Source organism: Kitasatospora gansuensis (assembly GCF_014203705.1).
In the GTDB taxonomy this organism is placed as follows: domain Bacteria; phylum Actinomycetota; class Actinomycetes; order Streptomycetales; family Streptomycetaceae; genus Kitasatospora; species Kitasatospora gansuensis.
The window spans coordinates 6,560,185-6,616,052 of the sequence record NZ_JACHJR010000001.1; the positions used below are offsets into that span (position 1 = coordinate 6,560,185).

Here is a 55,868-nt window from a genome sequence, read left to right on the forward strand (position 1 = left end):
GCGAAGAACAGGTACATGTTCTTGTCGTCGGCGATGAGGGTCTGGTCGATGGGGGCCGCAGGGTCGGGGAGGGTGCCCGAGAACAGCTGCTGCTGCGCGGACCACCCGTTGGGGTTAGTGGGGTCGCTCGAGGTGCGATAGGAGAAGGGGTCCGGCCAACCGCCCCACTGGTAGGCGAGCACCCAGATGTTCTTCGGGGCGAAGTAGAACAGCGTCGGCGCGACGGCGTCGAACGACATTCTGTTCTGGGTGGCCGACGCCATGTCGGACCAGTTCGTGAAGGGGCTGAAGACCGTCGATTCCCAGCGCCCCTCCTCACCGGCGAGGGTGTTGTGCGTCGTGGCATAGACGACGTGCTTGCCGTTGTGGACGACGTTGGTGAAGTCCTTGAGCGAGGCCCACCCCGCGCTCGGGGTTGCCAGCGGGCCGGTCGATGTCCAGCGGTACGTCGACGGCAGCGCGCAGGGGGCCCCGTCCACCTTGACGAGTTGCCACTGCTGGTTGGTGCCGCCCCAGTCGCTGTACTGCACGACGTTGGCGCCGTCGTTGGTCGCCGCGTTCTGGACCTCGACCGCCTTGTTGCTGTTGCGGTTGATCAGCCGGACGTAGCCGCCGTCGGAGTCTGCCAACCGGAACTGCTGGTTGACGCCGCCGTGGTCGGTCCACTGGTGAATGGCGGCGCCGTCGGCCGTCGACCAGCTGGACACGTCGATCATCTTGCCCGAGTGGCGTGCCTTGAGCCGGTAGTAACCGCCGCCGGAGTCCACGAACTGGAACTGCTGGTTGGTGGCGTTGGTGCGGGTCCACTGGACGACGTTGGCGCCGTCGGCGGTGGAGGAGTCGTAGACGTCGAGGGCCTTGCCGCTGTTGTGGTTCACCAGTACGTACCAGGCGGTGGTGTCCACCGTGGCGGCCGACGCCGGGGTCGTGGCCACCGTGAGCAACCCGCCCACGATCGCCAGGGCTGCTGCGGCGGCCGCACCCGGCCGCCATCGACGACGCCACCTCGCGGCGCGCGCTGACCAAACCGACATAGCGTCTTCCTTCCATACATGGGGATCGCTGACAGGAGAGGTGCGTCCGGTATGGCCGCTGTGCGAAAGGACGCCGCCCCAGGACCCTCCACGCGGAAGGGGTCAGGCACGTCCGTGCCCGACCCCTTCCGCGTGGTTCAACCTGCGCAGGGGTTCATCGGTAGCCGGCGGCGGCGATGTTCGCCTGGACCGCATTTTCGGTCGCATCCGACGGGTAGCCTGCGACCATGGCACCTTCGTAGAACGTGCCCGCGCTGTCGTTGATATTGCCTACCTCGGGTGAGCAGCAGTCGCCGCCACTGCCCAGGACGATGGCGCCTTGCTTCTTCATCGGGCTGTATACGTTGGGCTCGTTGGGAAGCGCGCCGTCCCACAGGGTGTTCAGGCTTCCGGCCTGGGCATTGCTGCCCTTGAGCGCGAATCGCGTCGTCCCGTTGTTCTTGAGTGTCGCCGTGACGAACTTGCTGGTGAACGCCTGCTGGTTCGGGTTCCACGTGCTGGCACCACCCGGGAACAGGCCCCATTCGAGGTCGGCCTGCACCCAGGGCCCGGTTCCGGAGCAGCCGCCGAACCAGCAGCTCGTCCCGAAGTAGATGGCGTCCATGGCACCTGGCCCGTCGGCCTTGCGGGTGGTTTCGCTGTTGCCGTAGTCGAAGCAGCAGCCGCTGTTGACATGCGTGCCGCTGGTGACCATGTACATACCCTCGGGTTCGCTGCCCGTCGGGATACCCGTCAGGTGGCCGTCACGCCAGTAGCTGGTCCCGGGGTTGATGTACAGCGAGTAGGCCTTGCTGCCACCGACCGTCAGCGATTCGGTGGTCGCTACGGCTGGGCGGGTCTGCGGTGAGCCCGGGACCACGCTGGAACCCTGGTACCACAGGTCGTTGCCACGCCCGGACTGATCGAACACGGCCGTGATGACACACGTGGTGTTTGCGCAGAAAGAGTCCTGGGCCGCCGCGTTGGCGACGCCGCCAGGGGTCAGTACGCCGATGTTGCGGGTTGTGTTGTCGGAGCGCCTGACCTGATACAGGTCTCCGTTGTAGGAGCTGTAGAGGGCGCGCGTTGTGCTGTGCGCCGCCACGCAGGGCGTACCACCTGCGCTGTAGATGTCGCACGGGCCGGAGCCGGTAGCCCCGTCCACCTTGACGAGTTGCCACTGCTGGTTGGTGCCGCCCCAGTCGGTGTACTGCACGACGTTGGCGCCGTCGTTGGTGGCTGCGTTCTGGACCTCGACCGCTTTGTTGCTGTTGCGGTTGATCAGTCGGACGTAGCCGCTGTCGGAGTCGGCGAGCCGGAACTGCTGGTTGGTGCCGCCGTGGTCGGTCCACTGGTGGATGGCGGCGCCGTCGGCTGTCGACCAGCTGGACACGTCGATCATCTTGCCCGAGTGCCGTGCCTTGAGCCGGTAGTAGCCGCCGCCGGAGTCCACGAACTGGAACTGCTGGTTACTGGCGTTGGTGCGGCTCCACTGGACGACGTTGGCACCGTCGGCGCTGGAGAAGTTGTAGACGTCAAGGGCCTTGCCACTGTTGTGGTTCACCAGTACGTACCACGCGGTGGTGTCCACGGTGGCGGCCGACGCCGGCGTCGTGGCCACCGTGAGCAACGCGCCCACGATCGCCATGGCTGCCGCGGCGGCCGCCGCCGGCCGCCATCGACGACGCCACCTCGCGGCGCGCGCTAACCAAACCGACATAGCGTCTTCCTTCCATCCTTGGGATCGACGGCATGGGGCGGGCCGCATCGGAGAGGACGCCGACGACACCCGCGCACGGACAACTGCCCGGCAAGTGAATTGTTAGCGTTAACATTTCTGGGGGCGAGCCGTGCAGGAATATGTGGGGGCGTAAGGGTTGAGCAGCCAACCGGCGGTGCGGCTGAACGCACCACGACTGTGAGCGAGAACATCGGCCGCGTCAAGATGTAACGGGCAGGTTTTCGGCGGATGTCCTTTATGGGACGCCGGCCTCGCCGAGGCTCGACGGCCGTCAAGCCGACCGCAGCCCTTCGCCAACCGTTGATCAAGGCCGCGATCCGGGCAGTCGATCTCGGGGAGGTCCGCCGGAGCTCACGGGCACGCCGATGGCCCGGCGCGGTGGCCGGAGTCCTCCGCCGACTGCTCGTCGGGACGTGGGCCGGTGTTCAGGTGAAGCGACATCGGCGCGGTGCGCCCTTGAGGTCATCCTGGTGCCACGCCAGGCGAGTGGGCGGCCGTGACTATCCGCGCCGGGTGTATGTACCAAGGGCTGCCGGCGCTATCGCGCCGGGGCCGAAGCGTCCGGCAGCGCGGTCGAGGACGGGTTCCAGTGTGCGGTGGCTCTCGGTGGACCGGTCGAAGGTGAGTTGGACAGCGGCGCCAGTGGCGGTGGCGAGGTTTCCGGTCCTGGCGGTGACGGCCCGGACCCGGGCCCGTTGCAGGCCGAGGGCTGCGAAGGTGGCGTACAGCGTGTCCCGGATTGCCGGAGTGTGGGCGGTGGGTTCGCGCAGGGTGCGCGACCGGGTGGTGGTGGAGCGGTCGGCGTAGGTGACCTGGAGCTCGACCGTGCGGGCGAGTTGCCCGGCTGCGCGCAGGTGGGTGCCGAGGTCGGTGGCGGCGGCGAGCAGGGCACGGCGGATCTGGTCGTGGTCGAGGGTGTCCTGGTCGAAGCGGTGGCTGCTGGTGATGGTGGCGGGTGGTCCGGCCGGGGTGACGGAGCGCCGGTCGGTGCCGTGGGCGCGGTTCTGGATCAGGCGGCCGGTGGAGGCCCCGGCGATGCGCTGCACGGTGGCGGGCGGCAGATCGGCCAGGTCGCCGACCTTCTCGATGCCGTACTTGGTCAAGGAGCGCTCCAGCGTCGGGCCGACGCCGGGCAGGGCACGGACCGGGCGGTCCCGCAGGAATCGGGCCTGCTCGGCGGGGTCGTCGCTCAGTGCTTGCACGGTGCCGGGGGTCGCGGTGTCTGCGGCCATGGTGGCGAGCATGCGGTTGGGGCCGATCCCGCCGGTGGTGAGCAGGCCGTAACGGGCGGCGAGGCGGGTCTGGAGCAGATCGGCGAGTTGTGCGGGACTCTGCCCGAAATAGCGCACCGCACCGGCCAGTTCGAGGAGCGCGCTGTCCGGTGGCAGGGCCTGGACCACGGGAGTGACGCCGTGGAGCACGGTGAACAGCTCGCGGTAGGTCTCGAACGTGGCGCGGTGGAAGCGCAGGTGAAGGACCGTCACCCTGTTGCCATTGGTCATCCGGCGCTCCCCTGGCTGGCGTGCCACAGTCGTCCGGCGCCGCCGGACCGGACGGGGCGGCCACCGCCGTCGGCGTCATTGGCGTGATCGGGGCCGGGGTGGGTGGCGAGGAGGGTACGGACGGCGGCGGTACCGCCGGTTCTGTGGGTGTCGGCGATCTCCTGGAGGTTCCAGGCGTGGGTGCCGATGATGGTGACGGACTTCTCCCGGCGGGAGACGGTTCCGCGCGCGAGCAGCAGGAAGTGGTGGAACAGCGGGTGGGCGGCCTGTTGGTGGGTGTCGTCGAAGTAGGTGAGGTCGATCTGGCCGCCGGGGCTGCCGTCGTCCAGCGACACGAAGATGGTGCGGCGGCCGGAGCGCATCGGTGGAGTCTGGATGGCGACTTTCGCGCCCGCGACCAGCACGGTCTCGCCGGTCGGTTGGTCTCTCAGCCGATGAGAGGGGATGGCACCGAGTTCGGCCAGCAGCGGGTGCAGTGGCTCCATGAGGTGCCGGGAGGCGTCCATGCCGATGACTTCCAGTTCGGCCTCCAGCTCCTGACTCGGTGTCATGACGGGCAGACTGCTGGAGGAGGCGTCCGGGGCGGTGGCCTGGGTGAGCGTGAGCTGGCCCGGTCCGGTGGCGGCGCGGCGGTGGCGGTGGAGTTCGTCGATCTGCAGGAGCAGGTCGCGGCGCCCGGTACCGGGGGCGAGGGTGGCGAAGGCACCGACCCGGGCGAGGCGGTCGGCGACCGGGTGGGAGGGCTGGGCGCGGGACCAGAAGTCGGCGAGGTCCGTATAGGGCTGGCCGGCTTCGATCCGGGATGCCTGGTCGTCGGTGATGCCGTGGACGTCGGCCAGCGAGATCCGGAGGCCGAGGCGGCCGTCCGGGAGCTGTTCGGTGCGGTAGTCGGTGGCGGAGTACTGGATGTCCAGCGGCAGGATCGGGACGCCGCGGCGGCGGGCGTCGGCCAGTACCAGCCGCTTCGGATACATCCCGGGGTCGTGTTCCAACAGGCCGGCGTAGAACGGTGCCGCGTAGTGGGCTTTCAGCCAGGCGGACTGCAGGGTGGGCAGGGCGAACGCGGTCGCGTGCGCCTTCGCGAAGCCGTAGGAGCCCATGTTCTCCAGCATTCGCCAGACCGAGTCGATCGCCTCTGCCCGGTAGCCGGCTTCGGCCGCGCGCTGTCGGTACCAGGCCTGGAGCTTCGGCAGCCGTTCGGGCTGGGCCAGGGCACGCCGGGCTTCCTCGCCCATGGCCAGGTCGGTGCGGGTCATGGTGGCGAACAGGCCGGCCACCTGCTCGTTGTAGATGACGACGCCGTAGGTGGAGCGCAGCCACGGTTCCAGGTCGGGGTGGGGGTAGGTGACGGGCTTCTTGCCGTGCCGGCCGAGGAGGAACGGGCGGATCATGTCGGCCTGGACCGGGCCCGGCCGGAAGAGCGAGATCTCGGCGACCAGGTCGGCGAAGGTCTCCGGTTGCAGGCGGCCGAGCAGGTCCTTCTGGCCGGGGGACTCCAGCTGGAAGACGCCCAGCGATTCGCCTTCGCGCAGCAGCGCGTAGGCAGCCGGGTCGTCCAGTGGCACCTGGGCTCGGTCGTCCAGGTCGATCCGCCGGCCGGTGGTGCGTTCGATCTCGCGGACCGCGTACGCCATCGAGCTCTGCATCCGTACGCCCAGGACGTCGAGTTTCAGGAGTCCGAGGCCGTCGCCTTCGACGTCCTCCTTGTCGAAGACGGTGGCGGGGAAGCCTTCGGTGGCGGTGGGGACGACGGGGGTGCGTTGCAGCAGGGTGGCGTCGGAGAGGATGACGCCGCACGGGTGCATCGCGGTACCCCTCGGCAGTGCGTCCAGGCCCTCGACCAGGTCCCACAGGCGTCCGTACCGGTCGGCGTGGGCGGCGACCTGGCGCAGTTCGGGGAGTTCGCGCATGGCGGTGCGGGCCGAGCGGGCGGTGATGTGGGGGAAGGCCTTGGCGAGGTTGCCGACCTCGTCGGGGGGCAGGCCGAGGGCGAGGCCGGCGTCGCGGATCGCGTGCCGGACCCGGTACGTCTCCGGCATGCTCAGGGTGCAGACCCGCTCGGTGCCGAACCGGTCCATGATGCGGCGGTAGACGTCCAGGCGGCGGGCGGACTCCACGTCGATGTCGATGTCCGGCAGCGAGTGGCGGCGCAGGTTGATGAACCGTTCCATCAGCAGCTCGTGCTCCAGCGGGTTCGCGAAGGAGATGCCGAGCAGGTGCACCACGAGGGAGCCCGCGCCGGAACCCCGGGCCTGCACGCGGATGCCCATCTCCCGTACGTCGTCTACGACTTGGGCAACCGTCAGGGCGTAGGAGGGCCAACCGAGCGTGTTCAGCACCCGGAGCTCCTCGTCGAGGCGGGCCCGCATGGCCGCGGAGCGGTCGTAGCCGTGGCGGATCATCGACGCCTCGCACCGCTCGCGCAACGTCTGGGCGGACGTACCGGGGGCCAGGCCGATGACATGCTCCTCTGGGAAGTGCACCCGGCCGATCCCGAGATCGGAGTGCGGGTCGAGGCGGCACTCGGAGGCGGTGCGGGCGGTGGTCGCCAGCAGGTGCGCGGCCCCGCCGTGTTCCTGGCCGGCCGCGCGGGCGACCTCCTCGGCGAGGCCGGCCATCTCGGCGGCGCTCTTCAGCGACCGCTCACCGTTGCAGGTGCGGCCGGGCCGGATCGGGGTGAGCAGCCGGGCCGAGTCCAGCACGTCGGCGACCGGTGCCTGGTCGGCGGTGGCGTAGCGCACGGCGTTGGTCAGGACGACGAGCAGGTCGAGGTCGGCGGCAAGACCGACGGTGCGGGCGGCCAGCCGGAGCGAGCCCGGTCCGGTGCCGCTGCGGCGGTGGTGCACGGCCTCCAGTCGCAGGTTCTGCCCGAACACCTCGCGCCACGGCGCCAGCAGTTCGGCGGCCTGGTCCGGACGGCCGGCGGTGAGCGCCCGCGCCGGTTCGGATGACGGGCCCAGCAGCAGGGTCAGGCCCTCGGCATGCTGTTGGATCGCGGGCCAGGGGACGATCGGTTGTCCGCCGCCGGCCTGCTGCCGGGCGGCCCAGGCGGCGGTGATCAGCGCGCACAGGTTCGCCCAGCCGGTGCCGTCGCGGGCCAGCAGGGTGACCCGGGGTGCGGAGTCGGCGACGAACGCGCCGCCCCGGGCCGGGGTACGGATTTTCGACGGTATCGGGTGGGCCTGGCTCAGCAGCGGGACCGCGAGGTCCGCGCCGAACAGCGGCCGGATCCCGGCCTTCGCGCAGGCCTGTGCGAAGCGGACCACACCGGCCACCGTGTCCCGGTCGGTCAGCGCCAACTCCCGCAGGCCCTGCTCGGCAGCCCGCTCGACCAGCCGACCGGGCAGTGCGGCGCCGTAGCGCACCGAGTAACCGGAGGCGACATGCAGGTGGGCGAACACCCGGTACCACCTCCAGCTCCTACGGTCAGCCCCCGATCGTCGACACCCGGCTCCCCTCCGGCTCCTCCAGCGTAGACCGTATTCGATAGCTTGTTCGACCATGAGTCAAGGCATTACCCCAGGTGGAGCAGCCATGACACACCGCGTCCGGGAGTGTTGGCGCCCCTCAAATCACCACCACAACAGGCTTCAGGGGCCAGGGCGGGACACCCGCCCGCTTGTACGACCCGCGCCCGCTGGTGAGACACCGTGCCGCTGTCAGTGCGTGTTCGCGGGCCGCGCCGCTGCCGCGGACACCCGGGAGGGACAGCATCAGCTCAACTCCCCATGGAATCAACAGGAGTGGCGGCCATGTCGCATCGTGCCGCTGGCCGAGGACAGCAAGTGTCCTGCTCGCGCTGCGGCGCCGCATGCCCGGAGTCTGGGCGCATTCGACCCAGGTGCCGCCGGCGGTCATCTCGGCGAGCTTCAAAGATGCGGCCCGTCGCAGGTGATGTGTGGTCCACACGGTGGTGGGCGGCAGGCGGGCAGTGAGGTTGGTGAAGTGGGTGTCGAACCAGGTCTGCGGCAGCAGCGGTGGTACCTCCTCGGTGCTGAAGCGGCAGTCCCGCGACGAGACGCGCAGACCGCTCGGTCCTCGACCGGGGCCGGCAGCATGGAAACTCCGTACGACCTGGACCAGAGCGCGGGTCATGGACGTGGACACGTCCGCGCGGTGAAGGATCCGGAAGGCCCGCCTGGGGTCGTGTTCGTACGCGGCGTGCACCAGAGGCTGCACGCGCTCCCGCAGCAAGACAGTGGGCCTTCGACTGCTTCGGGCTGACCAGGCAGCAGGCGCTCTGGTCGGCCGGGGTGTTCGCGGGCACCGACCCCGACAGCATCCCGGGGACGGCGCCCGGCGCGCAGGCGCCGCCGCTGCCCGCGATGACCCCGGTCGAGCAGACCATCGCCGACCTCTGGGCCACCGGGACCTCCGCCACCAGTCACCCCGTCCAGCACCTGCGCGGCGACCTGGACCATGCCGGGGCGGTCCCCGCCGACCGGCTGGGCAGCGTCCCGCACGGCACCCGGGTCCTGGTCGGCGGGCTGGTGACGCACCGCCAGCGGCCGCCCACCGCGGGCGGTGTCCTCTTCCTCAGCCTGGAGGACGAGCCGGTCTGATCAACGTGGTCTGCAACCGGCACGTCTGGGAACCGCAGCGCCGCACCGCCCTGGACCGGGCCGGCCTGCTGGTGCACGGCACCGTCGAACGCCGGCACGGTGCCACCAACCTGGTCGCCATCAGGCTCGCCCCGCTGCGGGTCGCCGTCTGAGCCACCCCGAGCTGACACCGCGACAGCTGACCGGCCGTCACCCGTTCGGCAGCGCGGGCGGGCCCGGGGCGCCGTGCTGGGGTCTGATGCAGTAGACGATCATCACCGCCAGGCGTACGGAGGTCCATGGAATGAGTCTGCTGCGCGAGAACGCGGTGCTGGCCCTGTTCACCTGTCTGGCACTCGGCTACCTGGTGGGGAAGCTCAAGGTCGGGCCGATCCAGCTCGGCGGTATCTGCGGAACGCTGATCGTCTCGATGCTGATCGGTGCGCAGCACGTCGGGGTGAACGCGGACGTCAAGAACGTGGCGTTCGCGCTCTTCATCTTCTCGCTCGGCTACCTGGCCGGGCCGCAGTTCTTCGCCAACCTGAACGCCAAGGGCCTGCGCTTCGGGGTGCTCTCGGTGATGGAGGCCGTGGTCGTCATCCTGATGGCCTACGGCATCGCCAAGATGGGCGGGCTCGACGTCGGTACGGCGGCCGGCATCCTGGCAGGTTCGGCCACCGAGTCGGCGGTGGTCGGCACCGCGCAGGAGGCGATCGGCAAGCTGCCGGGGATCACCGCGGACCAGTCCTCCGAACTGCAGGCGCACGTCGCCACCGCGTACTCGGTCTGCTACCTGTTCGGCCTGATCAGCATCGTCCTGCTGACCAGTCAGTTCTTCCCGATGCTGATGCGGATCAACCTGGCCGAGGCCTCCCGCGAGCTGTGGGACAAGATGCGCGGCGCCGGCGGCGGGCTGGAGGCCGGGGAGACGGCCGCGCTGCCCGGCCTGGTGGGCCGGACCTACCTGGTCTCGCAGGGTGAAGGGTCCAGCCTGCAACAGCTGGAGGAGGCGGTCCGGCAGGACGCCTCGATCGAGGGGGTCAAGCGCGGGCAGCAGGTGCTCAAGGTCGAGCCGGGACTGAAGCTCCAGCGGGGTGACCGGGTGCTGGTGGTCGGGCTGCGGGACGCGGTCCGGGAGACCGGGCACGAGCTCGGTCCGGAGACCTCCGGGGTGCCGGGGCTGGACAGCCCGCTGACGGTGCGCCAGGTGGTGATCACCGACAGGAAGGTGGCCGGACAGACCGTCACCCAGCTGCGCGAGCGGGAGACCGCCGCCACCGAGGGCATCTACCTGACCGGCGTCCAGCGGGTCGACCAGGACATCCCGGCGGTCGGCGAGACCGAGCTGCACCAGGGCGACACGCTGACCGTGGTCGGCACCCGCTCCAAGGTCGAGCGGTTCACCAAGGCGGTCGGCGCCAAGGTGCGCACCGACAGCGCCGACTGGATCTACATCGGCCTGGGCATCTGCCTGGGCGTGCTGCTCGGCATGATCACCATCCACGCCGGGGACGCCAATCTCTCGCTCGGCACCGGCGGCGGCTGCCTGATCTCGGGCCTGGTGTTCGGCTGGCTGCGCGCCCAGCGCCCGACCTTCGGCGCGTACCCGCCGGTGGCCGCGCAGACCATGAAGGACCTCGGCCTGTCCATCTTCATCGCCGTCACCGGCATGGCGGCGGGCCCGGACGCCGGTCCGCTGCTCAAGCAGTACCCGCTGCTGCTGCCGCTGTCGGGGATCGCGATGGTGCTGGTACCGGCCTTCCTCGGGCTGTTCATCGGGCGCAAGCTGCTGAAGATCGAGAAGCCGATCCTGATCGGCGCCATCGCGGGCCAGCAGTGCTCGACCCCCGCCATCACCGCGGTCAGCAACGTCGCCCAGAGCAGCGTGCCGATGCTCGGCTACACGATCACGTACACGATCTCGAACTTCCTGCTCCCGCTGACCGGGCCGATCTTCGTCGGCCTGATCGGGCTCAAGACCTGAGCCGTCGTCAAGGGTCGTGGGAGGGCCGCTCCGTCACCCGGGAATGCGCCGTCGGGCGCCCCCTGGCGGCGGGGCGGCCGTCTGCGGTTGGATGGCCGGATGGGTGGCGAAACGATCTCGGGTCGGGGCACAGCAGTGGTGATCGGGGGCGGGCTGGCCGGGACACTGGCGGCCTGGGCCCTGCGGGACGCGGCCGAGCGGGTGGTGGTGGTCGAACGGGACCGCTACCCCGAGCAGCCGGACTTCCGGGCCGGGCTGCCGCAGGGGCGGCACGCCCACCTGCTGCTGGCGGCCGGGCACCAGGTGCTGGAGGAGCTGATGCCGGGCTCCCGGGCGGAGCTGCAGGCGGCCGGGGCGGTCAGCGTGCCGCTGGCCAGCGACCTGCGCTGGCTCAGCTCGGCGGGCTGGATGGCCGAGCACCGCAGTGAACTGGTCTTCCTCTCCTGCACCAGGCCGGTGCTGGACCACGTGGTGCTCGACCGGGTCCGCCGGGACTCCTCGGTGGAGTTCCTGGAGGGCACCGAGGTGGTCGGACTGCTCGGCAGCGCCGGGCGGGTGACGGGTGTTCGGATCCGCGAGCGCGGCACCGACGGGGAGGTCCGCGAGCTGCCGGCCGAGCTGGTGGTGGACGCCTCCGGCCGGTCCACCTCGGTCGCGGGGTGGCTGGCCGCGCTGGGCGTCCCGGCCGTCCCGGAGGAGCGTGTCGATGCCGGGGTCGCGTACTCCAGCCGGATCTTCCAGCGGCCGACCGGGGTGGAGTTCCGCCACCAGGCGCTGTACATCCAGACCAAGGCGCCCGACGACCCGTACCTCGCCGTGCTGCTCCCGGTCGAGGGCGACCGCTGGATCGTCAGCGTCGGCGGCATGCGCGGCGCCGAGCCCGGGCCGGGCGAGGAGGGCTTCCGCAAGCAGCTCGACCTGCTGCGCGACCCGACCCTGCGCGAGCTGCTCGCCGAGGCCGAACCGGTCGGCGAGGTCCGCGGCTTCCGCCCCGGCCCCGGGGTGCGCCGCCGCTACGAACGCCGTTCCCCGGAGGGGCTGATCGCGCTCGGCGATGCCGCCTGCACCTTCAACCCGGTGTACGGCCAGGGCATCACGGTCGCCGCGATGAGCGCCCGCGCGCTGGGCGTCGCCGTGTCCCGGCACGGGGGCATCGGTCCGGCCGCGGCGGGTGCCGCTCGGCAGGCGATCGCCAAGGTCACCAAGGACCCGTGGGTGATGTCCTCCACCGAGGACGTCCGGTTCGCCGCCACCGCCGGTGGTCCGTCCGGTGCGCTGATCCGCTTCCAGCACCGCTACCTGGACCGGGTGCTGGCCCGGGCCACCGTGGACGCGCACGTCTGCGACCGGTTCCAGCACGTGATGTCGCTGGTCACGCCGCCGACCTCGCTGTTCCACCCGTCGGTGCTCGGCCCGGTGCTGCGCGGGCCGCGCTGACGCGACCTCAGGCCGGGGCCACCTCGGTTGCCCCGGCCGGTTCGGCCGGTTCGGCCGGGGCGGCTGCTTCGGCGCGGTCGGGCAGCCGGCGGACGGCCGGGACGCAGAGCCACAGCAGCGCGGCCGGGACACCGATCGCGGTCATCGCGTACAGGGTGGGGCGCAGTCCGACCGCGGCCGCGACCGGCCCGGCCACCAGCAGGCCGAGCGGCATCAGGCCGGCCGAGAGCAGGTTGTCGTAGGAGCTGACCCGGGAGAGGGCCTGCTCGGGGATGTGGGTCTGCAGGCTGGTCTCCCACAGGACGAAGAACAGCGAGACCGCCACGCCGGTGACGGCCTCCAGCACGGCGACCACGGCGAGCGAGGGCGCGGCACCGATGATCAGCGCCTGGCAGGAGGCCACCGCGAGCGCGGCGGCGGCGAGCGCCAGCGGGCGGGCCGGGCGCAGCCGGTAGGCCCAGAGGTCGCCGGCCACCGAGCCGATCCCGAACGCGGCCGTCACCGCCGACCAGCCCGCCGCGCCGCCCCACTCCTGCTCGGAGAGCACCGGCCCGAGCACGAAGATCGAGGGCAGCACCACCACGTGGTAGACGCTCATCGCCGCCATGCCGGACCAGACCCAGGTACGGGACCTGACGTGCCGCCAGCCGTCGCGCAGCTCCTCGAGGAAGCTGCCGCCCGACACCTCGTCAACCGCCGGGCGGGGCCGCAGCCGGAGCAGGAACGCGGCGCTCACCGCGAAGCTGACCGCGTCCAGCGCGAGCGCCCCGCCGGGACCGGCCAGCCAGACCAGCGCTCCCGCCACCGCCGGGCCGACCACCATCCCGGAGGACAGCACCAGACCGCGCAGCGCGTTCGCCTCGCGCAGCCGCTCGGGCGACACCACCAGCGGCAGCAGGCCGGTGGCGGCGGGCATGAAGAAGGCATCGGCCGTGCCGAAGACCGCCATCAGCACCACCAGGTGCGGCACTTCGGCCACCCCGGTGATCAGCAGGACGGCCACCGCGCCCTGGGCGGCGAACCGCACCAGGTCGGAGATCAGCATGATCCGGTGCCGCCGGAAGCGGTCCGCCCACACCCCGCCGACCAGGGTGAACAGCAGCGTCGGCAGCAGCCCCGCCGCGCCGACCAGGCCGACGTCGGCGGCCGATCCGCCCACCGACAGCACCGCGAAGGGCAAGGCCACCATCGCCACCCGGTCGCCCAGCAGCGAGAGCGCCTGCCCGGCGAACAGCTGGGCGAACTGCCGCTCCTCCCGGAGCACGGCGGGAAGCAGCTGTTTCACGGGAGGACCAATCGGCAGGCGCGACAGGGGCGCCCCGATGCTAGGGAGTGCCGGGGCATGCTGTCGCCCGAGTTTCGCCCGGCAACCGCGACCGCCGCGCCCAGGACCGCGTAGCCGGTCAGCTGTAGTGCATCGGGCAGCCGGTGCGGTGCGCGTGTTCGGCGGCGCGCAGGTAGAGCGCGGTGTAGTAGGCGGTGTCCGGGTCCGCCCGCCAGCGGCCGGGATGCCGGTGGACTTCGGGGCTGTCGAACCAGTGGCCGAGGGCGAGGCCCTCGCCGGCGTGGGGCAGGTGCTCGACGGGGAGCTCGATGGCGGCGGCCAGGGCCCGGAGCCCGTGCAGGACCGGGAGGGCGGCCCGCACGGTGGTGGTGTCGGAGTAGGCGGACGGCACCGGCAGCACGAGGGTTTCGGGCAGGGCCGCCGGGAGCAGCACGTCCCAGTCGAGCGGGGACTGATCGGCAGTCAGCGAGCGGCAGAGCAGGTCGAAGCCCGCCATCGGGCGGTGCAGCTTCTCCTCGAAGCCGTGGTCGGACGGAGCGAAGGCGAACGGCGCCAGCCCGAGCCGGGCCAGCTCCGCGTCGAGGGCCACGGCCGTCGGCCGGAGCGCCTCTTCGTCGGACCAGTCGGCCGGGTCCGTGCTCACCAGATAGATACCCATGCCGGCGAAGTTAGCGGTGGGCGCCGACAGTTCAGGCCGAGCGGTGCTGTTGCGGGCTGATGCCGTGGACGCGCTTGAAGGCGGTGGAGAGGGCGAACGGGCTGCGGTAGCCGACCTGGTGGGCGACGCTGCCCAGGGTGGCGGCGGGGTCGTGCAGCAGGTCGGCGGCCAGCGCGAGCCGGCGGCCGGTGAGGTAGGACATCGGCGGCTCGCCGACCAGCTCGGCGAACCGGCGGGCCAGCGCGGCCCGGGAGACACCGACCTCGGCGGCCAGGCCGGCCACCGTCCAGGGGTGGGCCAGGTCGCCGTGCAGCAGGCGGAGCGCGTGGCCGACCAGCGGGTCGGTGTGGGCCCGGTACCAGGCCGACGCGTCCGACTCGGGGCGGGCCAGCCAGGTGCGCAGGGTGGCGATCAGCAGCAGGTCCAACAACCGGTCCAGTACGGCGTCCTGGCCCGGACGGTCGCGGCCGATCTCCTCGCCGAGCAGGTCGATCAGCGGCGAGTGCCAGGAGTCGGCGGCCACCACCAGCAGCGGGGGCAGCGCGTCCAGCAGACCCCTGCTGACCTCGCCGCGCAGCTGGTACGTCCCGCTGATCAGCACGTCCGGGCCGTCCGGGGTGTCACCCCAGGTGCGGGTGCCGAGGGCCATCGTCTCGCAGAGCTCCGCGCCGTCCGGGGTGGTGGAGCTCTGGTCGGGGTGGATCACCACCCGGGGCGGGGTGTCGGGGGAGTCGGCCAGCACGTACGCCTCCGGGCCCCGGGCGATCGCCACGTCCCCGGTGGCGAGCCGGACCGGGGCGCCGTGGTCCGGCAGGATCCAGGCGGTGCCGCGGACCGGGGTGACCAGGGTGAGCGGTGCCCGGTCCTCGACCCGGATCGCCCACGGCGGGGCCAGGACCGAGCGGAGCAGAAAGGCACCTCGGGCCCTCGGCCCGGCGAGCAGTCCGGCCAGTGCGTCCATGGCGCCCGAGTCTAGAGCCTGCCCTGGCGTGCCCTGGACGCCCGCGTATGCGGTCGAGTGGATCAGGGATGGTGCCCGGGTGGCGGACGGCGGTTGACTGGGCGTCAGACAGCGAGAGTTGACGACGGGGAGTGTGTGATGACCGGCTTCAGAGGTGCGGTACTGGTGGCGGCGACGCTGACGATGGGGCTCAGTGCGGGCCTGTTCTTCGCCTACTCCTGCTCGGTGATGCCCGGGCTGGCCAAGGCCGACGACCGGACCTTCGTGGAGACCATGCAGCGGATCAACGTGGCGATCCTGAACGGCTGGTTCATGCTGGTCTTCCTCGGGGCGATCGTGTTCACGCTGCTGGCGGTGGTGCTCCAGTTCCGGGGCGGCGAGCGGCGGTTGCTGCCGTGGCTGATCGCGGCGGCGGTGCTCTACCTGGTGGTGCTGGCGGTCACGGGTGCGGTGAACGTGCCGCTGAACGACCAGCTGGCGGCGGCCGGTTCGCTGGACAAGATCCCGGATCTGGCGGCGGTCCGGGAGACCTTCGAGAGCACCTGGGTGCGTTGGAACACGGTCCGGACGGTCTCCGCGACGGCGGGGTTCGGCTGCCTGGTGGCGGCGCTGGTGGTGGGCGGGCGGAGCGCGGTCTGACGCTCCGTCAGGCTGGGCGAGGTCAGAACACCGGCGCGGTGGCGGCCCGGAGTTCGCAGGCGTTGCCGAAGGTCCTGGCCCACTTCACCGGGATCCCGCGCCAGCTGCCCTCGGCGGTGGCGGTGACCGGGTCGTAGACGGCGGCGCAGGCCGTGCCCGGGAGACCGGCGAGCTGGTCGAGGTCGCCGTCGGCCGCGGTGAGCGCCCCACAGGCGGTGGCGGGGGTGGGGTGCGACCCGCCGGGCTGACCGTCGCAGGTCAGGGTGGCCGTGGTCGCTGCGGCCGAGACCACTGGGCCCGGACTGACCGTCAGCAGTAGTGACGAGCGGGTGGGTTGGGGCGGGAACACCCGCGCCGAGGCGGGGGCCGGCAGGACGACGCACACGGCGGCGGCCAGGCCCAGGGCGACGGGTAGCAGGCGGCGGGACGGTGCGCTGACGGTCATGGGGCCCAGCCTGACCCCGGTCGGGCCGGGCGCCAAGCCACCGTCACCCGGGGGAGTGAGGGCCGACCCGATCGGGCGACCCTGGTCCGCCACCCGGCGGGACCGAACCGGGGTCGCCCGGTCAAGCGGGGGCTCAGCCGCGCGTGGTCGGCATGCCGAGCAGGACCGGGCCGCCGGCGGGGGACTTGGTGCAGGCGTCGTGGCAGTCCGCGTCCAGGCTGCAGCAGAGCGAGCAGATGGTGCCCTGGTGGAACGGGCAGTCGGCGGTGTCGGGGATCTCGTAGGCACCCTCGCAGACGGTGCAGGCGAGGGTCTCGGCGGAGGTCGACTCGGCGTTCGGGTTGGGGCGGGCCAGGTAGTAGCGGCCCTTGGTGGCCCAGGCGATCAGCGGGCTGCAGACCATGGCGAGGGCGAGGGCGATGAACGGGCTGAACGCCTCGGCGTACTCGCCGAACCAGCCGAAGAAGGCGCAGATCGAGACGGCGGCCGCGATGCACATGGCGCCGAAGCCGGCCGGGTTGACCGGGTGCAGGTAGGCGCGCTTGAACTCGATGTACTTCGGACTCAGGCCGAGTGGCTTGTTGATCACCAGGTCGGCGGTGACCGCACCGATCCAGGCGATCGCGACGTTGGAGTAGAAGCCCAGCAGCGAACCGAGCGCGCTGAACATGTCGAGCTCCATCAGCAGCAGCGCGACACCGCAGTTGAGGAAGATGTACCAGACCCGGCCCGGGTGACGGTGGGTCAGCCGGGAGAAGAAGTTGGACCAGGACAGCGAGCCGGAGTAGGCGTTGGTCGAGTTGATCTTCACCTGGGAGACCACCACGAAGAGCCCGGCCAGCGGCAGCGCCGCCGCCCCGAACCACGGTCGCAGCGACTCGACGTACGGCGCGATCGGCTCCAGTGCCTTGGCGTTGCCCACCACGTCGAGCGCGGCGAAGGCGAGCAGCGCGCCGCCGAGCTGCTTGGCCGCACCGATCACCACCCAGCCGGGACCGGCCGCGAGCACCGCGAAGTCCCACCGGCGGGCGTTCTCCGGGGTGCGCTTCGGCATGAAGCGCAGGTAGTCGGCCTGCTCGCCGATCTGGGCGATCAGCGAGAGCGCGATGCCGGTGCCCAGGCCGAAGCCGAGCAGGGTGAAGCCGGACCCGGCGCCCTGGGTGCCGCCGAAGTGGGTGAACTCGGCGAAGGTGCCGGGGGAGTGGAAGGCCAGGATGACGAACGGGCCGACCAGGCCGAGGATCCAGAGCGGCTGCGTCCAGGCCTGGAGCTTGGAGATCCAGGACATGCCCTTGAACACGATCGGAATGACCACCAGCGTGGTCACCAAGTACCCGATCGCCAGCGGCAGGTGCAGCACCTCGTGCAGCGCCTGGGCCATGATCGAGCCTTCGAGGGCGAAGAAGATGAAGGTGAAGCTGGCGTAGACGAGTGAGGTCAGGGTGGAGCCGAAGTAGCCGAACCCGGCGCCCCGGGTGAGCAGATCCATGTCCACACCGTTGGCCGCGCAGGCGCGGGAGATCGGGATGCCGGTGAGGAAGATCAGGGTGGCGGCGGTGAGGATGGCGGCGAGCGCGTTGGTGAAGCCGTAGGACATCACGATCCCGGCGCCGATCGCGTAGTCCGCGAGATAGGCGATCCCACCGAGCGCGGTGGAGGCCACGGACAGCGGTGACCAGCGCCGGAACGAGTGCGGCGCATAGCGGAGCGAATAGTCCTCCAGACTCTCGTCGGCGGCGGACTTGGCGTACGAGCGGCGTGGGGCGCCCGCGAGCTCGGGGGCCTGGGTGGAGGTGTCGGTCATGCACCGCTCCCTGTCGATCGGGTCTGTGAGCGGTGACGTTAGGGAGTGCGTGTGAAGCGCAGGGTGCCCGAGCCGTTTCGGGGCGGTAACCGGCGCTGCGTCAGCTGGTCCTCTGAGGCGGGTCGTTGACGGCCGTGATGGTCAGGGTGGTCGGGCGGACGGTGAAGCGGACCTCCTGGGTGCCGCCCTCGTACCAGGTCTCGGTGACCGCCACCTCGGAGCTGGACAAGGCGCGGACGGACCAGGTCCGCGGGATGTTCTTCGCGCGGAAGACCGGGTCGGCGCCGTGGTGGGTGGCTGACCAGCGGTCGAGTTCCGCGTTCAGCGGGGGCGGGAGGGTCTTGGCGCGGATCTCCTTGGGGTATTCGTCGATTTCGCCGAGGACCGCGAGGCGGTATTCCTCGAAGAACGCGTTGACCTCCCCGGTGGCCGTTCGAGGCGTTGCCTGGGCGGTGGGCAGCGGAGTGGCGAGGGTGAGCAGGGCGGCGAGCGCGGAAATGCCGAGGCGTCGGTTCATGACGGAGAGTCCATCATTCGTCGACGAATCTGTATATCGCTCGCAAGAGTGAATTGATTGAGTGTCAATTAATGCGGGCAGAAAGGTTTATCGCCCTTTTCCGGGATTCCCGGCAAAAGCCTGGGCGATCGGCAGCCAGGCGGTGGCGACCGGTCCGGTGGCCACCAGGGCCAGGTCGTCCCGGTGCCGACGCTGGGTGACCAGCAGGCAGAAGTCGAGCGCCGGGCCGCGGACCGAGTCGGCCGCGTCCGGCGGTCCCCAGGTCCACAACTCACCTGACGGGGAAGTCAGTTCGACCCGGATCGGAGTCTCGGGCACCGGCTGCCCGTGCAGTGCGAAGGCGAACCCCACGGTGCGGACACCGAGATGGGCCACGTGCCGGAGCCGGTCGGTCGGCGGCACGGTCACGCCGAGCGCGTCGGCGACGTCCTGACCGTGCGCCCAGGTCTCCATCAGCCGGGCGGTGGCCATCGAGGCGGCCTTCATCGGCGGGCCGAACCAGGGGAGCCGGCGGTCGTCGGCGGCCGCCGCCACCAGCTCACCCGCCAGCTCCGCCCGGCCGGCCCGCCAGCGGGCCAGCAGGGCGGCCGGGTCCTCGCCCACCCCTTCGGCCGCCCCCGCGTCCACCGGGTCCGGGACGGTCGCGTAGTGCGTGAGCACCTCGGCCGTGAACCGCTCGCCGTCCCGGCAGGAGAGCAGCGACCACCGGTCCGTCCAGGCCAGGTGGGCGATCTGGTGGGCGACCGTCCAGCCCTCGGCCGGGGTCGGGACGGCCAGGCCGTCCCGGTCCAGGCCAGCGACCAGGGCGTCCAGGGCGGCGCTCTCGTCCCGGAGATCGTTCAGCAGCGCGGTGACATCGACCATGAGGTGCTCCTTCAGAGGACAGTCAGTTGACGGATTTGGCCCGGCCAGCCCAGTACGGTTCGCGCAGCCGGAACTTCTGCAGTTTCCCGGTGGTGGTCCGGGGGAGTGACGAGCGGAACTCGACCGAGGTCGGCGCCTTGTAGCCCGCCAGCCGCTCCTTGCAGTGCGCGATCAACTCGGCCTCGTCACCCGCCGATCCGTCCCGCAGCACCACCAGCGCCTTGACCGTCTCGCCCCACTTGGTGTCCGGCACCCCGATCACCGCGACCTCGGCCACCGCGGGGTGGGAGTACAGGCAGTCCTCCACCTCGATCGAGGAGACGTTCTCGCCGCCGCTGATGATGACGTCTTTCTTCCGGTCGGAGATGCTCAGGTAGCCGTCCTCCAGCACCCCACCGTCACCGGTGTGGAACCAGCCGTCGCGCAGCGCCGCCGCGCTCTCCTCGGGCTGCTCCCAGTAGCCCGCCAGTACGGTGTTGGACCGGACCAGCACCTCGCCCTCCTCGTCCACCCGCAGCTCGGTGCCGAGCGCGGGCGCGCCCTGCCGCACCAGCCTTTCCGCTCGCTCGGCGGGCGGCAGCGCGTCCCACTCGGCCCGGCCGCGGTTCACGGTGACGATCGGGGCGGTCTCGGTCAGGCCGTACAACTGCATGAACTCCCAGCCGAGTTCGGCCTCGACGCGCTCCACCACCGAGGTCGGCGGCGGCGCTCCGGCCACGATCATCCGGACCCGGTCCCGGCCCGGCACCGGTCCGTCCCAGTCGGCGGCGGCGTCCAGCACCGCGGTCACCACGGCCGGTGCGCCGCACAGGTAGGTGACGCCGTGCCGGTCGATCCGGCGCAGGATCTCCGCGCCGTCCACCTTGCGCAGCACGATGTGCCGGGCGCCGAGGCCGGTGAGCGCGAACGGCAGGCCCCAGCCGTTGGCGTGGAACATCGGCAGGGTGTGCAGGTACACGTCCCGGTCGCTGGCGCCGAAGTGCAGGCCCATCAGCACCGCGTTCAGCCAGAGGTTGCGGTGGGTGAGCTGAACACCCTTGGGGCGGGCGGTGGTTCCGCTGGTGTAGTTGATCGTCGCGGTGTCCGACTCGTCGACCGGGTACTCGACCGGGGCGTGCTCGAAGTCGTACAGCAGGGCGTCGCTCTCGGCGCCGAGCACGAAGCGGTGCCGCACTGGCACGCCCGCCAGCGCCGCGTCCAGCTCGGGGTCGACCAACAGGGCGGTCGCGCCGCTCTGTTCGACGATGTACGCGACCTCCTCGGCCTTCAGCCGGAAGTTGACCGGCACCAGCACCCGGCCGTGGCCGCTCACCCCGTACAGCGCGGTCATCAGCCGGGCGGAGTTGTGCGAGACGATCGCGACCCGCTCGCCGGGGCCGATGCCCAGCCGGTCGAGCCCGGCGGCCTGGGCCCGGGCCAGCTCGGCCATCCGACGGTAGCTCAGGTCGCCCCAGGACTGGGCGGGTTGGTCCGGTTCGTCGACCAGGCCGATCCGGTCGCCGTAGACCGTCTCGGCCCGGCGAAGGAAGTCCAGCACGGTGAGTGGAGTCTGCATACGGTCACTCTGCCCGTCCGGCCCGGCCCGGCGACAGAGGGCGTGCCCGGACGGGTGAGACGGCGGGTGGCCGGGCCCGATGCCAGACTGGAGGACAGGGGCCGTCGTGAGGACACGGTGATGAGCGGCAACCACGGAGTGATCGACGAGACGCTCCTCGGCGGGCTGCGGAGCTCGTTCCGAGGACGACTGGTCCGGCCGGGTGAGCCGGACTATGGCGAGAGCCGGCGGATCTGGAACGGCTCGATCGACCGCCGGCCCGCCCTGATCGCCTACTGCACCGGCGCCCCGGACGTGGCCGCCGCCGTCCGGTTCGCCCGGGCGAGCGGCCTGCCGGTCGCGGTGCGCAGCGGCGGGCACAGCTTCTCCGGCCAGTCGCTGTGCGACGACGGGATCGTCATCGACCTGTCGCCGATGAGGCGGATCACGGTGGACGCCGAGGCCCGCACGGTCCGGGCCCAGGCCGGGGTGCTGCTCGGCGAGCTCGACCAGCAGACCCAGCGGGCCGGTCTCGCGGTGCCGTCCGGGATCGTCACCCACACCGGGCTGGCCGGGCTGACGCTGGGCGGCGGCATCGGCTGGCTGATGCGCAAGTACGGGCTGACGGTGGACCAGCTGCTCGCGGTCACCCTGGTCACGGCCGACGGCGGGACGGTACGGGCGGACGCGACGGAGAACCCGGAGCTGTTCTGGGGCGTGCGCGGCGGCGGCGGGAACTTCGGGGTGGTGACGGAGTTCGAGTACCGCCTCCACCCGGTGGGCCCGACGGTGCTGGCCGGGCCGCTGATCTGGCCGGTGGCCGACTCGGCCCGGCTGCTGCGGTTCTACCGGGACTGGATCACCGAGGTGCCGGACGAGTTGACCACGGCGGTGGTGCACCGCAAGGCGCCGCCGCTGCCGGAGATCCCGGCGGCGCTGCACGGCCGGCGGGTGGCGATGGTGATCTGCTGCTGGGCGGGCGACCTCGACCGGGGCGAGCAGGTGCTGCGGCCGCTGCGGCGGTTCGGCCCGCCGGTGGCGGACCTGTGCCGGCCCAAGCCGTTCACCGAGCATCAGGCGATGCTTGACCCGTCCTTCCCGGCCGGCCGCTGGTACTACTTCAAGTCCTGCGACGTGGCCGAGTTGACCGACCAGGTCATCGACATCACCGCCGAGCACGCCGCGCGGATCACCTCCCCGCTCACCAGCTTCCCGATCTTCCAACTGGGCGGCGCGATCGCCCGGGTGGGGGAGGACGAGACCGCGGTCGGCGGTCGGCAGGCCGGTCACACCTTCAACATCAACGGCACCTGCGCGGACGCCGAGGGCTTCGAGCAGGAGCGGACCTGGGCCCGCGGCCTGTGGACGGCGCTGGCACCGCACCACACCGGTGTCTACGTCAACTTCCTGATGGAGGAGGGCGAGCAGCGGGTCCGGCAGGCGTACGGGGAGGCGAAGTACCTGCGGCTGAAGGCGCTGAAGCGGCAGTGGGACCCGGATAACCTGTTCCGGCTCAACCAGAACATCAGGCCCGACTGAGGAGTCAACGCAGGTGCAGCAGCAGTCCTGGGGAGAACTGACGGCGTACCGATCGAGGGTCCGGGGGTGTCTGCTCGGCGGGGCGATCGGCGACGCGCTGGGCAACCCGGTGGAGTTCCTGTCGCTGGACGCGATCCGGGCGAAGTACGGCGAGGCCGGGGTGACCGGGCTGGTGCCCGACTACGACGGTGTGGTCGGCCGGATCACCGACGACACCCAGATGACCCTGTTCACCGCCGAGGGACGGCTGGCGGGCTACCGCCGGTCCCAGGCGAAGGGCATCGGCGGCGCGGAGGCGGCCTTGGTACACGACGCCTACCTGCGCTGGCTGGACACCCAGGACCACCCGGCCCCGCCGCCCGCCGAGGGCCTGCGGCACCGCACCGGGCTGCTGCGCGAGGAGCCGTGGCTGTACGCCCGGCGGGCGCCCGGCAACGCCTGCCTGTCCGGCCTGCGGGCGGGCCACACCCCGGACCCGTACGCGCCGCTGACCGGCGAGCCCGGCCCGGTGAACCCGGGCTCGAAGGGCTGCGGCACCGTGATGCGCTCGGCGCCGTTCGGCTTCACCGGCCTGGGGGAGAAGCACTCCTTCGAACTCGCCGCCAACTGCGCCAAGATCACCCACGGCCACCCGACCGGCTACTACGCGGCCGGTGCCTTCGCGGCTCTGGTCAGCCTGCTGGTCGAGGGCGAGTCACCGACCGGCGCGGTGCTGCGCACGCTGGACCTGCTCGGCCGCTACCCGGGCCACCAGGAGACCAGCACCGCGCTGCGGGCCGCGTACGAGCTGGCCCGGGACGGCGAGGCGAGCGCGGCGAAGCTGGAGAGCCTGGGCGCGGGCTGGGTGGCGGAGGAGGCGCTGGCCATCGCGGTGTACGCGGCGCTGGCCAGGACCCGGCACCAGACCTTCCACGTCGGCAGCGGCGGGACGGTCTGCGAGCCGAAGCCGCCCCGGACCCCGATCGAGGCCGCCCTGCTGCTGTCGGTCAACCACTCCGGGGACAGCGACTCCACCGGCGCGATCTGCGGCAACCTGCTCGGCGCCCAGCACGGCGACGTCCGGCTGCCGCAGCACTGGCTGGCCCGGATCGAGGGCCGGGCGGTGATCGCCATGGTCGCGGACGACTTCGCCGCCGAGATCCGCCCCGGCGAGCAGCGGCCCTGGAACTACTGAGCCGCCTCGTTCGTGGACGGTGCTCCGGTCGGGGGGAAACGGTGGGCCGGACGGGTGACGGGGCGCAACCCGCCTCATGCTCGGGGCGTGCCGTGCCGATCCTTCAGGCGTCTCGTACCAACTTGGAGGATTCATGCGTACGACCCTTGCCAAGATCACCGCTGCCGCCGCGATCTGTGGCTGCGCGCTGCTCATCGGCGCCGGCACGGCCTCGGCCCACTCCTGCCGCCACTCGCACGGCTCGCTGGCGGTCGGCGGCAACGCCATCACGCACGGCGGCGGCGACGCCCTGGCGGTCGGCGGTGACGTGGACGCCGCCGGTGCGGCCGGTGCCGTCGGTGGCGATGCGACGGGTGTCGACTTCGCGGGCGCGGTCGGTGGCGACGCGCTGGCGGTCGGCCCGGCGGCGGCCGTGGGCGGCGACGCCGAGTCGCTCTGCGAGGACGCCTTCGCGGTGGGCGGCGACGCGGTCGGCTACTGAGCCTTCCGCCGCTGAGTGATCGTCAGCAGGGCCGGCCGTCGGTCGACGGCCGGCCCTGCCGGTTGTTCGGGTGACTGCTGCTCAGGTGACCGCTGGTCAGGTGGCCGAGCCGGCCGCGGCGCCGGTCTTCAGCTCGGTGCCCCAGCGGTCGATCTCGGCCTGGAGGTCGAGCCGCCGCATGTTCGCCTTGTCGAGCGAGGCCCACTCCTCGCGCGGCACCCGCCACATCACCTCGAACTCGATGCCGTCCGGGTCCTGGGCGTACAGCGACTTCGACACGCCGTGGTCGGTGGCGCCGACCAGCGCTTCCCGCCGGGTGAGCTTCTCGGCGATCTCCGCCAGCTCGCCGAGCGTGCCCACCTCCCAGGCGAGGTGGTAGAGGCCGACCCCGCCGCGCGGCTGCGCCGGTGCGGCGGCGCCGACCGAGAACAGGCCGAGGTCGTGGTCGTTCAGCGTCTCGGCGGCGCTCAGGAAGGCGGCCCGGCCGGGGATCTCGACGTCGACCTTGAAGCCGAAGGTGTCGGTGTAGAAGGCCACGGAACGGGCCACGTCGCGGACGTACAGCACGGCGTGGTTCAGGCGACGGACGGACATGGCTACTCCTGTGGTCCTTGCTAGTTCAAATTTGAACCCTATGGTGACCACGGTACACCTTGGTTCGAATTTGAACAACTGGGTACGATAGGACCATGGACGAACCCCGGTGGTTGGACGAGCGCGAGATGGCGGCATGGCGGGGCTTCGTGGCCGCCAGCAATCTGATCGAGCGCCGCCTCGAACAGCAGCTCAAGGAGAGTGCCGGGCTCTCCCACACCCAGTACGAGATCCTGGTGCAGCTCTCCGCCGCGCCGGACGGCGCGCTCCGGATGACCGACCTGGCCGACCGGCTGGTCACCTCCAAGAGCGGCCTCACCTACCAGGTCACCCAGCTCGAGAAGTCCGGCCTGGTCGGCCGCCGCTCCTGTCCGAGCGACGTCCGCGGCGTCTTCGCCGAGATCACCGACCAGGGCTGGCGAGTCCTCCGGGAGGCCGCCCCCGGCCACGTCGCCACCGTCCGCGAGGTCCTGATCGACGTGCTCACCCCCGAGCAGCTGGTGGTGCTCGCCGAGAGCCTCGGTACGGTCAGCGACCGGCTCCGGGCGGCCGAGAAGTAGCCGGGCCGACCGTCCGAGCCCAGGGCGTGAGGAGGGGTCAGGGCAGGGTGACGGCGCGGACGCAGAGCACGTCCGGCAGGTGGGAGCTGATCAGGCGCCAGCTGTCGCCCGCGTCGGCGGAGCCGTACACCTCGCCGTTGCGGTTGCCGAAGTAGACGCCGGCCGGTTCGCCGTCGTCGGTGCAGAGGGCGTCGCGGAGCACCACGCCGTAGTGGTCCTCGGTGGGCAGTCCGGTGCTCAGCGGCTGCCAGCTGGCGCCGGCGTCGGTGGTGCGGAAGATCCGGCAGCGGCGGTCGACCGGGAGCCGGGCGTAGTCCGCGTCGAGCGGGAAGAGGTAGGCGGTGCCGGGCCGCCGGGGGTGGGTGGCCAGGCCGAAGCCGAAGGTGGCGGGGAGGTCGGCGCCGATGTCGGTCCAGCGTTCACCGGCGTCGTCGGTGCGGTAGACGCCGCCGTGGTTCTGCAGGTAGAGCCGGTCGGGGTCGGCCGGGTCGGCGGCGATCTTGTGCACGCACTGGCCGAACTCCGGGTACTCGTCCGGCAGGAAGGAGACCCGGATGCCGGTGTTGGCCGGGCGCCAGTTGGCGCCGCCGTCCTCGGTCCGGTAGACGCCGCCGGTGGAGACCGCGACGGTGAGCGCGGTCGCGTCGCGCGGGTCCGTCACGATGGAGTGCAGGCCCTGGCCGCCGAACCCGGCCGCCCACTCGGCCCGCTGCGGGTGCGACCAGAGCGCCTCGTCCAGTACGAAGCTCTCGCCGCCGTCGGTGGAGCGGAACAGCGCGGCGGGCTGGGTGCCCGCGTACACCACGCCGGGGGCCTCGGGCCCGGCCGGCTGGAGCTGCCAGACCCGCTCCAGCGAGGTGCCGGTGTGCTCGGGGAAGCGGACCGCGGGGCTGCTCGGCTCCTGCCAACTGGCGCCGAGATCGTCGGACCACCAGACCGACGGGCCCCAGTGGCTGCTGTCGGCGCCGACCAGGATGCGGGGGCGGTCGCCGCGACGGTCGACGGCGACCGAGTAGATCGCGTTCATCGCGAAGTGCGGTCCGGTGAACTCCCAGGCCGCGCGGTCGGGGCTGCGGCCCAGGAACAGGCCCTTCTGCGTGCCGACGGCCAACAGCGTCTCGGTCATGGCGCACCACCTGTGAGTGTCGGGCGGGATCCCGCCCGACAGTCTGCTCCGGGAGGCTCGGCTGCGCACGGCAGCACGCCGGGAATGCGGGCGGCAGCCTTGATGGTTTAGGATTCAACAAGACCGAGAGAAGGAGTTGGATCCGATGGCCTCCACGATCGACATCCGCCGGGCGGACGAGCGGTTCCACACCAGGGCGGGGTGGCTGGAGTCGCACCACTCCTTCTCCTTCTCCCGGCACTGGGACCCGGGCAACACCCACTTCGGCCTGCTGCTGGTCTCCAACGACGACGTGATCGCCCCCGGCACCGGCTTCGACACCCACCCGCACCGGGACATGGAGATCATCACCTGGGTGCTCGACGGCGGCCTGGTCCACCAGGACTCCGAGGGCAACAACGGCGTCATCTACCCCGGTCTGGCCCAGCGGATGAGCGCCGGCGCGGGCATCCTGCACAGCGAGAAGAACGACTCCTGGACGCTCACCGGCGCCCCCGAGCACCGCGACCCGGTCCGCCTGATCCAGATGTGGGTGATCCCCGACACGGCCGGCATCGCCCCCGGCTACGAACAGCTCGACATCAACGACCAGCTCGGCCAAGGTGGTTGGATCACCCTCGCATCCGGCATGACCAAGCACGCCAACCAGCGCGCGATCGGCATCCGGCAGCAGAACGCCGCCCTGCACGTCGCCCGCCTCCGCCCCTCCGAGACCCTCGACACCGTCACCGCCCCGTTCGCCCACCTGTTCGTGGCCCGCGGTGAACTCGCCCTGGAAGGCAGCGGGTTGCTCCACGAGGGCGACGCCGCCCGGATCGGCGCGGCCGAGGGCCAGCGGATCACGGCGGGGCCCGAGGGCGCCGAGGTGCTGCTCTGGGAGATGAACACCGCCGTCGACTTCGCCTGACGGGTCGACCGGAGCGGGATACTAACGGCCCGACCCCGCCGACCAGGTGATCAGGCATATTCTTCGGGACGCTCCGGTCGGCCGGCCCCCGGCGCGGTCAGATCTCGCCGGTGGTCAGCGCCCGGGAGTCCGGGACCTGCTGAACAGGAGCGCGGACGGCGCGCTTGCCGTTGACGATCCACTCGTAGGCCCACTCGGCTGACATCAGGGCGCCCTCCTGCCAGCCGGGGAGGGCGGAGACCTGGTCGCCGATGACGAAGAAGTTGTCCTGGCCCTGGGGGTAGATCAGCGTCGAGTAGAGCTTCTTGTGCGTCGGTAGCTCCGGCTGCCAGTCGGCCCAGGCGCCGAGCTGGTAGGGCACCTTCAGCCAGGCGATCGACATGCCCAGGGCGTCGGGCACGATCGCGTTGCCGGCCAGCTCGTCGTGCAGCTTGGTGCCGCCGGTGCGGGCGACGCCGAGGCGTTCCTCGTGCGGGCGGTCGCCGAGGGTCTCGGCCTTCTGGTACGAGTTGTAGGCGCCGGTCAGGGTGCCCTTGTCGGTGGGGGAGAAGTAGTCGTTGGAGGGATACCAGATCTGGGTGATCTCGTGGTCGACCCAGCTGATGCCGCCGAAGATCTGGTACCGCTCGGACTCCCAGAAGCGGCGGTTGGCCTGCCAGCCGACCTTGCAGGCGGCGGCGAACGGGGTGTCCTGGACCGCCGAGCGGAAGTCGTCGGTGAAGCCGTAGAGGGTGACCTGCTTGCGCAGCACCGAGAGCGGGATGTTGCTCAGGCAGTAGTCGAACCGCTCGACCTTGTTGGCGCCGTTCTCCGTCCAGCCGACGTTCACGCCGGTGCCGTCCAACTGGATACCGAAGACCGGGGTGTTGTACCTGACCGTGCCGGCGGGCAGTGCGGCGGCCGCGTGGCGCCAGGGGTTGTCCATGCCGCCGACCGGCTGGAACGACGTGGTGTGCCAGTCCAGTTTGGCGTCCTGGTAGAAGTTCTGCTTCCAGAACTCGCTGGCCAGCAGGTCCTTGAGGAGCAGCGGATCGACCGGCTCCTCCAGCTGGTTGACGGTCAGGGTCTTCGCCCGGCCGGACCGGGTGGAGCCGACGTACTCCTTCTCCTTCTCGGTGAGTGCGCCGAACTCGATCAGCAGGCTGGTCAGTTGATCGCGCTGGGCCGGGGTCAGCGCGTCGATGCCGGGGGTGGCCTTCGGGATGGCTTGGGCGAGCAGCTGGGCGACGTAGCCCCGGGTGTCGTTGGCGATCCGGCGGTTGGGCCTGGGGGCGCCCCGCCAGGCCTTGTCGGTCTGGAGGAGATTGGCCGTGGTGGTGTGGATGTACGGCTCCAGCGGGACCTTGAGCCTGCGGCAGAAGTCGATCATCCGCTGGTGGTGGTACGGGATGCGGCCCGCACCGAGGTTGAGGTAGAGGTCCTTGTCGAACTGACAGGTCTGGGTGCGGACCGAGCCGTCCGCCCAGACCTCGCTGATCTTGTCGCCGGGGCGGGCCGTGAGGGTCCGTCCGCCGACCCGGCCCTGCGCCTCCAGCACGGTCACCCGGTACCCGGCCTCGGTGAACTTGAGCGCGGCCGCGAGCCCGGCGGGGCCGGCGCCGAGGACCGCCACCGTCCGGCCGTTGCCGACCCGCGGGGCCGGTTTCGCCAGCCCGTCGGTGACGGGCGCGGCCGTGGCCGGGACGGCTCCGGTCATCACCTGCAGCAGGGTGGCCGAGGTGGCGGCGGCCCCGGCCAGGCTCAGAAAGGAACGGCGGGACGGTGCCTCGTCCGGCTGGTGCATCGTGTGCTCCTCCAGGAAGTGTCAACTCGATGTCGAGTCAAGACAGTTCTATGGAGTAGCACACGAACCATCAGTGGGTGTTGCGTGTGCGCACTTTTTCCCACCAACGAGCGAACGGTCACCCCCGCAGGCTCTCCAGCAGCCGGAGCCAGACCTCGCTGATGGTCGGATAAGCGGGAACCGCGTGCCACAGCCGGGCGATCGGGACCTCGCCGACCACGGCGACGGTGGCGGAGTGCAGCAGTTCGGCGACGGCGGGACCGACGAAGGTGACGCCGACGATCACGTCCCGGTCCAGGTCGACCACCATCCGGGCCCGGCCCCGGTAGTCGTCGCCGTAGAGCGAGGCGCCCGCCACGTTGCCGATCTCCTGGTCCACGGCGCGGACCCGCAGCCCGGCCCGTTCGGCCTCGGCGAGACTCAGGCCCACGGAGGCCGCTTCCGGTTCGGTGAACACCACTTGGGGCGCACCCACGGTGTCGGCGGAGGCGGCGTGCGGGCCCCAGCGCGAGGTGTCGACAGCGGTGCCGGCCGCCCGGGCGGCGATCGCCGCGCCGGTGATCCGGGCCTGGTACTTGCCCTGATGGGTCAGCAGCGCCCGGTGGTTGACGTCGCCGGCGGCGTACAGCCAGCCGCCCTCGACGGCCCGCACCAGGCAGGAGTCGTCGACGTCCAGCCAGCTGCCGGGTTCCAGGCCGACCGTCTCCAGGCCGATGTCCTCGGTGCGCGGCACCCGCCCGGTCGCGTACAGCACCTCGTCGGCGAGCACCGTGCCGCCGTCGCCGAGGGTGAGCGTCACCTCGCCGCCGTGCCGGGCCAGTCGGGTCACCTCGGTGTCGAGCCGGACGTCCACCCCGGCGGCCGTCAGCCCGGCGAGGACCAGCTCCCCGGCGAACGGTTCCATCCGGTCCAGCACCCCGCCGCCCCGTACCAGCAGGGTCACCCGGGAGCCCAACCCCTGCCAGGCGGTGGCCATTTCGACCGCCACCACCCCGCCGCCGACCACCGCGAGCCGCCCCGGCACCTTGGCGGCGCTGGTGGCGTCCCGGCTGGTCCACGGGTGGGCCTCGGCCAGGCCCGGTACGTGGGGCAGCGCGGCCCGGGTGCCGGTGCAGACCGCCACCGCGTGACGGGCCGTCAGCAGCCGTTCGCCGTCCACCAGGACGGACCGCTCACCGGCCAGCCGGCCGTGACCGCGGACCAGGTCGATACCGGTGGAGCGGAGCCACTCGACCTGGCTGTCGTCGTGCCAGTGCCAGGTGAACTCGTCTCGGCGGGCCAGCACGGCGGCCGCGTCCAGCTCCCCGGTGACCGCCTCCCGGGTGCCGGGCAGCGCCCGCGCGTGCGCCAGCGCCAGCCACGGGCGGAGCAGCGCCTTGCTCGGCATGCAGGCCCAGTACGAGCACTCACCGCCGATCAGCTGACTCTCCACCAGAACGGTGCTCAGCCCGGCGGCTTTCGCCCGGTCGGCCAGGTTCTCGCCGGTCGGACCGCCGCCGAGGACCACCACGTCGTACTGCTCGGGCTTGGGGCTCATCGCTTCACGCTCTCGCTCGACCGGCCGGGTACCGCGCCCATCCTGCGCCCGGGGCGGTGCGCCCCGCCAGTGCCGCCCCGGCGTGTCGCCGATGGTGGGCACCCCTGCCGCCCCCGCTTGCGGTCTGGCATGATTCCGGCTCATGCCCACCCCTGCCGTCGCGCCCGTCGCGCCTCACGACCCGAGCCCGAGCGTCTGCCCGGACTGTGCCGCCGTACTGGAGGCCGACGAGCGGTTCCCGGTCTGGTGCCCGGCCTGCGAGTGGAACCTGCAACCGGCCGAGCCCGTCCGGGAGCTGACTCCGAAGCAGCGCCGCCGGGCCGAGCGCGCGGAACGCCGCGCGAAGGCCGGGAAGCGCAAGTTCCAGGCCCGGGTGGAGGGACTGTTCGACGCCCTGCTGAACGGTGATGCCGCGGCCGTCGGCCGGGACTGGCTGCTGGCGGCGACCCTGGCCGGGGCGGTGCACCTGGTCTCGCTGACCGTGCTGGGCGGCTCGACGGCGCTGTTGCTGTTCGGGACCTGGCCGCTGCGCGCGGTCGCGGTCTGCTGCCTGGGGCTCGGCTTCCTGCTCCGCCCCCGGTTCGGCCGGATCCGCCCCGACGAGACCTACCTGACCCGGGCCGAGGCGCCCGCGCTGTACGCCCTGGCGGACCGGGTGGCGGCGGCGGTGGGTGCCCGGCCGGTCGACCACATCCGGGCCGACGGGAGGTTCAACGCCTCGTTCCGCCGGGCCGGGCTGCGCCGCCGGAGCGTGCTGTCGATCGGGCTGCCGCTCTGGAGCACGCTCACCCCGTCGCAGCGGGTCGCCGTGCTGGGGCACGAGTTCGGGCACGACGTGAACGGCGACCACCGGCGCGGCATCTGGTTGAACTGGGCGCTGACCGCGCTGGAGGAGTGGCACCTGATCATCCAGCCGACCAGCTTCCTCGCCCGGCTGCTGCTGGCGGCGCCGAAGTGGCTGACCGGGCGGCTGCTGGAACTGATGGACCGGCTCACCGTGCGATCCGGCCAGGCCGCCGAGTACCGGGCCGACGAGCTGTCGGCCCGGGTGACCTCGGTCGAGACCGCTCGGCAGACCCTCGAGGCGCTGCTGCTCCGCCCGAGCGCCGAGACGGTGCAGCTCCGCTACCGCAGCCTGCCGAGGCAGCGCAGCGGCCCGAACGCCGGTCGCCCCGAGGCGGACCTGTGGGCCGAACTCGGCGCGCTGGCCGGCAGCCTGACCCCGCTGGAGCGGGAGCGCCGACTGCGGCTGTCCGTCCGGGAAGCCGGTGCGGTGGACTCCACCCACCCGCCGACCCACCTCCGGATCAAGCTGATCGGCCGCCGCCCCGTCGACGCGCACCCGGTGCTGTTCGGCGCGGCCGAGCAGGCGGCGGTGGAAGCCGAGCTGGCACCGGCCCGGGACCGGTTGGTCCGCGAGCTGCTGCCGGGCTGACCAGCGCCGCGGCCGAAAAATCGGAGGCCCGGCGGCGGACCGTGCGGTTAGGGTACGGCGGTGACCGAGCTGAGTCAGGACCCGGGCGAGCCGGACGTGCGCAGTGCCGGGCGGTACCTCTGGTGGCTGGCGGTCAGTCAGCGCAGACGGGTGGCCGCGGGGGCGGTGTTCGGCACGGTCTGGATGCTGGGTCTGGTCCTCCCGTCCTACCTGCTGTCCCGCGCGGTCGACGACGGGCTGAAGGCGGGCCGCCCCGGCGCGCTGGTCGGCTGGTCGCTGGCGCTGGTGGTGGTCGGGACGACCACCGCGCTGATCGGCGTCGCCCGGCACCGCACGATGACCAAGGTCCGGATGGACGCCACCTTCCGTACCGTCCGGGTGGTGGTCCGGCAGGCCGTCCGGCTCGGGTCGGTGCTGTCCGGGCAGACGGCCGCCGGTGAGGTGGTGACCATCGGTGTCGCCGACGTGCAGCGGATGAGCGCGACCCTGACCATGACCGGACCGGGCGTCGGCGCGGTGATCACGTACCTGGTGGTCGCGGCGCTGCTGCTGGACATCTCCCCGCTGCTGGCGGCCTTGGTGCTGCTCGGTGTACCGCTGCTCGCGCTGCTGATCGGGCCGATGCTCGGCCGGCTCCAGGGCGCGGAGGCCAGGTACCGCGAGCGGCAGGGCAGGCTGGCGGGCCGGTTCGAGGACATGGTCGGCGGGCTGCGGGTGCTGCACGGGCTCGGTGGCAAGGAGGTGTACGCCGCCCGGTACCGGCACGACTCGCAGCAGCAACTGACGGACGGCTACCGGGTCGGCGCGGTGACCAGCTGGATCCAGTCGCTCGGCGCCGGGCTGCCGATCCTGTTCCTGGCGGCCGTGACCTGGGTGGCCGCCCGGCTGGCGGCGCAGGGCAGCATCACGGTCGGCGAGCTGGTCGCGGTGTACGGGTACACGGCGGCGCTGAACATCCCGGTCTGGTTCATGATCGAGGGCGGCCAGGACCTCAGCCGGGCGCTGGTGGCCGCCCGGCGTACGGTGCGGTTCCTCTCCCTGACCCCCCGTCAGGACGGCTCGGACGTTCCGGCCCCGGAGGGCGCCGAGCCGCTGCGCGATCTCGAGTCGGGGGTCGAGGTGGCCCCCGGCCGGTTCACCGTGCTGGCCTGCGCCCGGCCCGGCGACTCCGCTGCGGTGGTCGACCGGCTGGCCCGGTTCACCGACGCCGAGGGCTGTACCTGGGGCACCGTCGGGCTGGACCAGGTCGGGCTGGCGACCGTGCGCGAGCGGATCCTGATCGCCGACAACGAGGCGGCGCTGTTCGCCGGGTCGCTCCGGGAACTGCTCACCGGTCGTCAGGAGCAGGAGGACAAGGCGCTGCTGGAGGCCCTCGAAGCGGCGGCCGCGCTGGACGTGATGCGCGGGCTGCCCGCCGGGTTCGAGTCGACCGTGGACGCTGAGGGCCGCAACCTGTCCGGCGGCCAGCGGCAGCGGCTGCGACTGGCCCGGGCGCTGCTCGCCGACCCGGAGATCCTGCTCGCGGTCGAGCCGACCTCGGCCGTCGACTCGCACACCGAGGCGGCGATGGCCGCCGGGCTGCGGGCCTTCCGCGCGGGCCGCACCACCCTGGTCACCAGTACCTCGCCGCTGCTCCTCGACCGGGCCGACACCGTCGTCCACCTGGTGGACGGGCGGGTGGCGGCCACCGGTCCGCACCGCGAGCTGCTCCGCGACCACCCCGGCTACCGGGCCCTGGTCACCCGGGACGAGCCCGCCACTTCGCTGCCCGCCCCGCGCACCGCCGAGGAGTCCGTCCGATGACCACCGCACCCACCGGCGCCGCCCACCAGCTCCCGGTCGCGGGCGTGCCCGAGGTGCGCCGCGCCGCTCGGGAGCTGATCCGGCAGGACCGCCGGGCGTTGGCCGGGGTCATGGCCCTGAACGTGCTGGCCGCCGCTGCGGGCCTGGCCGGTCCCGCGCTGCTCGGCCGGATCATCGACCGGGTCGGCGCCGGTGCCGGGGCGGCCGCCGTGGACCGGCTCGCGCTGGCGGTGCTGGTCTGCGCCCTGCTGCAGCTGCTGCTCACCCGGCAGGCCCGCTACCTCGGCCACCGGATCGGCGAACGGACCTCCGCCCGGGTCCGGGAACGGTTCGTCGAGCGGGCCCTCGACCTGCCGCCGACCGTGGTCGAACGCGCGGGCACCGGCGATCTGACGGCCCGTGGCACCACCGACGTGGCGGAGGTCGGCACCATGCTGCGGGACTCCGCGCCCCGGGTCTTCATCGCCGTGCTCGAGGTGCTGTTCATCCTCGGCGCGGTCCTGCTGATCAACCCGCTGCTCGGCGCCTGCGGTGCCCTCGGGCTCTCCGGCATCTGGTTCGGCACCCGCTGGTACCTGCGTCGGGCCCGCACGGCGTACCTGACCGAGGGCGCGGCCAACTCCGCCGTCGCCGAGGTGCTGGCCGCCACCGCCGCCGGGGCCAGGACGGTGGAGGCCCTCGGTCTCCAGCAGCGCCGGACCGCCGCCGCCGAGACGGTGATCGCCACCGCCCGGCGGGCCCGGTTGCGGACGCTGTACCTGCGCAGCGTGTTCTTCCCGGTGATCGACGCCTCCTACCTGGTCCCGGTGGCGATCGTGCTGCTGATCGGCGGCCCGTTGCACGCGCACGGCGTGCTGAGCCTGGGCGCCGTGGTGGCCACCGCGATGTACCTGCGCCGGCTGGCCGACCCGCTGGACGTGGTGCTGCTCCAGGTCGAGCAACTCCAGAGCAGCGGCGCCTCGTTCGCCCGGGTGGAGGGGATCGGCACCGCCCCGAGGACCGGGACCGGCGGCGCCGGCACGCCGGTGGACGACCGGATCGAGGTCACCGGCGTCCGCTACGGCTACGACGGCGGCCCGGACGTGCTGCACGGCGTGGAGCTGACGGTCCGTCCGGGCGAACGGCTCGCTGTGGTGGGCCCGTCCGGCTCGGGGAAGAGCACCCTGAGCCGCCTGCTGGCCGGGATGGACCGGCCGCGGGCCGGCAGTGTGACGGTCGGCGGGGTGCCGATCGCGGACCTCGACCCGGAGGCGCTGCGCCGCCAGGTCGTGCTGGTCACCCAGGAGCACCACGTCTTCCTCGGCACCCTGCGGGACAACCTGCGGATCGCCGCCCCCGAGGCCGGGGACGACGACCTGCTGGCCGCGCTGGACGCGGTGGGCTGGGCGCACCCGCTGCCGGACGGCCTGGACACCGAGCTCGGCCCGGCCGGTCACCGGCTGGACGGCGCCCAGTCCCAGCAGCTCGCGCTGGCCCGGGTGGTGCTGGCCGACCCGCACACGCTGATCCTGGACGAGGCGACCGCCCTGCTCGACCCGACCGCCGCCCGGGCCACCGAACGCGCGCTGGCCGCCGTACTGGAGGGCCGGACGGTGATCGCGGTGGCGCACCGGCTGCACACCGCGCACGACGCCGACCGGGTGGCCGTGATGGAGGACGGCCGGCTCACCGAGCTCGGCAGCCACCACGAACTGGTCGCCGCGGGCGGTCCGTACGCGGCGCTCTGGCGGTCCTGGCAGCAGTGACCGTCAGGCAGTGGAGGGACCATCAGGCCGTGGCGAGCTCCGGCTCGGGCTGAGCGGTCATCAGGCGCTGCGGCCGGCGCACCAGCAGGTAGCCGAGGCCGGTCAGGGTGACCAGGCCGACGCCGAGCAGGGCGGCCCAGACCTGGTACCAGGGGGCGCCGGGCGGCACCAGGACGGCGCGCGGCCAGCAGATGTTGACCACCTCGAAGCCGGTCCACAGCACGGCGAGCAGGTTGACCGGGGTGCCCCAGCGGCCGAGCGAGACGGCGCCGGCGGGGCGCCAGGTGCCGCGCAGCCTGGCGGTCAGCGCGGCCACGCTGAGCAGGAAGAACGGCAGGAAGGTGGCCGCGCTGCCGAAGGTGATCAGGCTGCCGATCGCGGTGGACTCCAGGCCGAGCGGCAGCGCGGCGGCGCTGACCAGGGTGGCGGCGACCAGGCCGCCGATCGGGGCCTGACGGCGGTTCACCTTGCGGACCTGACGGGAGAACGGGAAGACGCCGTCCCGGGCGAGCGAGTACAGGCCCCGGGCAGCGCCGCCCTGGGAGGCCATCAGGCAGGCGGTGAAGCTGACCACGACCACCAGCACGAAGGGCTTGGCCGACCAGTCGCCGAAGCCGGTCACCACGGCGGTGGTGACCGGGTCGAGGTCCTGACCGGCGATCACGGCGGCCGGGTCGGGGTGCGCGAGCACCACCGAGACGGCGTTCAGGATCACCACGACACCCACGCTGAGCAGCGCCCAGCGCATCGCGCGCGGCACCTGGCGGGCGGCGTCCTTGGTCTCCTCGGCGGTGGAGACGCAGGCGTCGAAGCCGATGAAGGCCCAGCCGCCGACCGCGATCACGGCGAGCAGCGAGCCGAGCCCGCCGGTGCCGGTGACGGCGGAGGCGTCCAGGGTGTCGGTGAGCAGCGCGAAGCCGTGCTGACGGAAGAACAGCAGCAGGGCCAGGCCGACCAGCACCGAGGCGATCAGTTCGGCGGCGATCCCGGCCGAGACGAACCAGCGCAGCAGGTTGATGCCGTAGGCGTTGACCAGCGTGCAGCAGAGCATGAACGCGGCGGCCACCAGCACCAGCCCGACCGGGGTCGGGGTGGCCCCGACCAGGGCGAAGAGCCAGGGCGCGGCCAGGTAGGCGACCGTGGTGTTGGCGAACATCACCGCGAACTGCCAGAGCCAGCCGCTCATCCAGGCGAAGCCGGGCCCGACCAGCCGCCGGGCCCACTGGTACGCGCCGCCGGCCAGCGGCCACTGCGAGGCGAGCTCGGAGTAGACCGCGACCACCAGCAGCTGGCCGAGCAGGCAGACCGGCAGGGCCCAGATCCAGGCACCGCCCTGGATGCTCATGCCGACCTGGGCCACCGCGTAGAGGCCCACCACGGGGGAGACCACGGCGAAGCCCATCGAGATGTTGCCGAGCACGCCGAGGCTGCGGCGCAGCTCCTGGCGGTAGCCGAGGGCGGCCAGCCGCTCGGCGTCGGAGGAGGGGACGGTTCTCTCGGTCATCGGGAAGCCACCTTGCCGTCATAAAACTAACTTTGTTAGTCGGGGACGGTAGCCGCTGACCGGTGAGTACGGAAGGGTCGACACCAGGCTGTAACGTGGCCGGATCGACGGACGGGTGCCGCGGCGGGTGGCGCAGCGGCGATGGGGCAGGTCGACGGGGCAGGGCGGAGGGCGGGGACGTGGGGCGACCCAGCAGGGCGCTGCTGAGCAGGGAGATCATCGCCAGGGCGGCGCTCGCCGTGGTGGACGAGGCCGGCCCGGACGGCCTCACCATGCGGGCGCTGGCCGACCGGCTCGGGGTCAAGGCCGCCTCGCTCTACAACCACGTGGCCGGGAAGGACGAGCTGATCGACTCGCTCGCCGAGCTGGTCAACGCCGAGATCGACCTCGCCCCGCTGGCCGGCCCGGAGTGGCGGGCGGGCATCGCCGGGTACGCCCGGGGCTACCGCGCGGTCTTCCGCCGACACCCCAACACGATCGCCCTGCTGGCCCGCCGCCGGGTCGAGGCGGACCGCCAACTGCTCGGCTACGAGGCACTGTTGGCCGCACTCGGCCGGGCCGGACTGGGGCCGGCCGACGCGGCGGAGGCGGCGGCCGCGCTGGACTACCTGGTGCTCGGCTCCGCGCTGGAGACCTTCACCGCCGGGTTCGCCCGCCCCGCCGAGGAGTACCGCCCTGACTACCCGTCACTGGCGGATGCGCTGACCGAATCGGCCGCCCGGGGCGGCGGGCTGGACGAGCGCGGCTTCGAACTGGCCCTCGGGCTGCTGCTGGACGGGCTGGCCGCCCGGGTCTGATGCGAGGGCCTGGGACATGCGGAGGGCGGGCCCGGTCTCGTCCCCGGGCCCGCCCACGTTCCACCGCGCCTACTGCTGCTCGGCCTTCTCCGCCGCAACCTTGGCCCGGACCTCGTCCATGTCCAGCTCGCGGGCCTTGCCGATCAGGTCCTCCAGCACCGGCGCGGGCAGGGCGCCCGCCTGGGAGAAGACCAGCGTGCCGTCCCGGATGATCGCCAGGGTCGGGATCGACTGGATGTCGAAGGCCGCCGCCAGCTCCCGCTGCGCCTCGGTGTCCACCTTGGCGAAGACGATGTCGGAGTGGCGCTCGGCGGCCTGCTCGTAGACCGGCGCGAACCGTACGCAGGGGCCGCACCAGCCGGCCCAGAAGTCGATGAAGACGAAGTTCTTGTCGTCAGCGCCCCCGATCACCTCGTCGAAGTTCTCGGTGGTCAGTTCGACGGTGCTCATAACGGCCTGCCTGCCCTTCTCGTCCGGCTGCGATCTGCGTCGGCGTCAACGGTCCGGCCCGCCGAGCTATTCCAGTGGGGCTAGTTGGTGGGCACGTAGTCGAAGCGCGGCGTCAGGGTGCCGAACATCGAGTCCGCCTTGAGCCCGTCGCCGAAGTACGCCTTGGTCAGTGTGGCCGCGTCCTCGGTGACGTGGAACGGCACCCGGTCCAGGGTGAAGCCGGTCAGGGTGGGCCGGCCGTTGGCGAGCACCTCGGCCGGGGTGGTGTAGGCGATCAGCGTCTCGTCGCTGACCGACTCGCCGTTGACCTTGACGCCGGCCGAGTAGCCGGGCTGGGGCATGACCCGGATCCAGGTCGGCACCAGCTCGATGTAGGTCTGGCTGCTGTCCTGCTTCAGGGTGATGCCGCCGGGGTAGAAGATCCGGCCCTTCTCGTCCAGGTGGTCACCTGCGGTGGAGCCGATCGGCATGTCGAAGCCGAACCCGTCCGGGTCGAGCGTGAACGGCGCGATCGCGCCCAGCTTGATGTCCTTGGCGATCAGCCACGCCTTGGTGGTGTCACTGACCCGGACCTTGGCGCTGCCCCAGGGGGAGATGTAGATCCGGGAGGCGCGCTGATCAGCGCCTTGAGTCACCGGTGCGGAGGCCTGCGCGGTCGGGGCCAGGGCGACCGGAGCGGCCAGGGCGAGGGCGGTGGCGGCGATGGCGAGCTTGCGGAGAATGCGCATGTTCGTGCTCCTGAAGGGGGTCGGGTCAGGGGATGTAGCGGAAGGTGCCGGAGAGGACGCCGAACGGTTCCCCGGCCTGGAACGAGGTGCCGAGCGCGTCGTTGAGCGTGTCGGCACCGACCTCGGTCAGGGTGAGCGGGACCTTCGCGGTCTTGATGCCGCCGAAGGTGAGGCCCCAGCCGACGCCGAAGGCGTCGCGCAGCGTGTACGAGCAGAACAGCTGCTCGGTCGGCGACTTGACGCCGTTGACGACCAGCTCGGAGGACAGGCCCCGGTCCGGCCAGAACCGCAGCCAGAACTCGTCCATGGTCCAACTGCCGCTGGTCTGCGGGTTGGTGAGAGTCACCCCGCCCGGGTAGTACACCCGGCCGAAGTTCTCCAGGTCGATGTAGTCGCCGGAGGTCGAGCCGATATCGCTGATGATGCCGCGGTCGTCCGGCAGCAGGGTGACCGGCGCGATCGGGGTGACGGCCACCGCCTGCTCGGCCAGCCGGGCCTTGAAGCTCGGGGCCCACTCGACCTGGGCCGTGCCCCACGGGGAGACGTACGGGCCGGGCGGGATGCCGGCCGCCTGCGCGGGGCCCGGGGCGGCCACGGTCATCAGCAGCGCCGCGAAGAGCACCGAGAAGAGCTGACGTAGTTTCATATGATTCCTTGAATGGACGGGCAACTCGCCGACCGCAGCGGGTGATTGGGCATGCGGACGCGCCGAGCCAGGGGCCGACGGGCCCCGGTCGGGGGATGTGCTCGAAGGCTAGCGGTCACCGAGGGCGATCCGTGTACGCATGACGCCTGAGGGGTACGGCCTGTGGCCGAAGTTGGGCCACCCGGGGGAATTGCGTGACACGTCCGTGGCAGTCGGCGGGTGAGGAGTGCGTGAAGATCCACTCGGCCCTAGGTTTGCCCTGGCCGTCCGGAAGCGGGCTGCCTCATGCTGCCCAAAGACCCTGCGTGTAACGGGACTTGGGCCTGCCCGCCGCGATCCCTGGAGCCGCCATGTCCGAAACCGCCGGTACCCGCCGCCCGAGTCGCCGCCTGTTCCTCGGCGGCGCCGTCGCCACCCTGGCCGCCGCCTCGCTGGGCGGACCGCTGCTCGGCCGCGGCCAGGCCGGCGGCCACTTCGACTCGCCCGCCGTGCTGGCCGACGGGCAGGCGAACATCACCGACGTCTACGCCTTCACCAGCCCGGACGACCACGACCAGGTGACCATCGTGGTCGACGTCCAGCCCGGCCAGCTCCCGGGCGCCGGGCCGCTGAACTACCCGTTCGCCACCCGGGCCCGGTACGAGGTGCACCTCGACGGCCGGGGCACCGGGCAGCCGGACACCACCTACCGGTGGACCTTCCGGAACGAGGACAAGCGGCTGTTCGGCACCGGCCCGATCGCGGTCGGCCCGGTGCGCTCGCTCAAGGACAACTCGCTGCTGTTCAAGCAGCGTTACACCCTGGAGCGGATCAGGGGTGGCCGGACCGAGACGCTGATCTCCGACGGCACCGCCGCGCCCACCCACACCGGCCTGGCCCTGATGCCCGACTACGGCGCGCTGCGCGGCGAGGCCACCCGCAGCCTGCCCGGCGGCGGCCGGACGCTGGCGGGCCAGATCGCCGAGCCGTTCGTCGCCGACACCCGGGTGTTCGGCCTCTTCACCGTCGGCACCGTCGGCCCGGTACCGGGCGCGTTGCCCGCCGCCGGACCGCTCTCCGCGCTGAACGTCGGCGCGCTGGTGCTCCAGCTCCCCAAGCGCGAACTCGCCCTGAACGGCGACCCGGTGCGCAACCCCGTGGTCGGCATCTGGGCCACCGTCTCCCGCGAGGGCGCCGACCTCGCCCGCGACCTGCGGACCCAGGAAGCGACGTACCGGCAGATCGGCCGGCTCGGCAACCCGCACATCGCGTTCGCGCTCTGGGGCACCTTCGCCGGGCTCTCCCGGCCGGGCGGTCCGGAGGACAGGTTCAACGCCAGGCCGGCCGAACTCGACGCGCAGGACCAGGAGTTCCTGGCCGCCGCGCTCGACCCGGCGCCGCCCCGCCGGATCGAGGCGGCCCAGGGCTTCGCGGCCCCGGCCGGTCCGCGCACCGACATCCGGGCGCTCTTCCTCGGCGGCATCGGCAAGGACAACGGCTCCCGGTTCGGCCTCGACCTCAACACCCAGACGATGAACGCCGACGCCGACCCGGCCGCCGTCCGCTGGGCCGACCAGCTGCGGCTCAACCTCACCACCCCGGTCAGCGCCGACCCGCACCCGTACGGCGTGCTCGACGGCGACCTCCAGGGCTACCCGAACGGCCGCCGCCTGAACGACGAGATCGACGTGCCGCTGCTGCGGATGCTGGAGGGCGAGCCCTCCGACCGCTCGGCCGCGCACCTGCTGCCGCCGTCCTCCTTCAACTGGCAGCCCAAGCCCGCCTCGAACACCTTCCCGTACGTCAACCTGCCGCACGCGGGCCCGTGACCCGTCGTCGGGAGATCGCGGGCGCGGTCGGCGGCGGACTGCTGGTGCTGGCCTGCGCGGCCGGGCTGCTGGCCCTCGGGCCGAGCGGTCCGGCCGGCCCGAGCAGGCCGAGCACGCTCTCGGCGCCGCCGCCACCGGCCGACCGGCTGGCCGCTGCCCGGCAGGCCGCCGGGCAGCGGCCGACGGACGCCACCGCCTGGGCCGAGCTCGGCATCGCGGCGGTGGACCGGGCCAGGAGCACCCTGGACAGCGGGCAGCTGGCGGAGGCCGACCGGGCACTGGCCCGCTCGCTCGAGCTGCGCCCGGAGCGCAACTACGAGGCCCAGGTCGGCTCGGGACAGCTCGCCAACGCCCGCCACGAGTTCGCCACCGCAAAGGAGTTCGGGCTGCGGGCGACCACCATGGCGCCGGACCGGGCCGCCGGGTACGCGGTGCTGGCGGACGCCGAACTCCAGCTCGGCGACCTCCCCGCCGCCACCGCCGCCACCCAGCGCCTGCTGGACCTGGCCCCCGCCACTGCGGCGTACACCCGTGCCTCGTACGACCTGGAGACGCACGGGCGGACAGCGGAGGCGGTGCTCGCGCTGGAACGGGCCCTGGAACTGGCGGTCACCCCGGGCGAACAGGCGTTCAGCGCCCACCGGTTGGGCGACCTGGAGTGGGAACAGGGCCGGCCCGAGCAGGCCGAGCAGCACTACCGGCACGCGCTGGCCGTGCAGCCGGACGACCACTTCGCCGCCTTCGGGCTGGCCCGCACCGCCGCCGCGCTCGGCCGCACCGACGAGGCGCTGGGCCGGTACGGGGAGCTGGTGACCCGGGTGCCGCAGCCGCAGTTCCTGCTGGAGTACGCCGAGTTGCAGCTCGCGACCGGTCACCAGGCCGAGGCGGCGCCCCAGTTGGCCGCCATGGCCGCCGAAGTCCGGCTGTCCGTCGGCCCGGTGGACCTGCAGCTGGCCCGCTACCTGGCCGACCACGGTGACCCGGCGGAGGCCGTCCGGCTGCTGACCGAGGAGTGGCAGCGGCGGCACAGCCCGCTGGTCGCGGAGGAGCTGGCCTGGGCCCTGCACCGGGCCGGCCGGGACCAGGAGGCCCTGCCGCACGCCCGGTTCGCCGCCGGAGCGGGCGGCGCCGGGGCACTCGGGGCCTACCGCAGCGGCGTGATCGAGCACGCCCTCGGCCTGCCCGGCGCCGCCGAGCTGCTCCGTACGGCGCTCCGGCGCAACCCGTACTTCTCGGCCCCGTATGCCGCCCACGCACGGGAGTTGCTGGGAGCTAACCCGGCAGGCTGACCGTCCGGCGCAGCACCAGGCCGAGCTGCCGGGCGTACAGCCGCTGCAGCAGCGGCACCACGGGCCCGGCCAGCCGGGTGTACCAGCAGGCGGGGCGGCTGAACGCGGTGACGGTGAACCAGACCGCCTTGTCGGCGTCCATCGTCACGATGAAGGACTCCTCGCCGCGCTCCGGGTGCCCCGCCAGGGTGCCGTACGCGAAGCCGATCCGGTCCGGCTCCGCGACCGTCCAGACCACCTCGGCGGGAGCCCGGAACCGCAGCCGCCCGAGCCCGAGGCCGACCACCAGCCGGACGCCGGGCGCGGCGGTCTCGGCGTCGGCCTCGACGGTGGCGCCGGTGCCCCGGTGCATCCGCCAGCTCGTCACCGCCGCGCCCGCGGCCTCCAGTGCGTCGCGGCCGTGGCCGATCAGCTCGCGGTGGCGGAGGTGGTGGTAGTCCTCGGGCAGCCGGTCGGGTTCGCGGGTGGCGCCGACCTCGGGGTAGTTGAAGGTGGTCATGCGGAGGCCTCCGGTCATCGGTACAGCTCCTTGAGACCCTCCGGCAATTGGGGGGTGGGTGAAGGAGCGGCGTTGGGGTGCGTGGCTCGGCGGTGCCGAGGAGGGAGCCTGATGCAGCGCATCGGCGACCGACGAGAAGCCGGCGAGGTGCGTGCCCCGGCGTCGCGACGCCGCCCCCCAATTGCCGGAGGGTCTGAGTCGGCGCCAGGCGAGCAGTGCGCAGAGGGCGAAGCCGAGCCCGTTGCCGAGGCCGTGGGTGGCGGCCATCCAGGTGAGGGTGGGGTGGGTCAGTCCGGTGGCCTCGCCCAGCGCCCACCAGAGCGCGAGCAGCATGGTGACCACCAGGACGGCCGCCGAGCAGCGCAGCAGCCCTCCGGTCAGCCGGCCGGGTGCCCGGTGACTGACGTCCTGCCAGCTGAGCAGGCCGACCAGCCACATCCCGGCGGTCAGTACGACGGCCCCGGCCAGCTCGGCCCAGTCGTCGACGAAGTACCCGGCCAGCACCAGCAGGGTGCCGACCGGCACGCTGAGCGCCGCGGCTCTGGCCAGGGCCGGCCGGCCGCGGACGGTGCGGCAGACCAGTCCGGCCACCAGGGCGGCGGTGAAGCCGGCGAAGTGGAAGTGCGGCACGGTGAGCGCCAGGATGTCGAGGTCGAAGCCGAACAGCCGGGTGCCCGAGCGTTCGGCGACCAGGGCGAGCCCGGCCACCGAGGGTGCGAGCAGGGCGGTGAGCGCCGCGAGCTCGGCGGGGGCGAACGAGCGGGACCGGGCCAGCCGGACCGGTGCCAGCGCGGCCAGCGCGAGGGTGCCGGCCGCGTAGACCGAGGCCAGCGCGGTGGCGGTGGCCCCGCGCGGCAGCCAGAGCGCCACCGCTCCGGGCAGTGCGGCCAGCGGCCAGAGCCGGGCCAGCGCGGCGCTGCCGGGGCCGCCGAGCAATCCGAGGCCGAGTGGCACCACGGCCAGCATGCCGAGCATCACGATCAGGTTGACCAGCGTGGTCACGGCGGCCGCCCTCTCTGTTGAACGCGTTCAAAGCCCTTCCGGCGAAGACTCTACGCCATCTCTGAACGCGTTCAATACCGCGCGGGAGTGGCCCGGAGCACACTGAGAACAAGGAGGACGCCATGCCCAAGATCCCGCTCATCTGCCCCCGCTGCGGCCATCCCCAGCAGGTCGTCCCCGGCGGCCCCGACCACCCGGCCAAGGTGGTGCACAGCGAGACCGGCCGGGAGGCGTGCGAACCCCGGAAGAACGAAACCTGAGCCCTGGCCGACACCCCGCCACCGGGAGCAGTCTGGAGGGAGAGGACCTCCCGGAGGCGGTGGTGACGATGACCCGGACACTCGTCGGCTGGCACGTCGAGCTGGAGTTCGCCGAGGACGGCGACCGGACCAAGGCGGCGGCGCTGGTCCGGCTGGCCGACGGCACCGAGCTCAGGGCGCACGGCTTCAGTACCCGGCACCACGACGACCGCCCGCAGCTGCGGGTCGGCGAGGAGGTGGCCGGGGCCCGCGCGCTGAACGAACTGGCGATGCAGCTACTGACCAAGGCCCACGACGAACTGCGCGAGGGCTCCCGGCCCACCGACTACGCGATCAGCTGACGGCGCGGCAGCGGATCAGCCGAGGCCGACCCGGTCCAGCGGTACGGCCGGGTCGGCCAGCGCGTCCGGGTCCACCTGACGTCCGGAGCGGACCAGCTCGCGGATCGGGTCGGTCACGTCCCACACGTTGACGTTCATCCCGGCCAGCACCCGCCCGCCGTCCAGCCAGAACGCGATGAACTCGCGGCCCGCCCGGTCACCCCGGAACACCACCCGGTCGAAGCCGCCGGGCCGGACGTAGCCGGTGTACTCCATGCCGAGGTCGTACTGGTCCGTGAAGAAGTACGGCACCCGGTCGTGCACCGCCTCCTGGCCGAGCATCGACCGGGCGGCGGTCCTCGGCTGGTGCAGGGCGTTGGCCCAGTGCTCGACCCGGATCGGGTGGCCGTACAGCGGGTGCAGGGCGTTGGCCACGTCGCCCGCCGCGTAGACGTCCGGCGCGGAGGTGGCCAGGTACTGGTCGGTTCGGATGCCGTTGTCGACGGTCAGCCCGGCCGCCTCGGCCAGCTCGGTGTTCGGGGTGATGCCGATGCCGACCACCACCGCGTCGGCCTGCACCAGCTCGCCGTCGGCCAGCCGGACGCCGTCCCCGGTCAGCTCGGTCACCTGCGCGCCGAACCGCAGCTCGACGCCGTGCGCCCGGTGCAGCTCGGCGAACACCTCCGCCGCCTCCCGGCCGAGCACCCGCAGCAGCGGCAGCTCGGCCGCCTCCAGCACCGTCACCTCCGCCCCCGCCTCGCGGGCGGCCGCCGCCGTCTCCAACCCGATCCACCCCGCGCCGATCACCACGATCCGGGCGCCGGGGCGGATCGCCGCCTTGATCCGCTCGCAGTCCTGGACGGTCCGCAGGTACAGCACCTGGTCGCCGTCCGCGCCGGGGACGGTCAGCCGGCGCGGCGAGGAGCCGGTGGTGAGCAGCAGCTTGGCGTACCCGAGCCGGCTGCCGTCCGCCAGGCTGACGCTCCGTCCGACCGGGTCGATCGCGGTGACGCGGGCACCGAGCCACAGGTCCACCCGCTGCTCGGCGTACCACTCGGCCGGATGGACGTAGATCTTCTCCCGCGCGGTCTTCCCCATCAGGTAGCCCTTGGACAGCGGCGGCCGCTCGTACGGCCGCTCGGGCTCCGCACCGATCAGCGTGATCGACCCCTCGAAACCCTCCGCCCGCAGCGTCTCGACCGCCTTCGCCCCCGCCAGGCTCGCTCCCACGACGACGTATCCGGTCTTCATCGCGGCTCCTCTCGTCGGCCTCATCACACCCCGGAGATCTGCCCGCCGCGAGCCGAAACACCCCTCCTCGGGCAGCTCGGCCTAGGCTGAGAAACGCCACGACCGGAAGGAAGGGCTCCGATGAGCGAGCAGACCGTGACCGTGCGCTGTGTGCCGGCCGCCCCGTGCTGGGTGAGCCTGATGGCTCGTGATCTGACGGCGGCGCAGGCGTTCTACGGGCCGTTGCTGGGGTGGGCGTTCCAGGACGGGCTGCACGGGTTCGGGCCGTACGTCCGGGCGGTGCTGGACGGGGTGGAGGTGGCCGGGATCGGGGCCACCGAGGGGCAGTGGCAGCCGCCGGTCGCCTGGACCACCTACTTCGGGACCGAGAGCGCCGACGACACCGCCGCCCGGATCAGGGAGCGCGGCGGCACGGTGGCGATCGGCCCGCTGCCGTTCGACGCGGGGCGGATGGTGCTGGCCTCGGACCTGTCCGGCGCGGCCTTCGGCATCTGGGAGGGGGACCTCGGCTGCAACACCTGGGTCCGTTCGCCCGGCGCCCCGGTCTGGATCGAGCTGCGCACCGGTGACCCGTTCGAGGCGGCGCTGTTCTACGGCGAGGTGTTCCGCTGGGACGAGCGCAAGCCCGACCGGTTCGAGGTGCGGTACGAGAACGAGCGGGTGGTGCTGCGGGCGGAGCAGCGCAGCGTGGCCGCGCTGCGCCGGGCCGAGGACGTCGGGGCGCACTGGGAGGTGTTCTTCTCGGTGACCGACACCGACCTGGCCGTCCGCCGGGCGGTGGAGCTCGGCGGCTCGGCGGAGGGCGCCGCCGTCGACACCCCGTACGGCCGGGTGGCCCGGCTGCGGGACAGTGAGGGCGGGCTGTTCTCGGTGATCACGCCGGTCTGACTCACGCCGGTCTGACTCAGGGCGTGCGGACCTGGGAGAACAGCCGGTGCATCGCCTCGGCCAGGTCCTCCGGGCCGGTCAGCGGGCGGTGGAACTCGAAGCGGGCGTCCAGCACCCGGTCCCCGGCCAGCAGCCTGACGCGCAGTCCGAACCGGTCGAGCGCGACCGGCGTGACTTCGTAGTGCCCCGACCAATTGCGCGGACCTGACGGGTGGTCAATCGCCTGGCTGCCGAGTGACCTGAGTCAGTCGGGGTGCGCGGCGGCGAGGTGCTGGAGGACGGTGGCCTCCTCGGCGGCCAGCGGGTCGGTCGCGGCGCGGCCGAAGCCGGCCAGGTCGACGCAGCAGTCGGCGCCCCAGAGGTCCTCGACCGAGAGGTGGTCCGGGTCGAGGCGGAGCAGCGCGTACTGCCCGGTGGGGCGGCGCGGGAAGAGCCCGTCCAGCACCTCGGGCGCCGCGGGCCGCAGTGCGGTGAGGCGGCCGTGCACGGTGGCCCGGCCCCGGATCCGGTGCGGCATCGCGACCGGGGCGACGTCCACCGCCTCCAGCAGGGCGGCCACCTCCTCCAGGCGGGAGACCGAGGCGATCCGGCAGAGCGGGGAGTCGTGCTCGGCCAGCACCGCCAGCGCCCCGTCCGGGAGCACCGCGCAGCGCACCAGCGGCGGGATGCCGGGCCGGTTGGCCAGGTCGATCCCCGGCACGTCGAGGATCACCGAGGAGCCGAACTCCAGCAGGGTGCGGGCCCGTTCGGCGGCGGTGGGCGCCGGTCCGGCCGGGCGGGGCAGGGCAGGGCTGTCGGACATCCGTCCTCCTCGGTAGGTAAGGTGAGCCTAACCTAAGTATGTGGAGGGCGGAAGTCCTTCCCTGGTTCAGCCGGCGGCGCCCAGCATCCGCAGCACCAGCACGCCGTAGCGCCGGCCGAGCTCCTCGGGCGTCTCGCTGCTGCGGTCGGTGTACCAGCGCGAGACGTCGATGCCGAGCGAGGTGACCGCCCGGGCGGCGGTGCGGACGTCCTGGACGTCGAACGCGCCGGTCGCCACCCCGGCCTCGATGATCCGGCGGACGGTCTCCTCGATCCGCCGCCGGAGCTCGGCGACCACCGCGAAGTCGTCCTCGGGCAGCGCGTGCAGCTCGTGGTTGACGATCCGTCCGACCGTGTGGCCCCGGGCGTGCCAGCAGGTGAACTCCTCGACCAGCAGGCGCATCTGCTCCACCGGCGGCAGGTCGGCCGCCGCCGCCCGCTCGACCAGGTCCAGGGTGGCCTGGTGGCCGGTGCGGCTGATCTCCGAGAGCAGCGCCGACTTCGAGGAGTAGTGGATGTAGAGCGCGGCCGGGCTCATCCCGGCTGCGGTCGCGATGTCCCGGGTAGTGGTCGCGTGGTAGCCGCGCCGGGCGAAGGACTCGACCGCCGCGAGCAGCAGCCGCCGGGCCGCTTCGGTGCGCTCGCCCGCGCCGCCTGCGGGCCAGAGGTCGGCGGATGTTCGGTCGGTCATGCGGGCAATCCTCCCAGATGGTGCCGCAGGTCCCGGCAGGTGGTTGACAGTGTGCGCGGCCGCTTGGATGCTAAGCAAGCGCTTAGTCAGCCCGCACTGCTGGGAACTCCGTCGAGAGGGACTCGAGATGGCACCGTCATTGAAGGGCCGGGTGGCCGTGGTCACCGGAGCCAGCCGGGGCATCGGCCTCGGCATCGCCCGGGAGCTGGTCGAGCGGGGCGCCAAGGTCTGCGTCACCGCGCGCACCCCCGAGCCGCTGGCCGAGGCGGTCCGCGAACTCGGCGGCCCCGACCACGCGATCGCCCTGGCGGGCCGCGCCGACGACCCCGAGCACCAGGCCGAGGCGGTGTCCCGGACCCTGGAGACCTTCGGCCGGCTCGACTACCTGGTCAACAACACCGGCATCAACCCGGCGTACGGCCCGATCCTGGACGTCGGCACCGAGGAGGCGGCGAAGATCTTCGGCGTCAACGTCCTTGCCCCGATGGCCTGGACGAAGCTGGCGTACGACGCGTGGATGCGCGAGAACGGCGGCGCGGTGGTCAACATCGCCTCGCTGGCGGGCCTGCGGGCCGCGCCGGGGATCGGCATGTACGCCGTCTCCAAGGCCGCGATGATCCACCTGACCGCCCAGCTCGCGGTCGAACTCGCCCCCGCCGTCCGGGTGAACGCGATCGCGCCCGCCATCGTCAAGACCAAGTTCGCCGAGGCGCTGTACGACGGCCGGGAGGAGCGGGTCGCCGCCGGGTACCCGATGGGCCGGCTCGGCCTGCCGCAGGACATCGCCGGCGCGGTCGCCTTCCTGCTCTCCGAGGAGGCGGGCTGGATCACCGGCCAGACCCTGACGGTGGACGGTGGCGTCTCGCTGGCCGGGGTGCTGTGAGTCCGGCTGCCGATCCGGCGGGGCGCGGCGTGCTGGTGACCGGCGCCGGGCACGGCATCGGCGCCGCGCTGGCCGCCGCGTTCGCCGCCGCCGGGGCCCGGGTGGTGGTCAACGACCTGGACGCCGAGGCAGCGGAGGCCGTCGCCGACTCGATCGGGGCGTACGCCCTGCCGGGCGATGCCGCCGACCCGACGGAGCTGATCGCCGCCGCCCGCGCGGAGCTCGGTGCGATCGACGTCTACTGCGCCAACGCGGGCGTGGCCCCGGTCGGCGGCGCGGACGCGGGCCCGGCGGCCTGGGCGACGGCCTGGGACGTCAACGTGATGGCCCACGTCCGGGCGGCCGAACTGCTGCTCCCCGACTGGCTGGAGCGCGGCGAGGGCCGGTTCGTCGCGACGGTCTCCGCGGCCGGGCTGCTCACCATGCTCGGCTCCGCGCCGTACGCGGTCAGCAAGCACGGCGCGCTGGCCTTCGCCGAGTGGCTGGCCGCGACCTACCGGCACCGGGGCGTACGGGTGCACGCGGTCTGCCCGCAGGGCGTCCGGACCAGAATGCTCGACGAGGCCGGGACGGCCGGTCAACTGCTGCTGGCCGACGGTGCGTTGGAACCTTCGGCGGTGGCGGACGCGGTGCTGCGGGGGATCGCCGAGGAGCGGTTCCTGATCCTGCCGCACCCCGAGGTGGCCGGCTACTACGCGACCAGGGCGACCGAGCCGGACCGTTGGCTGGACGGAATGAACCGGCTCCAGCAAGTACTCGAGAAGGAGTAGACGCGATGCGGGCATGGCAGGTCGGCGAACTGGGTGAGCCCGGCGCGGTGATGCGGCTGGCGGAGGTGGAGCAACCCTCGGCCGGTGACGGGCAGTTGCTGGTCCGGGTGCGGGCGGCCGCGGTGAACTTCCCGGACGCGCTGATGTGCCGGGGGCACTACCAGGTGCGGCCGCCGCTGCCGTTCACGCCCGGGGTGGAGCTGTGCGGTGAGGTGGTCGGCGGCGAGCGGGCCGGGGAACGGGTGATCGGCACTCCGCTGCTGCCGGCCGGGGCGTTCGCCGAGTACGCGCTGATGGACGCGCGGGCGGCGTTCACGGCCCCGGCGGCGTTGGACGACGCGGAGGCGGCGGCGATGCACATCGCCTACCAGACCGCCTGGTTCGGGCTGCACCGCCGGGCCGCCCTGCGGGCCGGGGAGACCCTGCTGGTGCACGCGGCGGCCGGCGGCGTCGGCAGCGCGGCGGTCCAGCTCGGCAAGGCCGCCGGGGCGACGGTCATCGGCGTCGTGGGCGGCCCCGAGAAGGCCGTGGCAGCCCGGGAGTTGGGCGCCGACGTGGTGATCGACCGGCGGTCCGAGGACTTCGTGGCAGTGGTCAAGGAGTTCACCGGCGGGCGCGGTGCCGACGTGGTCTTCGACCCGGTCGGCGGCGACGCGTACACCGGTTCGGCCCGCTGCGTCGCCTTCGAGGGGCGGATCGTGGTGGTCGGTTTCGCCAGCGGCACCATCCCGACACCTGGGCTGAACCACGCCCTGGTGAAGAACTACTCGGTGCTCGGCCTGCACTGGGGCCTCTACGGGGTGCACGAGCCGGCGGCCGTGACGGCGGCGCACGCCGAACTGACCGCGCTGGCCGGCAAGGGCGTGCTGCGGCCGCTGGTGAGCGAGCGGCTGCCGCTGGACGGCGCGGCCGACGGCGTCCAGCGGGTGGCCGACGGCACCACCACGGGCCGGGTGGTCGTCCTGCCGTGACCTGTGGCCGCCGTCAGCCGACGGCGGCCAGGGCGGTCCCGACCGTGCAGCAGAGCTCCGCTGCTCAGGGCAACGGGACCGGCAGGTCCGCCAGGGCGGCCAGGGTGTTGCGGTGGTGTCCCGGGGTGCCGAGGGCCAGTTGGTCGGCCTTGGCGCGCTTGAGGTAGAGGTGGGCCGGGTGTTCCCAGGTCATGCCGATGCCGCCGTGCAGCTGGACGCACTCCTCGGCGGCCCGGACGGCGAGTGCGCCGCAGTGGGCCTGGGCGACGGCCACCGCGATCGCCGTGTCGGGGCTGCCGGTGGCGAGCGCGTCGGCGGCGTACCGGGCCACCGCCCTGCCGCCGACGGTCTCCAGCCAGAGGTCGGCCAGGCGGTGCTTGAGGGCTTGGAAGGAGCCGACCTGGCGGCCGAACTGCCGACGCTCCTTCAGATAGCCGACGGTGGTGGTCAGGCACCACTCGGCCAGGCCGAGCTGTTCGGAGGCGAGCAGTCCGGCGCCGGTCAGCAGCGCCTGCCGGACCGGCCCGTCGTGCGAGGCCAACTGCCGGGCGGGAGTGGCGTCGAGGGTCACGTCGGCGAGCTGCCGGGTGAGGTCGAGCGAGGTCCGCGCCGTGACGGTGGCGGCTTCCACCGCGTACAGGCCGCCGCCGGCCGGGACCAGCAGGACGTCGGCCGGCAGGGCATCGGCCACCGAGGTGATCCGCCCGGTCAGCGTCCCACCCGGGCCGACCGAGACGGCGGGCAGCGGTCCGCCAGGGGCGGTGGAGAACGGCACCGCCAGCGTGGCGGTCAGCTCACCGGCGGCGACGGCGGGCAGCAGCTCGCGGTCCTCGCAGGCGAGCAGCGCGGTGAGACCGAGCACCGAGCTGCCGAAGTACGGCACCGGCGCGACCGAGCGCCCCAACTCCTCCAGCACCACCGCCACTTCCCGCACCGAGGCGCCGGCACCGCCCAGCGTCTCCGGCACCTGGAGCCCGGCCACGCCGAGCCCGACCGCCAGGCTGCGCCAGAGCGGCAGGTCGTACGGTTCGGGGCCCTCGCAGCGGGCCAGGATCGCCGTCGGCGGACAGTGGTCGGTGAGCAGGTCCCGGACGCTGGAGCGGAGTTCCTCCTCGATCTCGGAGTAGAGCAGGTCGCTCATCGGGGGAGCTCCTTCCACGGCAGGTCCTTGTCGGTCCGGGGTTCGGCGGGCAGGCCGAGCACCCGTTCGGCGATCACGTTGCGCAGGATCTCGGAGCTGCCGCCCTCGATCGAGTTCCCCTTGGCGCGCAGGTAGCGGTACCCGGCCTCGCGGCCGGTGAAGTCGACCACCTCGGGCCTGGTCATCGTCCAGTCGTCGTAGCCGAGGCCCTCTTCGCCGAGCAACTCGACCTCCAGGCCGCTGAGTTCCTGGGCCAGCCGGGCGAAGGCGAGCTTCATCGCCGCGCCCTCGGGGCCGGGCTGACCGGAGGTCAGCTGCTGGCGCAGCCGTTCGCCGGTCTGCCGGATCACCTCGGCGTCCAGCCAGCCCTTGAGCAGCCGTTGGTGCAGCTCGTGGGTCCGGAGTTCGGGCCGGGCCCGCCAGGTGTCGGCGACCACGCCGATCAGGCCGCCCTCGCGTGGGGTCGCCTGGCCGCCGATCGCCACCCGCTCGTTGTTCAGGGTGGTCTGGGCGACCTGCCAGCCCTCGCCGACCGCGCCGATCCGGTGCGTGTCGGGGATTCGGACCCCGGTCAGGAACACCTCGTTGAACTCGGCCTCGCCGGTGAGCTGGCGCAGCGGCCGGACCTCGACTCCCGGGTCGGTCATGTCACAGACGAAGTAGCTGATGCCCCGGTGCTTGGGCAGGTCCGGGTCGGTCCGGGCGATCAGGATGGCCCAGCGGGCGGCGTGCGCGATCGAGGTCCACACCTTCTGGCCGTCCACCACCCAGCCGTCGCCGTCCCGGACCGCCCGGGTGCCGAGCGCGGCCAGGTCGGAGCCCGCGCCGGGCTCGCTGAACAGCTGGCACCAGACCTCCTCGCCGGTCCACAGCGGGCGGAGGAAGCGCTGCTTCTGCTCCTCGGTGCCGTACCGCAGGATGGTCGGCGCGGCCATCCCGAGGCCGATGCCGATCCGGCGCGGGTCGTTGTCGGGCGCCCTGGCGGCCGCCAACTCGGCGTCCACCACGGCCTGTTCGGATCGCGGGGCGCCGAGCCCGCCGAGGCCGGGCGGGAAGTGCACCCAGGCCAGACCGGCGTCGAACCGGGCCCGCAGGAAGTCGAGCCGGTCGGTGCCGGCCGGGTCGTGCTCGGCGAGCAGTGCGCGGGTCCGTTCCAGGACGTCCATCTCAGGCCTCCCGGTAGCGCTTGAGCTCGCGGCGGGCGAGCGACCGCCGGTGCACCTCGTCCGGACCGTCCGCCAGCCGCAAGGTCCGGTTGCCCGCCCAGAGTTGGGCCAGCGGGGTGTCCTGGCTGACGCCGGCTGCGCCGTGTGCCTGGACGGCCTTGTCGAGCACCCACTCGGTCATCGCGGGCACCGCGATCTTGATGGCCTGGATCTCGGTGTGCGCGCCCCGGTTGCCGACGGTGTCCATCAGCCAGGCGGTCTTCAGCACCAGCAGCCGGGCCTGCTCGATCCGGACCCGGGACTCGGCGATCCACTCCTGGACCACCCCCTGCTCGGCCAACGGCCGCCCGAACGCGACCCGTTCGGTGACCCGACGGCACATCAGCTCCAGGGCCCGTTCGGCCACGCCGATCGCCCGCATGCAGTGGTGGATCCGCCCCGGGCCCAGCCGGGCCTGGGCGATCGCGAAGCCGGAACCCTCCGGGCCGATCAGGTTGGCGGCCGGCACCCGGACGTTCTCGAACAGGATCTCGGCGTGCCCGCCGTGGTCCGCGTCGCCGTACCCGAACACGGTCATGCCGCGCCGGACGGTCACCCCGGGGGTGTCGCGCGGCACCAGGATCATGCTCTGCTGGCGGCGGGGTTCGGCGGCCGGGTCGGTCTTGCCCATCACGATGAAGACCTTGCAGTCCGGGTTCATCGCCCCGGTGATGTACCACTTGCGGCCGGTGACCAGGTAGTCGTCGCCGTCCCGCTCGATCCTGGTGGTGATGTTGGTGGCGTCCGAGGAGGCCACCTCCGGCTCGGTCATCGCGAAGGCGGACCGGATCTCGGCGTTCAGCAGCGGCTCCAGCCACTGCTTGCGCTGGGCCTCGTCGCCGAACTGGGCCAGCAGCTCCATGTTCCCGGTGTCCGGCGCGGCGCAGTTGAGCGCGGCCGGGGCCAACAGGACGGAACGGCCGGTGAGTTCGGCCAGCGGCGCGTACTGCAGGTTGGTCAGGCCCGCGCCCAGCTCACCGGGCAAGAAGAGGTTCCACAGCCCCCGCGAACGCGCCTCCGCCTGGAGTTCGCGCACCACCGGCGGGATCGACCACTCCGGCCGGTCCGACGAGGCGAGTTGGGCCGCCAGCACCGGCTCGGCGGGGTAGACGCAGGCGTCCAGGAAGGCCAGCAGCTGCCCGCGCAGCTCCTCGGTCCTGGCGTCGTAGGAGAAGTCCACGGTCAGCGCTCCTTCAGCGAGGTCAGGCCGAACTGCACGAAGAGCGGCACGAGTTCACCCACCCGGTCGAAGCCCGCGCCGACCGTCCGGCCCTGGCTGTACCGGTAGTGGATGCCCTCCAGCACCACGGCGAGCTTGAACGAGGCGAAGCCGACGTACCAGCCCAGCGTCGAGACGTCCCGCCCCGAACTCGCGGCGTACCGGCCGACCAGCTCGGCCGTGCACGGGAAGCCCGGGGCGAGGGCGGCGCCGGGCAGTATCCCGTCGTACTGGCGGGCCAGTTCGGTGTACATCACCAGCAGCCCGAGGTCGGTGAGCGGGTCGCCGAGGGTGGACATCTCCCAGTCCAGTACGGCGGCGATCTCGTCGTCCGGGCCGACCAGCACGTTGTCCAGGCGGTAGTCGCCGTGCACCAGGGCCGGGGCGGGGGAGACCGGCAGGCTCTCGGCGAGGGCCTGCCGCAGTTCGGCGATGCCGGGCACCTCGCGGCTCCGGGACGCCTCCAACTGCCGCTCCCAGCGCCGAAGCTGACGCTCCAGGAAGCCATCGGGGCGGCCGAAGTCCGCCAGTCCGACGGCGGCCGGGTCGACCGCGTGCAGCGCCACCAGGGTCTCGACCAGGCGCAGGCCGAGCCCGTACACCCGCTGCTCGCCGAGCGCGGCCAGCGCCGCCGGGTCCCGGTGCGGCACGCCCGCGACGTGCTCCATCAGATACCAGGGCGCGCCGAGCACCTCCGGGTCCTCGACCAGCAGCAGCACCTCGGGCACCGGCACGGCGGTCGGGCCGAGCGCGGCGATCACCCGGTACTCGCGGGCCATGTCGTGCGCGGTGGCCAGCACGTGCCCGAGCGGTGGCCGCCGGAGCACCCAGCTGCCGGTGCCGTCGGTCACCCGGTAGGTGAGGTTGGACCGCCCGCCCTCGAAGAGTTCGGCGCGCAGCGGCCCGCGCACCAGGCCCGGCAGTTCGGCGTCCAGGTGGGCCCGGAGCCGGGCCAGGTCGAGGCCGGGTGGGTCGGCGGGGTCGTCGCTCATGGAGGTCCTCACGGGGGAGCGGGCTGGCTGACTAAGCGCTTGCTTAGCATTGCCCGCGGCTCCGCCGGTGTCAACGGCCCACGCACACGACGGTGGCCGCCCCGGAACCCCGGGGCGGCCACCGATCGGTCCGCTACTGCCCGT

Annotated in this window: 51 protein-coding genes and 1 pseudogene (2 of these 52 only partly in view); 22 read left to right on the plus strand and 30 right to left on the minus strand. The window is 72.7% G+C overall.

Annotated elements, in window-relative coordinates; genetic code table 11:
* From F4556_RS29595 to F4556_RS29610, 4 genes are all read right to left on the minus strand, one after another.
* Window positions 1-1,034 carry the 5' portion of a non-reducing end alpha-L-arabinofuranosidase family hydrolase gene (locus F4556_RS29595; protein ID WP_184921455.1) on the minus strand. Its footprint begins 460 nt before the window's first position, so 1,034 of the gene's 1,494 nt are visible here — the first part of the coding sequence; the start codon lies at window positions 1,032-1,034; its stop codon lies off the left edge, out of view.
* Between the two features lie 154 nt (window positions 1,035-1,188).
* Window positions 1,189-2,661 (minus strand): arabinofuranosidase catalytic domain-containing protein, encoded by a 1,473-nt coding sequence (locus F4556_RS29600; RefSeq protein WP_184925380.1) that lies wholly within the window; start codon window positions 2,659-2,661, stop codon window positions 1,189-1,191.
* A gap of 593 nt (window positions 2,662-3,254) precedes the next feature.
* Window positions 3,255-4,256 carry a DNA polymerase Y family protein gene (locus tag F4556_RS29605; protein ID WP_184921457.1) on the minus strand — a complete coding sequence of 334 codons (1,002 nt, stop codon included), beginning with the start codon at window positions 4,254-4,256 and terminating at the stop codon, window positions 3,255-3,257.
* Window positions 4,253-7,657 (minus strand): DNA polymerase III subunit alpha, encoded by a 3,405-nt coding sequence (locus F4556_RS29610; protein WP_313068811.1) that lies wholly within the window; start codon window positions 7,655-7,657, stop codon window positions 4,253-4,255. The genes F4556_RS29605 and F4556_RS29610 overlap by 4 nt, the downstream gene beginning before the upstream one ends.
* An 852-nt stretch (window positions 7,658-8,509) precedes the next feature.
* Between F4556_RS29610 and F4556_RS29615 the strand changes: the two genes are divergently transcribed.
* From F4556_RS29615 to F4556_RS29630, 4 genes are all read left to right on the plus strand, one after another.
* Window positions 8,510-8,818 (plus strand): hypothetical protein, encoded by a 309-nt coding sequence (locus F4556_RS29615; RefSeq protein WP_184921461.1) that lies wholly within the window; start codon window positions 8,510-8,512, stop codon window positions 8,816-8,818.
* A gap of 5 nt (window positions 8,819-8,823) precedes the next feature.
* A complete protein-coding gene (locus F4556_RS29620; protein ID WP_184921463.1) occupies window positions 8,824-8,970 on the plus strand; it encodes a hypothetical protein in 147 nt (48 codons plus the stop codon).
* A 131-nt stretch (window positions 8,971-9,101) separates the two neighbouring features.
* On the plus strand, window positions 9,102-10,781 hold the full coding sequence (gene aspT, locus F4556_RS29625) for an aspartate-alanine antiporter (RefSeq protein ID WP_184921465.1): 1,680 nt from the start codon (window positions 9,102-9,104) through the stop codon (window positions 10,779-10,781).
* A 99-nt stretch (window positions 10,782-10,880) separates the two neighbouring features.
* Window positions 10,881-12,218 (plus strand): NAD(P)/FAD-dependent oxidoreductase, encoded by a 1,338-nt coding sequence (locus F4556_RS29630; RefSeq protein WP_184921467.1) that lies wholly within the window; start codon window positions 10,881-10,883, stop codon window positions 12,216-12,218.
* 7 nt (window positions 12,219-12,225) lie between these two features.
* Here the strand turns inward: F4556_RS29630 and F4556_RS29635 are convergent, their stop codons facing one another.
* The 3 genes from F4556_RS29635 to F4556_RS29645 all read right to left on the minus strand — a co-directional run bounded on the left by F4556_RS29635 (window position 12,226) and on the right by F4556_RS29645 (window position 15,122).
* A complete protein-coding gene (locus F4556_RS29635) occupies window positions 12,226-13,503 on the minus strand; it encodes an MFS transporter (protein ID WP_313068814.1) in 1,278 nt (425 codons plus the stop codon).
* A gap of 118 nt (window positions 13,504-13,621) precedes the next feature.
* Window positions 13,622-14,161, minus strand: coding sequence for a hypothetical protein (locus F4556_RS29640; protein WP_246511119.1), 540 nt, complete (start codon window positions 14,159-14,161; stop codon window positions 13,622-13,624).
* Window positions 14,162-14,192: 31 nt separating this feature from the next.
* Window positions 14,193-15,122: an AraC family transcriptional regulator gene (locus tag F4556_RS29645; RefSeq protein ID WP_184921469.1), complete on the minus strand. Its 930-nt coding sequence runs from the start codon at window positions 15,120-15,122 to the stop codon at window positions 14,193-14,195.
* Between the two features lie 138 nt (window positions 15,123-15,260).
* On the opposite strand from F4556_RS29645, the gene F4556_RS29650 reads away from it, so the two are divergent.
* Window positions 15,261-15,761, plus strand: a complete 501-nt coding sequence (locus tag F4556_RS29650; RefSeq protein ID WP_184921471.1) for an anthrone oxygenase family protein — start codon at window positions 15,261-15,263, stop codon at window positions 15,759-15,761.
* A gap of 22 nt (window positions 15,762-15,783) precedes the next feature.
* Here the strand turns inward: F4556_RS29650 and F4556_RS29655 are convergent, their stop codons facing one another.
* From F4556_RS29655 to F4556_RS29675, 5 genes are all read right to left on the minus strand, one after another.
* A complete protein-coding gene (locus F4556_RS29655; protein ID WP_184921472.1) occupies window positions 15,784-16,206 on the minus strand; it encodes an SSI family serine proteinase inhibitor in 423 nt (140 codons plus the stop codon).
* Between the two features lie 133 nt (window positions 16,207-16,339).
* Window positions 16,340-18,010, minus strand: a complete 1,671-nt coding sequence (locus F4556_RS29660; RefSeq protein ID WP_184921474.1) for a purine-cytosine permease family protein — start codon at window positions 18,008-18,010, stop codon at window positions 16,340-16,342.
* Window positions 18,011-18,110: 100 nt separating this feature from the next.
* Complete coding sequence (locus F4556_RS29665) at window positions 18,111-18,527, minus strand: hypothetical protein (protein WP_184921476.1); 417 nt, start codon at window positions 18,525-18,527, stop codon at window positions 18,111-18,113.
* 87 nt (window positions 18,528-18,614) lie between these two features.
* A complete protein-coding gene (locus F4556_RS29670; RefSeq protein WP_184921478.1) occupies window positions 18,615-19,391 on the minus strand; it encodes a TIGR03084 family metal-binding protein in 777 nt (258 codons plus the stop codon).
* 22 nt (window positions 19,392-19,413) lie between these two features.
* Window positions 19,414-20,946, minus strand: coding sequence for an AMP-binding protein (locus F4556_RS29675; protein ID WP_184921481.1), 1,533 nt, complete (start codon window positions 20,944-20,946; stop codon window positions 19,414-19,416).
* 120 nt (window positions 20,947-21,066) lie between these two features.
* On the opposite strand from F4556_RS29675, the gene F4556_RS29680 reads away from it, so the two are divergent.
* The 3 genes from F4556_RS29680 to F4556_RS29690 all read left to right on the plus strand — a co-directional run bounded on the left by F4556_RS29680 (window position 21,067) and on the right by F4556_RS29690 (window position 24,119).
* Window positions 21,067-22,464, plus strand: a complete 1,398-nt coding sequence (locus F4556_RS29680) for an FAD-binding oxidoreductase (protein WP_184921483.1) — start codon at window positions 21,067-21,069, stop codon at window positions 22,462-22,464.
* Window positions 22,465-22,477: 13 nt separating this feature from the next.
* Window positions 22,478-23,638, plus strand: a complete 1,161-nt coding sequence (locus F4556_RS29685; RefSeq protein ID WP_184921485.1) for an ADP-ribosylglycohydrolase family protein — start codon at window positions 22,478-22,480, stop codon at window positions 23,636-23,638.
* 133 nt (window positions 23,639-23,771) lie between these two features.
* Complete coding sequence (locus tag F4556_RS29690) at window positions 23,772-24,119, plus strand: hypothetical protein (protein WP_184921487.1); 348 nt, start codon at window positions 23,772-23,774, stop codon at window positions 24,117-24,119.
* Window positions 24,120-24,215: 96 nt separating this feature from the next.
* On the opposite strand, the gene F4556_RS29695 is transcribed toward F4556_RS29690, so the two are convergent.
* A complete protein-coding gene (locus F4556_RS29695) occupies window positions 24,216-24,713 on the minus strand; it encodes a VOC family protein (RefSeq protein WP_184921489.1) in 498 nt (165 codons plus the stop codon).
* A 95-nt stretch (window positions 24,714-24,808) separates the two neighbouring features.
* Between F4556_RS29695 and F4556_RS29700 the strand changes: the two genes are divergently transcribed.
* On the plus strand, window positions 24,809-25,273 hold the full coding sequence (locus tag F4556_RS29700) for a MarR family winged helix-turn-helix transcriptional regulator (RefSeq protein WP_184921490.1): 465 nt from the start codon (window positions 24,809-24,811) through the stop codon (window positions 25,271-25,273).
* Window positions 25,274-25,310: 37 nt separating this feature from the next.
* Here the strand turns inward: F4556_RS29700 and F4556_RS29705 are convergent, their stop codons facing one another.
* Window positions 25,311-26,399 (minus strand): WD40/YVTN/BNR-like repeat-containing protein, encoded by a 1,089-nt coding sequence (locus F4556_RS29705; protein ID WP_184921493.1) that lies wholly within the window; start codon window positions 26,397-26,399, stop codon window positions 25,311-25,313.
* A gap of 145 nt (window positions 26,400-26,544) precedes the next feature.
* Here F4556_RS29705 and F4556_RS29710 point away from each other — a divergent pair, with 145 nt between their 5' ends.
* The gene (locus tag F4556_RS29710; RefSeq protein ID WP_184921502.1) at window positions 26,545-27,306 is read left to right on the plus strand and encodes a pirin family protein; all 762 of its coding nucleotides are present in this window, start codon (window positions 26,545-26,547) and stop codon (window positions 27,304-27,306) included.
* Window positions 27,307-27,403: 97 nt separating this feature from the next.
* On the opposite strand, the gene F4556_RS29715 is transcribed toward F4556_RS29710, so the two are convergent.
* Together F4556_RS29715 and F4556_RS29720 are read right to left on the minus strand one after the other, a co-directional pair.
* The gene (locus tag F4556_RS29715) at window positions 27,404-29,089 is read right to left on the minus strand and encodes a flavin monoamine oxidase family protein (RefSeq protein ID WP_184921510.1); all 1,686 of its coding nucleotides are present in this window, start codon (window positions 29,087-29,089) and stop codon (window positions 27,404-27,406) included.
* 118 nt (window positions 29,090-29,207) lie between these two features.
* Window positions 29,208-30,626: a dihydrolipoyl dehydrogenase family protein gene (locus F4556_RS29720; RefSeq protein ID WP_184921512.1), complete on the minus strand. Its 1,419-nt coding sequence runs from the start codon at window positions 30,624-30,626 to the stop codon at window positions 29,208-29,210.
* Window positions 30,627-30,768: 142 nt separating this feature from the next.
* Here F4556_RS29720 and F4556_RS29725 point away from each other — a divergent pair, with 142 nt between their 5' ends.
* From F4556_RS29725 to F4556_RS29735, 3 genes are read left to right on the plus strand one after another with little or no spacing between them, the layout of a single operon-like run.
* Window positions 30,769-32,061: a M48 family metallopeptidase gene (locus tag F4556_RS29725; RefSeq protein WP_184921514.1), complete on the plus strand. Its 1,293-nt coding sequence runs from the start codon at window positions 30,769-30,771 to the stop codon at window positions 32,059-32,061.
* A gap of 60 nt (window positions 32,062-32,121) precedes the next feature.
* The gene (locus tag F4556_RS29730) at window positions 32,122-33,864 is read left to right on the plus strand and encodes an ABC transporter transmembrane domain-containing protein (protein ID WP_313068820.1); all 1,743 of its coding nucleotides are present in this window, start codon (window positions 32,122-32,124) and stop codon (window positions 33,862-33,864) included.
* Complete coding sequence (locus F4556_RS29735) at window positions 33,861-35,609, plus strand: ABC transporter ATP-binding protein (RefSeq protein WP_184921516.1); 1,749 nt, start codon at window positions 33,861-33,863, stop codon at window positions 35,607-35,609. Before F4556_RS29730 ends, F4556_RS29735 begins: the two co-directional genes overlap by 4 nt.
* Before the next feature lie 22 nt (window positions 35,610-35,631).
* Here the strand turns inward: F4556_RS29735 and F4556_RS29740 are convergent, their stop codons facing one another.
* Window positions 35,632-37,113: an APC family permease gene (locus F4556_RS29740; protein ID WP_184921518.1), complete on the minus strand. Its 1,482-nt coding sequence runs from the start codon at window positions 37,111-37,113 to the stop codon at window positions 35,632-35,634.
* Between the two features lie 179 nt (window positions 37,114-37,292).
* On the opposite strand from F4556_RS29740, the gene F4556_RS29745 reads away from it, so the two are divergent.
* On the plus strand, window positions 37,293-37,910 hold the full coding sequence (locus F4556_RS29745; RefSeq protein WP_184921520.1) for a TetR/AcrR family transcriptional regulator C-terminal domain-containing protein: 618 nt from the start codon (window positions 37,293-37,295) through the stop codon (window positions 37,908-37,910).
* Window positions 37,911-37,979: 69 nt separating this feature from the next.
* On the opposite strand, the gene F4556_RS29750 is transcribed toward F4556_RS29745, so the two are convergent.
* The 3 genes from F4556_RS29750 to F4556_RS29760 all read right to left on the minus strand — a co-directional run bounded on the left by F4556_RS29750 (window position 37,980) and on the right by F4556_RS29760 (window position 39,734).
* Window positions 37,980-38,360, minus strand: a complete 381-nt coding sequence (locus tag F4556_RS29750; RefSeq protein ID WP_184921523.1) for a thioredoxin family protein — start codon at window positions 38,358-38,360, stop codon at window positions 37,980-37,982.
* An 80-nt stretch (window positions 38,361-38,440) separates the two neighbouring features.
* Window positions 38,441-39,088, minus strand: a complete 648-nt coding sequence (locus tag F4556_RS29755; protein ID WP_184921525.1) for a hypothetical protein — start codon at window positions 39,086-39,088, stop codon at window positions 38,441-38,443.
* A gap of 25 nt (window positions 39,089-39,113) precedes the next feature.
* Window positions 39,114-39,734, minus strand: a complete 621-nt coding sequence (locus F4556_RS29760) for a hypothetical protein (RefSeq protein WP_184921527.1) — start codon at window positions 39,732-39,734, stop codon at window positions 39,114-39,116.
* Window positions 39,735-40,084: 350 nt separating this feature from the next.
* Between F4556_RS29760 and F4556_RS29765 the strand changes: the two genes are divergently transcribed.
* Both F4556_RS29765 and F4556_RS29770 read left to right on the plus strand, forming a co-directional pair.
* Window positions 40,085-41,542, plus strand: a complete 1,458-nt coding sequence (locus F4556_RS29765; protein WP_184921529.1) for a DUF4331 domain-containing protein — start codon at window positions 40,085-40,087, stop codon at window positions 41,540-41,542.
* A complete protein-coding gene (locus F4556_RS29770) occupies window positions 41,539-42,831 on the plus strand; it encodes a tetratricopeptide repeat protein (protein WP_184921531.1) in 1,293 nt (430 codons plus the stop codon). Before F4556_RS29765 ends, F4556_RS29770 begins: the two co-directional genes overlap by 4 nt.
* Here the strand turns inward: F4556_RS29770 and F4556_RS29775 are convergent.
* A complete protein-coding gene (locus tag F4556_RS29775; protein WP_184925391.1) occupies window positions 42,815-43,330 on the minus strand; it encodes a DUF1990 domain-containing protein in 516 nt (171 codons plus the stop codon). The two genes, F4556_RS29770 and F4556_RS29775, sit on opposite strands and share 17 nt — an antisense overlap.
* Before the next feature lie 192 nt (window positions 43,331-43,522).
* Window positions 43,523-44,332, minus strand: a pseudogene (locus F4556_RS29780) (YndJ family protein); the annotation flags it as partial.
* Between the two features lie 122 nt (window positions 44,333-44,454).
* Here F4556_RS29780 and F4556_RS29785 point away from each other — a divergent pair.
* Window positions 44,455-44,592, plus strand: a complete 138-nt coding sequence (locus F4556_RS29785) for a hypothetical protein (protein ID WP_184921533.1) — start codon at window positions 44,455-44,457, stop codon at window positions 44,590-44,592.
* Window positions 44,593-44,660: 68 nt separating this feature from the next.
* A complete protein-coding gene (locus F4556_RS29790) occupies window positions 44,661-44,933 on the plus strand; it encodes a DUF1876 domain-containing protein (protein WP_184921535.1) in 273 nt (90 codons plus the stop codon).
* Window positions 44,934-44,948: 15 nt separating this feature from the next.
* On the opposite strand, the gene F4556_RS29795 is transcribed toward F4556_RS29790, so the two are convergent.
* Window positions 44,949-46,163, minus strand: coding sequence for an NAD(P)/FAD-dependent oxidoreductase (locus F4556_RS29795; protein WP_184921537.1), 1,215 nt, complete (start codon window positions 46,161-46,163; stop codon window positions 44,949-44,951).
* Between the two features lie 120 nt (window positions 46,164-46,283).
* Here F4556_RS29795 and F4556_RS29800 point away from each other — a divergent pair, with 120 nt between their 5' ends.
* Window positions 46,284-47,051 carry a VOC family protein gene (locus tag F4556_RS29800; protein WP_184921539.1) on the plus strand — a complete coding sequence of 256 codons (768 nt, stop codon included), beginning with the start codon at window positions 46,284-46,286 and terminating at the stop codon, window positions 47,049-47,051.
* 244 nt (window positions 47,052-47,295) lie between these two features.
* Here F4556_RS29800 and F4556_RS29805 read toward each other — a convergent pair whose 3' ends face one another.
* Both F4556_RS29805 and F4556_RS29810 read right to left on the minus strand, forming a co-directional pair.
* A complete protein-coding gene (locus tag F4556_RS29805; RefSeq protein WP_184921542.1) occupies window positions 47,296-47,853 on the minus strand; it encodes a hypothetical protein in 558 nt (185 codons plus the stop codon).
* Between the two features lie 66 nt (window positions 47,854-47,919).
* Window positions 47,920-48,543: a TetR/AcrR family transcriptional regulator gene (locus tag F4556_RS29810; protein ID WP_184921544.1), complete on the minus strand. Its 624-nt coding sequence runs from the start codon at window positions 48,541-48,543 to the stop codon at window positions 47,920-47,922.
* A 127-nt stretch (window positions 48,544-48,670) separates the two neighbouring features.
* Here F4556_RS29810 and F4556_RS29815 point away from each other — a divergent pair, with 127 nt between their 5' ends.
* The 3 genes from F4556_RS29815 to F4556_RS29825 are packed head-to-tail and all read left to right on the plus strand — an operon-like array spanning window position 48,671 to window position 51,167.
* Window positions 48,671-49,426, plus strand: a complete 756-nt coding sequence (locus F4556_RS29815) for an SDR family oxidoreductase (protein WP_184921545.1) — start codon at window positions 48,671-48,673, stop codon at window positions 49,424-49,426.
* Window positions 49,423-50,196, plus strand: a complete 774-nt coding sequence (locus F4556_RS29820; RefSeq protein ID WP_313068825.1) for an SDR family oxidoreductase — start codon at window positions 49,423-49,425, stop codon at window positions 50,194-50,196. Before F4556_RS29815 ends, F4556_RS29820 begins: the two co-directional genes overlap by 4 nt.
* Window positions 50,197-50,201: 5 nt before the next feature.
* Window positions 50,202-51,167, plus strand: coding sequence for an NADPH:quinone oxidoreductase family protein (locus F4556_RS29825; RefSeq protein ID WP_184921547.1), 966 nt, complete (start codon window positions 50,202-50,204; stop codon window positions 51,165-51,167).
* 64 nt (window positions 51,168-51,231) lie between these two features.
* Here F4556_RS29825 and F4556_RS29830 read toward each other — a convergent pair whose 3' ends face one another.
* From F4556_RS29830 to F4556_RS29850, 5 genes are all read right to left on the minus strand, one after another.
* Window positions 51,232-52,308 carry an acyl-CoA dehydrogenase family protein gene (locus F4556_RS29830; protein WP_184921549.1) on the minus strand — a complete coding sequence of 359 codons (1,077 nt, stop codon included), beginning with the start codon at window positions 52,306-52,308 and terminating at the stop codon, window positions 51,232-51,234.
* Complete coding sequence (locus F4556_RS29835) at window positions 52,305-53,474, minus strand: acyl-CoA dehydrogenase family protein (protein ID WP_184921551.1); 1,170 nt, start codon at window positions 53,472-53,474, stop codon at window positions 52,305-52,307. The genes F4556_RS29830 and F4556_RS29835 overlap by 4 nt, the downstream gene beginning before the upstream one ends.
* A gap of 1 nt (window position 53,475) precedes the next feature.
* Window positions 53,476-54,693: an acyl-CoA dehydrogenase family protein gene (locus F4556_RS29840; RefSeq protein ID WP_184921554.1), complete on the minus strand. Its 1,218-nt coding sequence runs from the start codon at window positions 54,691-54,693 to the stop codon at window positions 53,476-53,478.
* A 2-nt stretch (window positions 54,694-54,695) separates the two neighbouring features.
* Window positions 54,696-55,724: a phosphotransferase family protein gene (locus tag F4556_RS29845; RefSeq protein WP_184921556.1), complete on the minus strand. Its 1,029-nt coding sequence runs from the start codon at window positions 55,722-55,724 to the stop codon at window positions 54,696-54,698.
* Between the two features lie 133 nt (window positions 55,725-55,857).
* On the minus strand, window positions 55,858-55,868 hold the 3' end of the coding sequence (locus tag F4556_RS29850; RefSeq protein WP_184921557.1) for a catalase. The gene runs 1,447 nt beyond the window's last position; only the last 11 of its 1,458 coding nucleotides appear in the window; its start codon lies off the right edge, out of view; its stop codon occupies window positions 55,858-55,860.

Coding starts and splice junctions, on each gene's coding strand:
- F4556_RS29600 (WP_184925380.1), bottom strand. CDS start 2,661: ATGGCGATCGTGGGCGCGTTGCTCACGGTGGCCACGACGCCGGCGTCG.
- F4556_RS29605 (WP_184921457.1), bottom strand. CDS start 4,256: ATGACCAATGGCAACAGGGTGACGGTCCTTCACCTGCGCTTCCACCGC.
- aspT (WP_184921465.1), top strand. CDS start 9,102: ATGAGTCTGCTGCGCGAGAACGCGGTGCTGGCCCTGTTCACCTGTCTG.
- F4556_RS29630 (WP_184921467.1), top strand. CDS start 10,881: ATGGGTGGCGAAACGATCTCGGGTCGGGGCACAGCAGTGGTGATCGGG.
- F4556_RS29640 (WP_246511119.1), bottom strand. CDS start 14,161: ATGGGTATCTATCTGGTGAGCACGGACCCGGCCGACTGGTCCGACGAA.
- F4556_RS29645 (WP_184921469.1), bottom strand. CDS start 15,122: ATGGACGCACTGGCCGGACTGCTCGCCGGGCCGAGGGCCCGAGGTGCC.
- F4556_RS29650 (WP_184921471.1), top strand. CDS start 15,261: ATGACCGGCTTCAGAGGTGCGGTACTGGTGGCGGCGACGCTGACGATG.
- F4556_RS29655 (WP_184921472.1), bottom strand. CDS start 16,206: ATGACCGTCAGCGCACCGTCCCGCCGCCTGCTACCCGTCGCCCTGGGC.
- F4556_RS29660 (WP_184921474.1), bottom strand. CDS start 18,010: ATGACCGACACCTCCACCCAGGCCCCCGAGCTCGCGGGCGCCCCACGC.
- F4556_RS29665 (WP_184921476.1), bottom strand. CDS start 18,527: ATGAACCGACGCCTCGGCATTTCCGCGCTCGCCGCCCTGCTCACCCTC.
- F4556_RS29670 (WP_184921478.1), bottom strand. CDS start 19,391: ATGGTCGATGTCACCGCGCTGCTGAACGATCTCCGGGACGAGAGCGCC.
- F4556_RS29675 (WP_184921481.1), bottom strand. CDS start 20,946: ATGCAGACTCCACTCACCGTGCTGGACTTCCTTCGCCGGGCCGAGACG.
- F4556_RS29680 (WP_184921483.1), top strand. CDS start 21,067: ATGAGCGGCAACCACGGAGTGATCGACGAGACGCTCCTCGGCGGGCTG.
- F4556_RS29690 (WP_184921487.1), top strand. CDS start 23,772: ATGCGTACGACCCTTGCCAAGATCACCGCTGCCGCCGCGATCTGTGGC.
- F4556_RS29695 (WP_184921489.1), bottom strand. CDS start 24,713: ATGTCCGTCCGTCGCCTGAACCACGCCGTGCTGTACGTCCGCGACGTG.
- F4556_RS29700 (WP_184921490.1), top strand. CDS start 24,809: ATGGACGAACCCCGGTGGTTGGACGAGCGCGAGATGGCGGCATGGCGG.
- F4556_RS29705 (WP_184921493.1), bottom strand. CDS start 26,399: ATGACCGAGACGCTGTTGGCCGTCGGCACGCAGAAGGGCCTGTTCCTG.
- F4556_RS29710 (WP_184921502.1), top strand. CDS start 26,545: ATGGCCTCCACGATCGACATCCGCCGGGCGGACGAGCGGTTCCACACC.
- F4556_RS29715 (WP_184921510.1), bottom strand. CDS start 29,089: ATGCACCAGCCGGACGAGGCACCGTCCCGCCGTTCCTTTCTGAGCCTG.
- F4556_RS29720 (WP_184921512.1), bottom strand. CDS start 30,626: ATGAGCCCCAAGCCCGAGCAGTACGACGTGGTGGTCCTCGGCGGCGGT.
- F4556_RS29725 (WP_184921514.1), top strand. CDS start 30,769: ATGCCCACCCCTGCCGTCGCGCCCGTCGCGCCTCACGACCCGAGCCCG.
- F4556_RS29735 (WP_184921516.1), top strand. CDS start 33,861: ATGACCACCGCACCCACCGGCGCCGCCCACCAGCTCCCGGTCGCGGGC.
- F4556_RS29740 (WP_184921518.1), bottom strand. CDS start 37,113: ATGACCGAGAGAACCGTCCCCTCCTCCGACGCCGAGCGGCTGGCCGCC.
- F4556_RS29750 (WP_184921523.1), bottom strand. CDS start 38,360: ATGAGCACCGTCGAACTGACCACCGAGAACTTCGACGAGGTGATCGGG.
- F4556_RS29755 (WP_184921525.1), bottom strand. CDS start 39,088: ATGCGCATTCTCCGCAAGCTCGCCATCGCCGCCACCGCCCTCGCCCTG.
- F4556_RS29760 (WP_184921527.1), bottom strand. CDS start 39,734: ATGAAACTACGTCAGCTCTTCTCGGTGCTCTTCGCGGCGCTGCTGATG.
- F4556_RS29765 (WP_184921529.1), top strand. CDS start 40,085: ATGTCCGAAACCGCCGGTACCCGCCGCCCGAGTCGCCGCCTGTTCCTC.
- F4556_RS29775 (WP_184925391.1), bottom strand. CDS start 43,330: ATGACCACCTTCAACTACCCCGAGGTCGGCGCCACCCGCGAACCCGAC.
- F4556_RS29785 (WP_184921533.1), top strand. CDS start 44,455: ATGCCCAAGATCCCGCTCATCTGCCCCCGCTGCGGCCATCCCCAGCAG.
- F4556_RS29790 (WP_184921535.1), top strand. CDS start 44,661: ATGACCCGGACACTCGTCGGCTGGCACGTCGAGCTGGAGTTCGCCGAG.
- F4556_RS29795 (WP_184921537.1), bottom strand. CDS start 46,163: ATGAAGACCGGATACGTCGTCGTGGGAGCGAGCCTGGCGGGGGCGAAG.
- F4556_RS29800 (WP_184921539.1), top strand. CDS start 46,284: ATGAGCGAGCAGACCGTGACCGTGCGCTGTGTGCCGGCCGCCCCGTGC.
- F4556_RS29805 (WP_184921542.1), bottom strand. CDS start 47,853: ATGTCCGACAGCCCTGCCCTGCCCCGCCCGGCCGGACCGGCGCCCACC.
- F4556_RS29810 (WP_184921544.1), bottom strand. CDS start 48,543: ATGACCGACCGAACATCCGCCGACCTCTGGCCCGCAGGCGGCGCGGGC.
- F4556_RS29815 (WP_184921545.1), top strand. CDS start 48,671: ATGGCACCGTCATTGAAGGGCCGGGTGGCCGTGGTCACCGGAGCCAGC.
- F4556_RS29825 (WP_184921547.1), top strand. CDS start 50,202: ATGCGGGCATGGCAGGTCGGCGAACTGGGTGAGCCCGGCGCGGTGATG.
- F4556_RS29830 (WP_184921549.1), bottom strand. CDS start 52,308: ATGAGCGACCTGCTCTACTCCGAGATCGAGGAGGAACTCCGCTCCAGC.
- F4556_RS29835 (WP_184921551.1), bottom strand. CDS start 53,474: ATGGACGTCCTGGAACGGACCCGCGCACTGCTCGCCGAGCACGACCCG.
- F4556_RS29845 (WP_184921556.1), bottom strand. CDS start 55,724: ATGAGCGACGACCCCGCCGACCCACCCGGCCTCGACCTGGCCCGGCTC.